Origin of the sequence: Pseudofrankia coriaricola (genome assembly GCF_001854805.1) — a bacterium.
Taxonomy (GTDB): domain Bacteria; phylum Actinomycetota; class Actinomycetes; order Frankiales; family Frankiaceae; genus Pseudofrankia.
The window spans coordinates 1-57,671 of record NZ_MBLO01000267.1 but is presented as its reverse complement, the minus strand read 5'-3'; the positions used below and the strand labels follow the sequence as shown (position 1 = coordinate 57,671).

At 69.8% G+C, this 57,671-nt stretch carries 42 protein-coding genes and 7 pseudogenes (1 of these 49 running past the window's edge); 29 read left to right on the top strand and 20 right to left on the bottom strand.

Going from position 1 to position 57,671, the window contains the following annotated elements; all coding sequences use genetic code 11:
- The 3 genes from BCD48_RS41835 to BCD48_RS41825 form a co-directional block, all read left to right on the top strand.
- A protein-coding gene (locus BCD48_RS41835; RefSeq protein WP_198543614.1) for a nuclear transport factor 2 family protein crosses the window boundary here: on the top strand, window positions 1–85 show its end. Its footprint begins 875 nt before the window's first position; 85 of the gene's 960 nt are visible here — the last part of the coding sequence; the start codon falls outside the window, past its left edge; it ends in the stop codon at window positions 83–85.
- A gap of 64 nt (window positions 86–149) precedes the next feature.
- Window positions 150–332: a hypothetical protein gene (locus tag BCD48_RS51785; RefSeq protein ID WP_071053948.1), complete on the top strand. Its 183-nt coding sequence runs from the start codon at window positions 150–152 to the stop codon at window positions 330–332.
- Window positions 329–1,186 carry an MBL fold metallo-hydrolase gene (locus tag BCD48_RS41825; protein ID WP_071053947.1) on the top strand — a complete coding sequence of 286 codons (858 nt, stop codon included), beginning with the start codon at window positions 329–331 and terminating at the stop codon, window positions 1,184–1,186. Before BCD48_RS51785 ends, BCD48_RS41825 begins: the two co-directional genes overlap by 4 nt.
- Window positions 1,187–1,367: 181 nt before the next feature.
- Here the strand turns inward: BCD48_RS41825 and BCD48_RS41820 are convergent, their stop codons facing one another.
- Window positions 1,368–2,201, bottom strand: coding sequence for a DeoR/GlpR family DNA-binding transcription regulator (locus tag BCD48_RS41820; protein WP_198543613.1), 834 nt, complete (start codon window positions 2,199–2,201; stop codon window positions 1,368–1,370).
- Between the two features lie 323 nt (window positions 2,202–2,524).
- Here BCD48_RS41820 and BCD48_RS41815 point away from each other — a divergent pair, with 323 nt between their 5' ends.
- From BCD48_RS41815 to BCD48_RS41805, 3 genes are all read left to right on the top strand, one after another.
- Complete coding sequence (locus BCD48_RS41815) at window positions 2,525–3,613, top strand: substrate-binding domain-containing protein (protein WP_071053946.1); 1,089 nt, start codon at window positions 2,525–2,527, stop codon at window positions 3,611–3,613.
- 77 nt (window positions 3,614–3,690) lie between these two features.
- On the top strand, window positions 3,691–4,527 hold the full coding sequence (locus tag BCD48_RS41810; RefSeq protein WP_071053945.1) for an ATP-binding cassette domain-containing protein: 837 nt from the start codon (window positions 3,691–3,693) through the stop codon (window positions 4,525–4,527).
- Window positions 4,524–5,792 (top strand): sugar ABC transporter permease, encoded by a 1,269-nt coding sequence (locus BCD48_RS41805; RefSeq protein WP_198543612.1) that lies wholly within the window; start codon window positions 4,524–4,526, stop codon window positions 5,790–5,792. The genes BCD48_RS41810 and BCD48_RS41805 overlap by 4 nt, the downstream gene beginning before the upstream one ends.
- A gap of 20 nt (window positions 5,793–5,812) precedes the next feature.
- On the opposite strand, the gene BCD48_RS41800 is transcribed toward BCD48_RS41805, so the two are convergent.
- Window positions 5,813–6,811, bottom strand: coding sequence for an IS30 family transposase (locus BCD48_RS41800; protein WP_071053986.1), 999 nt, complete (start codon window positions 6,809–6,811; stop codon window positions 5,813–5,815).
- Window positions 6,812–6,936: 125 nt separating this feature from the next.
- On the opposite strand from BCD48_RS41800, the gene BCD48_RS41795 reads away from it, so the two are divergent.
- The 5 genes from BCD48_RS41795 to BCD48_RS57070 all read left to right on the top strand — a co-directional run bounded on the left by BCD48_RS41795 (window position 6,937) and on the right by BCD48_RS57070 (window position 13,314).
- Window positions 6,937–8,451: an FGGY-family carbohydrate kinase gene (locus tag BCD48_RS41795; protein WP_071053944.1), complete on the top strand. Its 1,515-nt coding sequence runs from the start codon at window positions 6,937–6,939 to the stop codon at window positions 8,449–8,451.
- Window positions 8,448–9,938 carry an FGGY-family carbohydrate kinase gene (locus BCD48_RS41790; protein WP_071053943.1) on the top strand — a complete coding sequence of 497 codons (1,491 nt, stop codon included), beginning with the start codon at window positions 8,448–8,450 and terminating at the stop codon, window positions 9,936–9,938. The genes BCD48_RS41795 and BCD48_RS41790 overlap by 4 nt, the downstream gene beginning before the upstream one ends.
- Window positions 9,935–10,600, top strand: coding sequence for a histidine phosphatase family protein (locus BCD48_RS41785; RefSeq protein WP_071053942.1), 666 nt, complete (start codon window positions 9,935–9,937; stop codon window positions 10,598–10,600). Before BCD48_RS41790 ends, BCD48_RS41785 begins: the two co-directional genes overlap by 4 nt.
- A 48-nt stretch (window positions 10,601–10,648) precedes the next feature.
- Window positions 10,649–11,701, top strand: a complete 1,053-nt coding sequence (locus BCD48_RS41780; RefSeq protein ID WP_071053941.1) for a 2-hydroxyacid dehydrogenase — start codon at window positions 10,649–10,651, stop codon at window positions 11,699–11,701.
- A gap of 896 nt (window positions 11,702–12,597) precedes the next feature.
- Window positions 12,598–13,314, top strand: a complete 717-nt coding sequence (locus BCD48_RS57070) for an effector-associated domain EAD1-containing protein (RefSeq protein ID WP_491677206.1) — start codon at window positions 12,598–12,600, stop codon at window positions 13,312–13,314.
- Between the two features lie 231 nt (window positions 13,315–13,545).
- Here BCD48_RS57070 and BCD48_RS41775 read toward each other — a convergent pair whose 3' ends face one another.
- From BCD48_RS41775 to BCD48_RS41760, 4 genes are all read right to left on the bottom strand, one after another.
- Entirely contained in the window at window positions 13,546–14,400 is an 855-nt protein-coding gene (locus tag BCD48_RS41775; RefSeq protein ID WP_071053985.1) for an LLM class flavin-dependent oxidoreductase, read from the bottom strand.
- Between the two features lie 230 nt (window positions 14,401–14,630).
- Window positions 14,631–15,251 (bottom strand): NADPH-dependent F420 reductase, encoded by a 621-nt coding sequence (locus tag BCD48_RS41770; protein ID WP_071053940.1) that lies wholly within the window; start codon window positions 15,249–15,251, stop codon window positions 14,631–14,633.
- An 80-nt stretch (window positions 15,252–15,331) separates the two neighbouring features.
- The gene (locus BCD48_RS41765) at window positions 15,332–16,066 is read right to left on the bottom strand and encodes an SDR family NAD(P)-dependent oxidoreductase (RefSeq protein WP_071053939.1); all 735 of its coding nucleotides are present in this window, start codon (window positions 16,064–16,066) and stop codon (window positions 15,332–15,334) included.
- Between the two features lie 92 nt (window positions 16,067–16,158).
- Window positions 16,159–17,700: an MFS transporter gene (locus tag BCD48_RS41760; protein ID WP_083420018.1), complete on the bottom strand. Its 1,542-nt coding sequence runs from the start codon at window positions 17,698–17,700 to the stop codon at window positions 16,159–16,161.
- Between the two features lie 501 nt (window positions 17,701–18,201).
- On the opposite strand from BCD48_RS41760, the gene BCD48_RS41755 reads away from it, so the two are divergent.
- Window positions 18,202–18,840 (top strand): TetR/AcrR family transcriptional regulator, encoded by a 639-nt coding sequence (locus BCD48_RS41755; RefSeq protein ID WP_071053983.1) that lies wholly within the window; start codon window positions 18,202–18,204, stop codon window positions 18,838–18,840.
- Window positions 18,841–18,938: 98 nt separating this feature from the next.
- Here the strand turns inward: BCD48_RS41755 and BCD48_RS41750 are convergent.
- The 3 genes and pseudogenes from BCD48_RS41750 to BCD48_RS41740 form a co-directional block, all read right to left on the bottom strand.
- Window positions 18,939–19,820: pseudogene (locus BCD48_RS41750) on the bottom strand (NAD(P)-dependent alcohol dehydrogenase).
- 944 nt (window positions 19,821–20,764) lie between these two features.
- Window positions 20,765–21,160, bottom strand: a complete 396-nt coding sequence (locus BCD48_RS41745; RefSeq protein ID WP_071053938.1) for an ImmA/IrrE family metallo-endopeptidase — start codon at window positions 21,158–21,160, stop codon at window positions 20,765–20,767.
- A gap of 27 nt (window positions 21,161–21,187) precedes the next feature.
- Window positions 21,188–21,613 (bottom strand): universal stress protein, encoded by a 426-nt coding sequence (locus BCD48_RS41740; RefSeq protein WP_071053937.1) that lies wholly within the window; start codon window positions 21,611–21,613, stop codon window positions 21,188–21,190.
- Between BCD48_RS41740 and BCD48_RS57065 the strand changes: the two are divergent.
- A pseudogene (locus BCD48_RS57065) lies at window positions 21,600–22,169 on the top strand (cupin domain-containing protein); the annotation flags it as partial. The gene BCD48_RS41740 and the pseudogene BCD48_RS57065 overlap by 14 nt on opposite strands.
- Before the next feature lie 404 nt (window positions 22,170–22,573).
- Here the strand turns inward: BCD48_RS57065 and BCD48_RS54615 are convergent.
- Window positions 22,574–22,678, bottom strand: a pseudogene (locus BCD48_RS54615) (IS6 family transposase); the annotation flags it as partial.
- Window positions 22,679–22,807: 129 nt separating this feature from the next.
- Here BCD48_RS54615 and BCD48_RS41730 point away from each other — a divergent pair.
- The 4 genes and pseudogenes from BCD48_RS41730 (at window position 22,808) to BCD48_RS57055 (ending at window position 25,791) form a co-directional block, all read left to right on the top strand.
- Window positions 22,808–23,257, top strand: coding sequence for a PPOX class F420-dependent oxidoreductase (locus BCD48_RS41730; RefSeq protein ID WP_071053936.1), 450 nt, complete (start codon window positions 22,808–22,810; stop codon window positions 23,255–23,257).
- A gap of 414 nt (window positions 23,258–23,671) precedes the next feature.
- Window positions 23,672–23,950, top strand: a pseudogene (locus BCD48_RS57060) (effector-associated domain EAD1-containing protein); the annotation flags it as partial.
- Between the two features lie 495 nt (window positions 23,951–24,445).
- Entirely contained in the window at window positions 24,446–24,799 is a 354-nt protein-coding gene (locus BCD48_RS54610) for a DUF4115 domain-containing protein (RefSeq protein WP_071053935.1), read from the top strand.
- 314 nt (window positions 24,800–25,113) lie between these two features.
- Entirely contained in the window at window positions 25,114–25,791 is a 678-nt protein-coding gene (locus tag BCD48_RS57055) for a WD40 repeat domain-containing protein (protein WP_083420032.1), read from the top strand.
- Here the strand turns inward: BCD48_RS57055 and BCD48_RS57050 are convergent.
- Both BCD48_RS57050 and BCD48_RS56180 read right to left on the bottom strand, forming a co-directional pair.
- A pseudogene (locus BCD48_RS57050) lies at window positions 25,710–25,943 on the bottom strand (hypothetical protein); the annotation flags it as partial. The gene BCD48_RS57055 and the pseudogene BCD48_RS57050 sit on opposite strands and share 82 nt — an antisense overlap.
- A 34-nt stretch (window positions 25,944–25,977) precedes the next feature.
- Window positions 25,978–26,170 (bottom strand): annotated as a pseudogene (locus BCD48_RS56180) (tyrosine-type recombinase/integrase); the annotation flags it as partial.
- Window positions 26,171–26,626: 456 nt separating this feature from the next.
- Here BCD48_RS56180 and BCD48_RS41715 point away from each other — a divergent pair.
- Window positions 26,627–31,303, top strand: a complete 4,677-nt coding sequence (locus BCD48_RS41715) for an AAA family ATPase (RefSeq protein ID WP_071053934.1) — start codon at window positions 26,627–26,629, stop codon at window positions 31,301–31,303.
- Window positions 31,304–31,321: 18 nt separating this feature from the next.
- On the top strand, window positions 31,322–33,739 hold the full coding sequence (locus tag BCD48_RS41710; protein WP_071053933.1) for a serine/threonine-protein kinase: 2,418 nt from the start codon (window positions 31,322–31,324) through the stop codon (window positions 33,737–33,739).
- 56 nt (window positions 33,740–33,795) lie between these two features.
- Here BCD48_RS41710 and BCD48_RS50275 read toward each other — a convergent pair.
- Window positions 33,796–33,960 (bottom strand): annotated as a pseudogene (locus BCD48_RS50275) (NHL domain-containing protein); the annotation flags it as partial.
- A 34-nt stretch (window positions 33,961–33,994) separates the two neighbouring features.
- Here BCD48_RS50275 and BCD48_RS41705 point away from each other — a divergent pair.
- The 3 genes from BCD48_RS41705 (at window position 33,995) to BCD48_RS41695 (ending at window position 39,859) form a co-directional block, all read left to right on the top strand.
- Window positions 33,995–37,321 carry an ATP-binding protein gene (locus BCD48_RS41705; RefSeq protein WP_349308086.1) on the top strand — a complete coding sequence of 1,109 codons (3,327 nt, stop codon included), beginning with the start codon at window positions 33,995–33,997 and terminating at the stop codon, window positions 37,319–37,321.
- Between the two features lie 224 nt (window positions 37,322–37,545).
- Complete coding sequence (locus BCD48_RS41700; RefSeq protein ID WP_241842388.1) at window positions 37,546–38,646, top strand: choice-of-anchor D domain-containing protein; 1,101 nt, start codon at window positions 37,546–37,548, stop codon at window positions 38,644–38,646.
- A 211-nt stretch (window positions 38,647–38,857) separates the two neighbouring features.
- The gene (locus BCD48_RS41695; RefSeq protein ID WP_071053932.1) at window positions 38,858–39,859 is read left to right on the top strand and encodes a hypothetical protein; all 1,002 of its coding nucleotides are present in this window, start codon (window positions 38,858–38,860) and stop codon (window positions 39,857–39,859) included.
- A gap of 136 nt (window positions 39,860–39,995) precedes the next feature.
- On the opposite strand, the gene BCD48_RS50950 is transcribed toward BCD48_RS41695, so the two are convergent.
- Window positions 39,996–40,172, bottom strand: a complete 177-nt coding sequence (locus BCD48_RS50950; RefSeq protein WP_157910631.1) for a hypothetical protein — start codon at window positions 40,170–40,172, stop codon at window positions 39,996–39,998.
- 359 nt (window positions 40,173–40,531) lie between these two features.
- Window positions 40,532–41,356: a TIGR03619 family F420-dependent LLM class oxidoreductase gene (locus tag BCD48_RS41690; protein WP_071053931.1), complete on the bottom strand. Its 825-nt coding sequence runs from the start codon at window positions 41,354–41,356 to the stop codon at window positions 40,532–40,534.
- A gap of 225 nt (window positions 41,357–41,581) precedes the next feature.
- On the opposite strand from BCD48_RS41690, the gene BCD48_RS41685 reads away from it, so the two are divergent.
- On the top strand, window positions 41,582–42,070 hold the full coding sequence (locus BCD48_RS41685; RefSeq protein ID WP_131804224.1) for a hypothetical protein: 489 nt from the start codon (window positions 41,582–41,584) through the stop codon (window positions 42,068–42,070).
- A gap of 53 nt (window positions 42,071–42,123) precedes the next feature.
- Here BCD48_RS41685 and BCD48_RS41680 read toward each other — a convergent pair whose 3' ends face one another.
- A complete protein-coding gene (locus tag BCD48_RS41680; protein ID WP_083420013.1) occupies window positions 42,124–42,531 on the bottom strand; it encodes a RidA family protein in 408 nt (135 codons plus the stop codon).
- Window positions 42,532–42,720: 189 nt separating this feature from the next.
- Window positions 42,721–43,941, bottom strand: a complete 1,221-nt coding sequence (locus BCD48_RS41675; RefSeq protein ID WP_198543610.1) for a M20/M25/M40 family metallo-hydrolase — start codon at window positions 43,939–43,941, stop codon at window positions 42,721–42,723.
- 715 nt (window positions 43,942–44,656) lie between these two features.
- Here BCD48_RS41675 and BCD48_RS57045 point away from each other — a divergent pair.
- Together BCD48_RS57045 and BCD48_RS41670 are read left to right on the top strand one after the other, a co-directional pair.
- A complete protein-coding gene (locus BCD48_RS57045; RefSeq protein ID WP_491677205.1) occupies window positions 44,657–45,178 on the top strand; it encodes a DUF4760 domain-containing protein in 522 nt (173 codons plus the stop codon).
- Between the two features lie 166 nt (window positions 45,179–45,344).
- Complete coding sequence (locus BCD48_RS41670; RefSeq protein ID WP_083420011.1) at window positions 45,345–46,280, top strand: TauD/TfdA family dioxygenase; 936 nt, start codon at window positions 45,345–45,347, stop codon at window positions 46,278–46,280.
- Here the strand turns inward: BCD48_RS41670 and BCD48_RS41665 are convergent.
- The gene (locus BCD48_RS41665) at window positions 46,273–49,797 is read right to left on the bottom strand and encodes an AfsR/SARP family transcriptional regulator (protein WP_083420010.1); all 3,525 of its coding nucleotides are present in this window, start codon (window positions 49,795–49,797) and stop codon (window positions 46,273–46,275) included. The genes BCD48_RS41670 and BCD48_RS41665 overlap by 8 nt on opposite strands.
- A 282-nt stretch (window positions 49,798–50,079) precedes the next feature.
- On the opposite strand from BCD48_RS41665, the gene BCD48_RS41660 reads away from it, so the two are divergent.
- Entirely contained in the window at window positions 50,080–50,757 is a 678-nt protein-coding gene (locus tag BCD48_RS41660; protein WP_071053927.1) for a hypothetical protein, read from the top strand.
- 152 nt (window positions 50,758–50,909) lie between these two features.
- Here the strand turns inward: BCD48_RS41660 and BCD48_RS41655 are convergent, their stop codons facing one another.
- Window positions 50,910–52,007: an integrase core domain-containing protein gene (locus BCD48_RS41655; protein WP_071053926.1), complete on the bottom strand. Its 1,098-nt coding sequence runs from the start codon at window positions 52,005–52,007 to the stop codon at window positions 50,910–50,912.
- 726 nt (window positions 52,008–52,733) lie between these two features.
- Window positions 52,734–55,085 carry a toll/interleukin-1 receptor domain-containing protein gene (locus tag BCD48_RS52765; RefSeq protein ID WP_071053925.1) on the bottom strand — a complete coding sequence of 784 codons (2,352 nt, stop codon included), beginning with the start codon at window positions 55,083–55,085 and terminating at the stop codon, window positions 52,734–52,736.
- Window positions 55,086–55,160: 75 nt separating this feature from the next.
- Between BCD48_RS52765 and BCD48_RS54595 the strand changes: the two genes are divergently transcribed.
- The 3 genes from BCD48_RS54595 to BCD48_RS41635 all read left to right on the top strand — a co-directional run bounded on the left by BCD48_RS54595 (window position 55,161) and on the right by BCD48_RS41635 (window position 57,468).
- A complete protein-coding gene (locus BCD48_RS54595) occupies window positions 55,161–55,364 on the top strand; it encodes a response regulator transcription factor (protein WP_241842387.1) in 204 nt (67 codons plus the stop codon).
- A gap of 45 nt (window positions 55,365–55,409) precedes the next feature.
- On the top strand, window positions 55,410–56,687 hold the full coding sequence (locus BCD48_RS41640; protein ID WP_083420029.1) for an amidohydrolase family protein: 1,278 nt from the start codon (window positions 55,410–55,412) through the stop codon (window positions 56,685–56,687).
- A gap of 172 nt (window positions 56,688–56,859) precedes the next feature.
- On the top strand, window positions 56,860–57,468 hold the full coding sequence (locus tag BCD48_RS41635; RefSeq protein WP_071053923.1) for a hypothetical protein: 609 nt from the start codon (window positions 56,860–56,862) through the stop codon (window positions 57,466–57,468).
- Window positions 57,469–57,671: the final 203 nt, after the last annotated feature.

Here is a 57,671-nt window from a genome sequence, read left to right as displayed (position 1 = left end):
GGTGCGGGACGGAAGGATCGTCGAGCACTGGGACGCCGTGCAGGAGGTGCCGGAGAGTTCCGCCAACGGCAACACCATGTTCTGACGACGACGTGCTCAGGGTTCCGGCGACAGACACCGGAACTTCATGACGACTGAAGGGATCGACTGTGATCAGCTATCCGAACAGCGGGAACGCCGGCCTACGGCGGACGGGCAATGCGCCCGCATCCGCAGCGAGCGGCGTGGTCGAGGCCTGTGCCGCGATGCATTTCGCCAGCAGCGAGTACGGCAAGCATGTCCCGCGGTGGGAGAACCTCGCGGCGGCCGGCGGACGGGCGGAAACCCGATGAGCAGCACAACCGATCTTCGCTATGAGGTCTTCGTCTCGGACATGGTGCCGGTTGCGACTCCACCACGGCCGGACGACGGGCCGTCGCTCTGGTCATCGCTGTCCCACGCGCTCATCTACGGGAAGAGCGAGGCGCTGCTGACCGACCCGCCGCTCACCCGCGAGCAGGCCGACACGCTCATCAAATGGGTGGAAAGCCACGATGTGGCGCTGCGCTACATTTATCTCACCCACGCTCACTTCGACCACTTCGCGACGACGAGCTACCTGCTCCGCCGATTCCCGGACGTGACGGTTGTCGCGAGCGACGCGGTGCTTGCCCGCATCGCCGGCGAGACACCTGGTGGAGTGTTTCCCGACATGCTCAGGAGCATCTTCGGCGACGCGCTTCCCGAGCCTCCGGTGACTGTCCAGGGTTCCGTGTTCCCGGCCGGCGGGCTGCTCCTCGACGGGCACGAACTCGTCGCGCACGAGGTCGGCCACTCCGACACCGACGACACCAGCGTGCTGCACGTGCCCTCACTGGACCTGGTCGTCGCCGGTGATGTCGTCTACAACAACGTGCACCAGTACCTCGGAGAGGGCCGCGACGGCGGCCTGGACGCGTGGCATCGGGCGCTCGACAAGCTCGCCGCCCTGGAGCCACGGTTCGTGGTGGCCAGTCACAAGGATACGCAACGCGGAGATCCCGCATCGGACATCGACGAGACACGGCGCTATCTCGACGCCGGCGCTGTCGTCATCGAGCAGTCCACGAACCCCGTCGATTTCTTCCACGCGATGAAGCAGCGCTACCCCGAGCGTGTGAACCCGTGGGCGATCTGGCTCAGTGCCCTGCAATTGTTCGGCAACTGACAGCCAGTGAGGCTCCGGCCGTGCTATGGCAGGGAAGACGCCAGACGGCGTCTTCCCTGCCATAGCACGGCAGTGAAACGCGACAAACCGCGGGGCACCACCATCAGTCGCTGCGGGAGGCGCGCCAGAGCGGGTTGCTGACCGACCACGATCTGCGCCCAGGGACCCTCCTGTGCAGAGGTCAACGATCCGGATCGGTGCTGTTCTGTTCGCCGGCGATCAGCAGCGGGACCCCTTGCGCGCGCATGGTGGCAACCGTTTCCGGCTCGGTGAACGGGTCGATGATCACCAGGTCGAAATCGGTCAGTGGGGCGAGTCGGTAGAGGCCGCTCTTGGCGAATTTGGTGTGGTCGATGAGGAGGACTTTCTGGTTGGCCGAGGCCATCAGGGCGTGTTTGACCGCAACGGTTTCCTGGGACTGGTGGTAGCAGTGCCCGTTGGTGACGGCGGTGGTGGACATGAACAGGATGTCGGCGCGTAACGCGCTGATCGCCTCGCTGGTGCGCATGCCGAGGAAGGCGTCGTACGCGGGGTAGTAGAGACCGCCGAGGCCGATCAGGTCGATGTCCGGTTCGCCGGCGAGCCGTTTGATGATGGCCAGGAAGTTGGTGAGCACGGTCAGCTGCCCGCGCCCCGGCAGCATCTCGGCGACCGCCAGGCCGGTCGTGCTCTCGTCAATCATGATCGCCTGGCCGGCCTGCACCATGGTGAGCGCGGCTTGGGCCAGGATGTTCTTGGCCTCTGCCATGGCTTGCATGCGGTGCCGGACATCGCCGTGGTACATGGTCGAGGGGCGCGCCGTGGCGCCGCCGCGGACCTTGCGCAGCCAGCCCTCGCTCTGTAGGACATCCAGATCCCGGTGGATGGTCATCATGCTGACGCTGTGCGCCGCGGCGAGGTCCTCGATGCGGACGAATCCCTCGTCCACCACTGCCTGACGGATCTGCTCACGGCGTTCACGGGGCGCCGCCTGGCCGGCCTCGGCCGTGGTGGTGTTCGGCTCGTCGCCTGGCACGGGGCCCCCTTTCGCCGCGTTCACAACGCGCTCATCGGTGCTGTGGCAACCGCCGTGAGGTGGCCGCCCGGGTGATCCCATCCTGTCGGGCCGATGATCGCCCGTCCAGTTGGCGTGGTGGTCAGTGGCGTCCCCGCCCTCGGTGCGACGGCGGGAAGCCCTCCGGACACCCCGATCTAACGTTATCTTCACAGACATCTTGACACTAGCGGGCCAGATGATGTTAGCTTCCGCACATCGGTCGCACGGTGATGTTGCAGTCCGAACCCCGGGTCTCTCGTCTCAACTCAGCCGCCCGGCCTCCACCGCCACGAGGAGAACGCATGAGAAAGTTACCCCCGCGGGCATACGCGATCGCCGCGATAGCCGTGCTGGCCCTGACCTTCGGCGGCGCCTGCGCGTCGACAGACAAGACAGACGCCGGTTCGGATGCCGCCGGCGATGCCACCACCGCGAAGATCGCGTTTTTGATGCCCGACATCGCGTCGACCCGCTACGAGTTGTTCGACGCTCCGTTGTTCAAGGCGAAGATCAAGGCGCTGTGCGCCGGGTGCGAGGTGCTCTACCAGAACGCCAACGCGGACGCCGCGAAGCAGCAACAGCAGGCCAACTCGGTCCTCGCGCAGGGCGTCAAGGCGATCGTCATCGACCCCGTCGACTCCGCGGCGGCGGCGACCATCGTGCAGAGCGCGAAAGCCCAGAACGTGCCGATCATCGCCTACGACCGGCCGATCCCGCAGGCCAAGGCCGACTACTACGTCTCCTTCGACAACGAGAAGATCGGGTCTTTGATCGCCCAGTCCTTGATCGACCACCTCAAGCAGACCAACGCGACCGGTGGCATCTTGCAGGTCAACGGCTCGCCGACCGATGCGGCGGCCGGCCTGATCAAGAAGGGCGTGCACAGCGCCGTCGACTCCAGCGGCTTCGACCTGCTCGCCGAGTTCGACACCCCGGGCTGGCAGCCGCCCAAGGCGCAGGAATGGGTGAGCGGACAGATCACCAAGTTCCCCGGCCAGATCGCCGGCGTGGTCGCGGCCAACGACGGTACGGGCGGAGGCGCGATCGCCGCCTTCAAGTCCGCCGGCGTGCCGGTGCCGCCGGTGACCGGCAACGACGCCGAGTTGGCTGCCGTGCAGCGAGTGATCTCCGGCGACCAGTTCAACACCATCTCGAAACCCATCAAGATCGTCGCGGAAGCAGCCGCCGACATCGCCTACAAATTCGTCCAAGGCCAGCCGCCGGCGGCGAAGGCGACCCTCTTCGACACCCCGTCCGAGCTCTTCACCCCGACTGTCGTCACCAAGGACAACGTCAAGGAGGCGCTGTTCGGCGTGGATGCTCCGTTCAAGGTCACCGACGTCTGCACCGCGGAGTACCAGGCGGCCTGCGACAAGCTCGCCATCAAGTGACGCGGCCTCTGGTCCCCGGCCGACCGGGTGGGGACCAGAGGCAACCCTCGTTCCATCGCGAATGTTCGGAGGCTCACATGGCGTCGTCGCCGACCCGGGCACCAGCTGCCACCGCCCGGGAGGCGGTGCTGTCCCTACGTGGCATCACCAAGAGCTTCGGCGCTGTTGCCGCACTGACCGGCGTGGACCTCGATGTCTCGGCTGGTGAAGTCGTCGCCGTCGTCGGCGACAACGGTGCCGGAAAGTCCACCCTTGTCAAGATCTTGTCCGGGGTCCACGCACCGGATGGCGGCACCATCACCTTCGAGTCCCGGCAGGTGAGCATCGCCTCACCGGCCGCCGCACACCAGCTCGGCATCGCGACGGTTTTCCAGGATCTCGCCCTGTGCGAGAACCTCAACGTCATCGAGAACCTGTTCCTCGGCCAGGAACTGCGCGCTCTGCGTCTCGACGACGTCGCCATGGAGGTCCGCTCCTGGGAACTGCTGCGCCAGCTGTCGGCCAAGATCCCGACCGTCCGGATCCCGGTGGCTTCGCTGTCCGGGGGTCAGCGGCAGACCGTCGCCATCGCCCGCTCCCTGCTTGGCGACCCCAAGGTCATCGTGCTCGACGAGCCGACGGCGGCGCTCGGCGTCGCGCAGACCACCGAGGTGCTCAATCTCGTCGAGCGGCTCCGCGAGCAGGGCCACGGCGTCATCATGATCAGTCACAACATGGCGGATGTGAAGGCCGTGGCGGACCGGGTCGCGGTGCTCCGGCTCGGCCGTAACAACGGCTTCTTCGACGCGGCCACCGTCTCGGCCGAAGACCTCATCGCAGCTATCACCGGCGCCCACGACAATGTCGTCGCCCGGCGGGCGACTCGAACCGCACCCTCGACGAGTTCCTCGACCGGGAAGGCGGCACAGCCGTGACCGACGTTCATACCCCGCCGGCCGCCCCGCCGACCGGGACACCCGCGAGCGATCTGCAGGACGAGCGGCTCCGCCGTCCGTCCGGCCCCGGCGGCTTCCTGAGCCTGCTGCTCGACCGGGTCCGTGGTGGCGACCTCGGGCTGTTGCCCGTCGTCGCCGGTCTGTTCGTGATCGCGGTCGTGCTGCAGGTCCTCAACCCGATCTTCCTGTCCAGCACGAACCTGGTGAACCTGCTGATCGAGTGCGTGCCCGTCGGGGTCATCGCCCTGGGCATCGTCTGCGTCCTGCTGGTCGGGGAGATCGACCTGTCCGTCGGCTCGGTCAGCGGCCTCGCGTCGTCGGCCGTCGCGATCCTCTTCGTCAACCGGGGATTGCCCGTCCTCGTCGCGATCGTCGCCGCAGTCGCCGTCGGAGGGATCGTCGGCTGGGTCTACGCGCAGATGTTCAACCGGTTCGGCGTGCCCAGCTTCGTCATCACGCTGGCCGGCCTGCTGGCGTTCCTCGGCCTACAACTGAAGGTCCTCGGCGCGGCCGGCTCGGTCAACCTGCCATTCGACTCGGCGCTCGTGCGGTTCGCCCAGCTTGCCTTCCTCCCCGCCTGGCTGACCTACGTCCTGGTGGCAGCGGCAGCTTGTGCCCTGTTCGCCAGCGGCTACGCCCACGCCCGGAAACGCCGGTCGGCCGGCCTGTCGAGCCGATCCGTGAGTCTGCTCCTGGCGCGCAGCGCGGCGCTGCTGGCCGGGCTCGGCTTCGCCGCCTGGTATCTCAACCGGGCCCGCGGCGTCGGGTGGATGTTCGTGCTCTTCGTGGCTCTGGTTCTGATGCTGCACTACGCGTTGTCACGGACCAAGTGGGGCAAGTCGGTCTACGCCGTCGGCGGCAACGCGGAAGCCGCCCGACGGGCCGGCATCAACGTCAGGCTCGTCTACACGTCGGTCTTCATGCTGTGCAGCTCACTCGCCGCCATCGGAGGTGTTCTCGCCGCGGCCCGGCTCGCGGCCGCCAACCAGAGCAGCGGCGCCGGTGACGTCAACCTCAACGCGATCGCCGCAGCGGTCATCGGCGGCACCAGCCTCTTCGGCGGCCGGGGCACCGCCTTCGCCGCACTGCTGGGAATCCTGGTGATCCAGTCGATCTCAAGCGGGCTCACCCTGCTCAACCTGGACTCCTCATACCGGTTCATCGTCACCGGCGTGGTGCTCTTACTCGCCGTCACCCTCGACTCGGTCGCCCGCCGATCGAGGAAGTCGTCGGGACGAGCATGAACGAGGGCGGAATCAAGTAGTCATGGCGACGCATGACTTTCCAGCAATTCGGCGAAGGCCTCGATCGGCTTCGCCCATCCGAGCGTCTGCCGCGGCTGCCCATTCAGCTGCTCGGCCACCATATCGAGCTCTTCCTGGGTGTGCAAGGACAGGTCAGTGCTCTTCGGGAAGTACTGGCGTAGCAGGCCGCTGGTGTTCTCATTCGAGCCGCACTGCCACGGTGAATGTGGGTCGCAGAAATACACCGGCATGCCCGTGCGGACGGTGAAGTCGGCGTGCCGGGCCATCTCCTTGCCCTGGTCCCACGTAACAGAGTTACGCATGAACTCGGGCAGCGTCTCCATCTTCCTCGCCAACAGGTAGGCGACCTTCTCGGCGTTGCGGTCGTACGGGATACGCACGAGCATCACGAACCGGGTCGTGCGCTCGACCAGCGTCGCGATCTGCGACCCGTTCCCCTTCCCGATGATCAGGTCACCCTCCCAGAATCCGGGGACGGCACGGTCGTCGGCCTCCTTCGGCCGCTCGCTGATGTTGACCATGTCAACGATCCCGCCTCTGGTCAGGGCGCCGCGCGACCGGTTGACCCGCCTGGTCCGGCCCTTGCGCAGCGCGATCTTCAGCTCGGACCGCAACTCGCCGCGGGCCTGCAGGTACAGGCACTCGTAGATCGTCTCGTGCGACACGCGCATGCTCTCATCGTCGGGGAAGTCCTTGCGCAGTCTCTCGCTGATCTGCTCCGGAGACCATCTCTCGACCAGGCCCGCGTTCACCGCGTCATGCAGCCCCTTCGACGCGACGAGTTTCCGCTCCTTCGGGCGGGCGCACATCAGGTCACACCGCGCCTGCGCATCCACCACCCAATACGCCGCGGCACCGCCGTTACGCTCAATCTCCCGGGAGATCGTCGAATGATGACGGCCGAGCACAGCCGCGATATACCGAGCCGAACGCTCCTGACTCAACTCCCGCGAGATGACCTCGCGATCCTCCACCGTCAACCGCTCCCGCAGACCCATCCACCATCCAGCCCTCGACGCCGTCACGATCATCCTATCGGGGCGTCGCTACGACTGTTTGAATCCGCCGAGTTCCTCCATACCGAAACGCCGGCTCGGGGAGCCAATACCACGGAGGCACGCCCATGACCGCGATTTCGGTCGATGTCGGCACCACCTTGATCAAGGTGGTGGGCTACGACGACGACGGTGCGGAAATCGTGATCGTGCGGCGGCCCACGACGGTCCACCATCCTGCACCGGACTGGGCCGAACAGGACATGACCGAGGTGTGGAGCGTTGTCACGGCCTCGGTGCGTACCGTCGTGGAACAGCTCGCCGGTCCGGTCGGCTACCTCGCGATCACCGCCCAGGGCGACGGGTGCTGGCTCGTGGACGCGGACGGGCATCCGACCGGACCAGCCATCCTCTGGAACGACGGCCGGGCGGCGGCGATCGTGACCGACTGGGCGGAACGAGGCATCCTCGACCAGGCGTTCCGGACCAACGGATCCATGACCTTCGCCGGCCTGCCGAACGCGATCCTGACTTGGCTCCGTCGGCACCAGCCCGACCGTCTCGCCCGCTCGGCCACGGCACTGACCTGCGGTGGATGGGTTTTCGCCCAGTTGACCGGCGAGATCACGGTCGACGACTCGGATGCCTCCGCACCCTTCCTGGACATCCGCACCCGCCGGTATTCGCGCGAGTTGTTCGACCTCTACGACATGCGGTGGGCCGAACCACTCCTACCGCTGCCGCGCAGTGACGGGCAACGCGTCGCGGCGCTGAGCACCGAGGCGGCAGAAACCGTGGGACTTCCCGCCGGGACCGCCGTCGTGCTGTGCCCCTACGACGTCGCATCGACTGCCATCGGAGCGGGAGCAGTCAGTGACGGGCAAGCCTGCACCATCCTCGGCACCACTCTGTGCACGGAGGTCGTCACGTCGCAACCCGACCCGGGAAGCGGCGGAGCCGGGCTCACCATCGCCTTCGGCGCACCGCAGCAGTATCTACGGGCATTCCCGACCCTCGCCGGGGGCGAGGTCATCCAGTGGGCCTGCGACCTCCTGGAACTCGATCAACCGGCCCAGCTGACGCAGCTCGCCACGCAGACACCGCCGGGTGCCGACGGGCTCGTCTTCCTGCCCTATCTCTCACCGGCCGGTGAACGGGCTCCGTTCCTCGACCCGCTCGCCCGCGGCACGTTGTTCGGGCTTTCCCTGCGACACCGCAGACCGCACATCGCGCGAGCCGTCCTCGAAGGACTCAGCCTCGTCATCGCCGACTGCCTTGCCGCATCCGCGGCCAAGCCTTCGGAACTGCGGGTCTGTGGAGGCGGATCCGTCAGTGGCGGCTGGCTGCAGATCATCGCGGACGTCACCGGTCTGCCCCTGCTCAAATCCACGGACACCGAGGTCGGTGCCCGTGGCGCGTTCCTCGTCGGGCTCGTCGCGACCGGGGGTACGTCGAGCATCAAGGACGCCGCCGAGCGGTACGTCCGCAACCAGGCCACGTACGCGCCGGACCCGTCGCGGGCGAACTCCTACGCCGGTATGCTGCGCGACTTCCTCTCACTACGAGGATCGCTTTCCGGCGCCGGTCCGCTGCTCGCCGACCCTCGACTCCGCGCGGCACGCGTGGGGCAGGACCCGAAATGAGCTACCCACGCACCCCCATAGGGGACGTGTGGCTCGGGATCGATCTCGGCACACAGAGCGTCCGGGCCCTGGCGGTGCTCGATGACGGCACCGTTGTCGGATCGGGATCCGCCGGCCTGGCCAGCCATCGCGACGGGCCCCGGCATGAACAGGATCCGGAGCAATGGTGGCAGGCGGTGGGCACGGCATGTCGCCACGCCCTCGCCGACGTTGCACCTCAGGCCGTACGGGCCGTGGCCGTCGACGCCACCTCCGGCACTGTTCTGCTGGTCGACCGGGACGGCCGCCCGCTGACCCCGGCCCTGATGTATGACGACACCCGGGCAGCGGACGAGGTCAATCGGGTCAACGACGTCGGCGCCGCCGTGTGGGAGATCCTCGGATACCGCCGCATGCAACCGTCGTGGGCCCTGCCCAAGCTGCTCTGGCTCATCCGTGAATACGCCGCACTGCTGCCCGAAGCCCGCCTGGCGCACCAGAACGACTTCATCAACCAGCGCCTCACCGGGCACCAGGTACCCACCGATCTCAGCAACGCGCTGAAAACCGGCGCGCAGCTCATCACCGAGTCCTGGCCCCTCGACGTCCTGGACACCCTGGGTGTGCCCGCGCGCCTGATGCCCTACCTCGTCCGTAGCGGCACAACGATAGGCGCGGTCAGCGCCTCAGCCGCGATCCAGACCAGAATACCGGCCGGCACCGCCGTGATCTCCGGAGCCACCGACGGCTGCGCCGCCCAGCTCGGTGCCGGAGCTCTCCGCGTGGGCAGCTGGAACTCGGTGCTCGGCACCACCCTGGTGGTGAAGGGGGTGACCCGCGAACTCGTCCGCGACCCGCTCGCCGTCGTCTATTCGCACAAATCACCGAACGGGCAATGGCTCCCCGGCGGAGCCTCCAGCACCGGCGCCGGCATCATCTCCCGCGACTACGCCGGACGGGACCTGGCGGAGCTGAACCACGGCGCGGCCCACCACGAACCGGCCGCCGTGCTCGCCTACCCACTGGTCTCGCGCGGCGAACGATTCCCCTTCGTGGCGCCGCAAGCGGAGGCATTCCTCCTCGGAACCCCACAGACCGACGCCGAGCGATACGCGGCAGTCCTGCAAGGAGTCGCCTTCATCGAACGACTATGTTTCGACTACCTCGACCTGATCGGCGCGCCGGTCGACGGCGACATCGTGCTCACCGGCGGCGCGACCAGGAACGAGTACTGGAACCAGCTCCGGGCCGACGTACTGCACCGTCCGCTCACCCTCCCCACGAACGCCGAGCCGGCCCTAGGCATGGCCGTCCTCGCCGCGTCACCCCAGCGAAACGTAGCCGACGTCGCCCTCGAGATGGTCCGCACCAGCCGAATCATCGAGCCGCGTGCGGACGCGGCAGGCAGATATGACGAGACGTATGCCCGATTCCTGGCGGAACTGGAAGGCCGCGGGTGGCTGAGCGGGCCGGCCGCGACGCATGCGCGAGAGAGGACAAAACGATGACCGATCTGTTCCTGGTCCGCCACGGCGAGACCGAATGGCACAGCGAGAACCGGTACGCCGGGGTGAGCGACGTCGCACTCACCGACCGAGGCCGGGCTCAGGCCCGCCAGCTCGCGGCCTGGGCCCAGACGGCGCGGCTGTCGGCGATCTGGGCTTCCACCCTCTCCCGAGCCCGGCTCACAGCTCAGGTATGTGCCGATCAGGCCGGCGCCGAGCTCCGCCTCGACGCCCGCCTCCGCGAACTCGACTTCGGCGACGGCGAAGGCCTGACAGCCGCGGAAATGACCGAGCAGTTCCCGGAAGCGCTGGACGCGTTCCGGGCCGACCCGGTCGCCCAGCACCTGCCCGGCGGCGAGGACCCGGCCCACGCCGCCCTCCGGTTCACCCAGTGCCTCACCGACATCGCCGCCGATCACCCCACCGGACGGATCCTGATCGTCGCCCACACAACGGCCATCCGCCTGGCCCTCTGCCAAATCCTGGGGGTCCCGCTACGGGAGTACCGGCGCTTGTTCCCGTACGTCCGCAACTGCAGCCTCACCGAGCTCCGCCTGCACGACGAACAGTTCTCCGTCATCGAGTTCAACACCCCGATCGACCGGGCCGACTACCGGCAGCCGGCCGGCGACAGAGCCGAGCCGCTGCCGATCGCCGGACGCTAGTCCGCTTGCCGCCGCACCCCATCGTGATCACGCCAGACGAGGAAGCACATGACTGTCCGTGTTCTCTCCGCCGGTGACGACTTCGTCCTCAACCGGCTCCTTGCCGACGCCCTCGTGTCGAAAGTGCCCGTTCCCCTCGACATCTCCGAGATCAGCCTGCCCTGGCCGGTCAAGCCGTTCGGCCGGGTGGCGGAGGTCGACGAGGCGTCCGGGACCGAAGAACAGATGATCGAGGCACTGCGGGGCGTGCAGATCTGCGTCACCCAGATGGCGCCCCTCACCGAGCGAATCCTGCAAGCGTCACCCGAGCTGCGACTCTTCTGCGTGGGCCGCGGAGGGCCAGTCAACGTCAATCTCGACGCCGCCACCCTTCACGGCGTCGCAATCACCTTTGCGCCAGGCCGCAATGCGCAGGCCACGGCCGAGCACACAGTCGCCATGATGCTGTCCGGACTGCGCCGGATCCCTGGAACCCACAGTGACCTGATGGCCGGAACGTGGCGCGGCGACTACTACCGCTACGAGTCGGTCGGCCGGGAACTGGCAGACAGCGTCGTGGGACTCGTCGGATACGGGGCGATCGGCAGCAAAGTCGCCGGCATACTCTCCGGCTTCGGCGTCCGAGTGGTCTTCCACGATCCCTACCTCACCGATGTGCCCGTCGGTGCGGCGGAAAGCGTCTCCCTAGAGGCCCTCCTCGAACAGTCCCACGTGGTGTCCCTGCACGCCCGTGCCACACCCACCACCCGAGGAATGATCGGTGCACCGCAGATCGCCGCCATGCCACAAGGATCGGTCCTCGTCAACTGCGCCCGGGGATCCCTACTCGACTACGACGCCGTCTGCGACGCGCTCGAATCCGGACACCTGTTCGCCGCCGCGTTCGACGTCTTCCCCGAAGAACCCATACCCGTCGGATCGCGGCTGCGGCGAACACCGAATGTGATCATGACTCCACACCTGGCCGGCGCCAGCCGCGAAACCGCCTCGAACGCGGCTGACATCATCGCCGCCGACGTTGCCCGCTACCTGGGCGATGAGCCGCTGCTGCACTGCGCGAACCCCGAAGTGCTGCCCGGCAAGGCGCACCCCGACGCGTAGGGCGCGCCCGCCGGTCACTTCACCGGCCATCGCGAGTACGGTGCCCTACGCATGACGGGTGTCCGGGCGGCCTATCGTCGGGTCATCTCGTGGTGGGCGCGTGCCAGCTCGTAGGGCATCTGAAGGCGTTCGGCCGCGCGCACTGCTCGGGGCCATGCCCGCCGGGCGGCGCCGGCGTGGCCATTCAGCCGGGCATACCAGCCAACGCAGATGAGCGCTCTGGGGCGCCGGGTAGCCCGGGGGGACCTCACCCCCGGGCTACCCGGATTGCCGGGTCGCACGTCCACGCCCCGTCGCGAGCGGGGGTGATGCAGATCGGCTCATACCTTCCCACGGCCAGGAGGCCAGACCCAAACGGCGAAGATCTCGGTAACCGCTTGTCGATGTTGCCGGTCGGGGAGTCACTCGGCATCACCCCTGGTCAGAGCCCGGGTAGCGACCGGCCGGACGGTAATTTCAGGGCCAGCAACCAAGATCAAACGGTTCGGATGCTGGTACACATGGTCCACCACGGAGGGTAAATAGCGTCTGACCTGGGCAAATAGGTTCGACCTATGGAATGAGGCGGACTTGCTACCTCCATCGCTGCAGGTAGCCAGGCATGATCGGCCGGTTCGTAGAGTGCCGGCGCTCCCACACAGACCTGCCGAGCCAATCACTCTCCGTACTGTTTTGAAGGCGCCCCGCCGCTGCGGCCCTAATTGGTGCTGTCCCGGGTTCAGCTCGGGCTCTGAGCACCGAACACCTTGATCTGGCATGGGCCCTTGGCTGCCGCCTGTGTGCGTCACGAAGGCTGGCGGGCGCGCCGATTGTTGGTCGCTCCGGTGCGACGATGGATCTCGTAGGGCAGCCGGCCCAATCCGGCGGATCGCGGCGCGTTGCGGGGGTGGCGGCCGGTGGCGGAAGGCCTCAGCTGGAACGAAGTTCAGTGGCTCGCGGACCGGTTCGGGGATGTCGGCGAAGCGCGGGTCGTGCTGAGGATGGCGGGGTGGAGGCCAGGGCGGATCCCGTCTTGGCAGGCGCGATCGCCGGAGGAGTTCTGGACCGAGGTGTCCTCGGAGCTGGGACGCGGTGTTGTCGGCGACGGGCGGCGGCGCTTGCTCGACGTCGCGGCGAGGATTCCCGGCGGCGTCGGCGCTCGATCCGGCAGACAGCGTCGGGTGCCGTCGCCGGGTCTCCTTCCGTTGCTGCCGGCTCGGTATGTCGCCCGCGAGACGCACCTGCTCGCCTCAGACGATGTCGCGCGCGTCGACCAACTCCTCACCATGGAACGCGACGTGAGCGAGAGGGCGGACGGTGAACGTCTGGTACCGCGCCCACGAGGACCTGACGGGCACCGCGACCTACCTGGCGCAGGTACGCGCGGCCTGGCAAGACGCGAACATCCGCCCGGTCGACGAAGCGGCACGCTTCGTCCGCGTAGCCCGCTACGCGCTGCTGATTGGATCAGTCACCAGCGTCGCCAAGAATCGTTACCCTCCACTCCTCATCCGGCTCGTCGAGTCCCAACTATGGCCGCCGACCCGCGCGCTCGCCTCGGCGCAGACCATTCCGGAGCCGAGCGACCGGGCCGCGGCGCTGACCGAGCTGCTCCCCTATCTGAGTGGCGATGAACGCGACGAGGCTGTTGCTCAGGCGCTGAGCGCTGCCACTGCCACCAACGCGCCGGGCGACAGGGCCGGTCACAGCCGCCGCGACTGCCGCGGCCAAGAGGGAGATGTGATCGGCAGCACCTCGGGTCGGCCTCCGGCGCGGTGGCGAACGCGGGCCGCTAGCTGTAGGACGGCGACTCCGGTACATGCGGTGGCCCGAGCGCGTGAGCGATGCCGAAGCGGGCACGCGTGCTATTTGCGTCCCCGGGCGACGTGTTCGCGTACGGCGGGTATCGATTCGGCGGTGAAGCGTTCGAGCACGTCCGGGTCGTCGCTGGCCAGGATGAAGATGCTGACGCCGTCCTGGAGGGTCATCTGGGCCAGTGCTTCCGGGGTCTGCTGGTCCGGGAAGATGTTGAGCAGACGGGTGACCTCGCGGGGGTCGCGGCCCGCGGCCCGTGCGGCGTCGTCGATGATCGCGTTTCCCTTGGGCAGGCCGCCGGGCTCCATGACCGGCAGCGACGGCAGCCAGCCGTCGGCCTTGCGTCCCACCAGGTCCTGCATCCTCGGCTTGTGGGCGCCGAGCCAGATCGGGATCTCGTGTGCGGGCGCGGGTCCGCGCTCGGCGCCGTGGACCTTGTAGAACTCGCCGTCGGCATTGAGGGTGCCGGGCACGTCGGCGTCCCAGATCCCGCGGATCACGTCGATGGCCTCGCCGAGCGCCGCCACGCCCTGCAGCGGGGTCAGCCGCCGTCCGCCGGCCGCCTGCACGGCGTCCCAGTAGAAGCCGGCCCCGATCCCGAGGCTCGTCCGTCCACCGGAGAGCAGGTCGAGGCTGGCAGCCGCGCGGGCGAGCACGGCGGGGGGCTGGCGCAGCGGCAGGTTCAGCACGTTGGCGGACACGCCGATGCGCTCGGTCCGCGCTGCCACCCAGCTCAGCAGGGTCCAGGTATCGAGGAAACTCGACTGGTAGGGATGATCCTGGAAGGTGACGAAGTCGAAACCGAGCCGCTCACTGCGCTGCGCCAGCTCGACCGGACGGCGCGCCGGGGAGTTGGCGGGAGAGATGAAGGTTGCGAAACGCAGAGGATGGCCGTAGTCAGGCACGGGTGTCTCCTTCAGTCTTTCGTGTGTGGCCAGCCACGATGAGATGTTGTCGCCGACCTGCTTGATGACGTCTTCGCCGGTGCCGGACGCGGGCAGTCCCGGGTGGTCAGAGTCGATTGCCTGCAGGTCGGATGGCCCAGGGGCCGCCGACATCCCGGGCAGGCGGAACCCTGCCTGCCCGGGATGGCCGCCGGGTGCCAGTGCGCGGCGCTGGAACTGCAAGCGGGGCTTCAGCCCGGGACGTTCACGCCGAGGCTGATGTTGAACCCTGCGCCATGGCTGGCCAGGCCCATCAACAGCGGGCCCGCCGCCTCCAGCCAGTGCGCCGCCGCCAGGTCGCCGGCATCCAGCGGGCGCAGCCCGAGGCTCTCGATGAACGCCGACACGCTCGCCTTGGCGTCCGCGTCGTCGCCGGCAATGAGCACGTCCAGCGGGCCGCCCTGGGCCAGGACGTGGCCGAAGACGGTGTTGAACGCCTTCACGACGTGCGCGCTGGCCGGGGCGGCCTTGGCGATCTCCTGCGCGCCGGAAGTGCCGTCAGGGGTGACCAGCGCGGTGGCGTCGGCGTTGAAGGTGTTCGAGATATCGATGACGACCTTGCCGGCCAGCGCGTCCCCGTACTGGGCGAGGACCTGCTCGGCGCTGGCGTAGGGCACGGCGAGGATGACGATGTCGCCGGCCGGGGCGGTGCCGAAAGTCCCGGCCGTCGCGCCGCCGCCAAGGGCTGCGGCCAGGTCCTTGGCCTTGGCCTGGTCGCGGCCGATGACCTCGACGGCGTTGCCGCCCTCGACCGCGCGGGCGGCTATGGCGCGGGCCATACCGCCCAGGCCGACGAAACTGATGCTGCTCATGGACGGGTGCTCACTTTCTGTAGTCTGGGATGAACTTTTGCTTTAAAGGGATCGGGGGCCGGCTGCCCGGCCGGATGGCGTCAGACTTGACTGAACCCGCCATCGACGACCAGGTTTGCGCCGGTGATGAAGCTGGTGTCCGCAGAGGCGAGGAACAGCGCGGTGGCCGCGATCTCTTCGCTGGTCCCCAGCCGTCCTAGGGGGATGGCGGAGGTGATCTGCTCCCGGAATTCCGGGGTGACGGTGCTGAAGAGCGCGGTGTCGATCGAGCCGGGACTGATGACGTTTACCCGGATGCCGCGGTCCTTCAGCTCCGCAGCCCAGGTGCGCGCGAGTGAGCGAACGGCTGCCTTGCTGGCCGAGTACACCCCGGCGCCGGGGATGCCCTTGGTCGCGCTGGTCGTGCCGTTCAAGATGACCGACGCGCCGTCGCTCATCAACGGCAGCAGGTACTGAACGGTGAACACGGTGCCCCGGAAGTTGACGGCCACGAGCGTGTCGAACGAGTCCGGGGTGATGCTGCCCAGCGGGTCGGATACCGAGCCGATGCCGGCGCTGGCGAACAGGACGTCGACTCGTCCGTGATGCTCCCGCACGGTCTCGGCCAAGCGGGCGAGGTCGTTCAGGTTTCCTGAGTCCGCCTGCACGCCCGTTACGTTATGGCCGATGGCGGTGACCGCCTCGTCCACTTTGTCTTTGCGTCGTCCGGTGATGAACACGTGGGCGCCTTCAGCCACGAACAGCTTGGCCGTTGCTAGCGCCATCCCAGACGTCGCTCCGGTGATCACTGCGACCTTGCCATCGAGCTTGGGCATGGTGAACTGGCCTTTCTGTCGGTTGTGGTTCGTGTTTTGGTGGTTGGCGCCGCGATCCGTCCTGCCACCGGGGCGCCGCCCGCCACGGGCTGTCAGATCAGTCCGCCGGCGATCTCGTCGAGGGGCTCGGGCTGGCCGGCCTCGTGATGGAGCCGGGTGCCGCCGCGGATCAGGGCACTGCAGAGGACGGCAGCGGCCCAGAAGACGCCCGCGGCCCACCAGTAGCCGACGGTGAACCCGTGCACGGTTGCGCCGACGACGGCAGTGCTGCCGTGGCGGGTCAGGTAGTGGCTGGTGGCGGTGGCGACGAAGGTGCTGATCAAGGCGACGCCGAGCGCCGAGCCGAGCTGCTGGGAGACGTTGTTGAGCGCCCCCGCCGTACTCGCGTCGCGCGGATCGACACCCTGCTGCCCGACCGCGACTGCCACGACGGCGGCCGACCCGATGCCGGTCCCGACCAGGACCAGCCCGGGCAGCACCCAGGCCGCGTACGGGCTGCCCGCACCGGCCTGGGTCAGCAGTGCAGCACCGGCACCGGAGGCGATCAAGCCGGCGGCGACGATGACCCGCATGGTCAGGCGCCGCAGCAGCACGCCCTGGGTCAGCGTGGCGACCACGGCGATCGCCGCCATCATCGGCAGGAACGCGACGCCGGTCATGATCGGCGAGTAGCCCAGCACACCCTGGAAGTAATAGGTCAGGAACAGGAACAGCGCGAACACCGCCGCGTTCGCCAGGAAGAGCGTCAGGTAGGCGGCACCACGGTTGCGGTCGGCGACCACCCGCAGCGGGATGAGCGGGTGGCGGGCGACCTTCTGGAGCACGACGAAGCCGGCCAGTAGGAGACCGCCGGCGATGAGCGGGGTCAGTGTGACCGCCGAGCCCCAGCCGTCGGCCTGGGCCTTGGCCGACCCGAAGACCAACCCGAAGATCGCCGCCGAGCCGACGACCGTGCTCGGCACGGAAAGCCTGGGCTTGTCGGGCTCGGCGGAGTTGTGCAGCAGCGTGAGGCCACCGATGATCCCGGCGACCGCGAGGACGATGTTGACGTACATGCACCAGCGCCAGTCCACGTAGTCGGTCAGCAGCCCGCCCAGCAGCAGGCCGACGGCGCCGGCGCTGCCGGACACTGCACCGAAGATCCCGAACGCCTTGTTCAGCTCCTTGAGGTCGGTGAAAATCACCGTGATCAGCGACAACGCCGCCGGCGCGAGAACTGCGGCGAACCCGCCCTGGACGGCCCTGGCGGCGATCAGCGTGCCGATGTTCGGGGCCGCGCCGCCGGCAGCGGAGGCAATCGCGAACCCCAGCAGTCCCACGATGAACATGGTCTTGCGGCCGAGCGCGTCGCCCAGCCGGCCTCCCAGCGGAAGCAAGCTGCCGAAGGCCAGCACGTAGGCGGTGATCACCCACTGGCGGCTGGCGTCGGAGAAGCCGAGGTCGGCCTGCGCCGAGGGCAGGGCAACGTTCACGACGGTCGCATCCAGCAGGATCATGATCTGGGCGATGACGAGGACACCCAGAGCCATCCAGCGCCGCTCGTCATGGGGATCGGGCGAAGCGGCCAGGTGCGCTCCGACGGCCTCCGCGGGCGGCTGAGGCGCCTGCGCCCCGGAGGGCTCCATAGTGCTCATCTGCTTCGCTCCTCGTGCGGTCAGGTCAGAGCGCCAAGATGAGGCACCCCTCCGGTCGTTGCTGCCTCCATAAGCGGAGGGGTACCTCACTCTATTCCGGAGGGGTGCCTCAAGTTGGCAGAAGTTTCGGGCCTCGACATCTGGCGGCACCAAAGAGACGAAGGGAGATGAGGTGCCCCTCGCCGCCTGGTCGCGAACGCTGCCCGCGAAGTCGGCGACATCCAGGCCGGGTACCGCCCGGGTCCCGACAGCCACCTGGCCTGTGCTCAGCCCTGCCACCGTGCCCAGGGCACCGAACGAACGTCATGCTCGCGGGAGGGCCCCCGGGATCGTCACGGGCGCCACGGTGCTGCCGCGCGCCGTCAGCCGCGTCGCACGACCATGCCGACGAGCTCCCCGAGGTCAACCGCGCTCTGCCGGGCTCCTGAGCGGCGCAGAAAGGGAGGCCACCCTCAGTATCGCCGGTAAACTGACGAAGTGAGCCGCAGCGACGTTGAGCAGATGCGAAGGCCCCTGCGCCGCGACGCCCGGGAGCGCCGAGACAAGCTCCTCGCCGCGGCGCAGCGCGAATTCGCCGCACACGGCGTGGATGCCTCCCTGGAGAAGATCGCACGCGACGCCGGCGTTGCCATCGGCACCCTGTACCGCCACTTCCCAACCCGCCTGGACCTGCTCATGGCCGCCTTCCAGCCCCGGCTTCAGGAGTTCCTCGACGGGGCCAACAAGGCCCTGGAGATGAACGACCCGTGGGAAGGGTTCGTCTACTACCTGGAGCACCTGTTTGGCATGCAGGCGGGAGACCGGGGTTTCAACGACTTCCTCTCCCGCCGCTTCACCGACAGCGCCGAGACCGAGCGCATCCACGACGAGATGTGCCAGCAGATCGTGGACATGCTCACCCGGGCCCAAGAAGCCGGCGAGGCTCGCCCCGATATCACCCTGGCCGACATCGTCAACCTCATCTGGTCGAACGGCAGGATCATCGAGGCCACCAGCGCCACGGCGCCCAACGCCTGGCGGCGTTACCTCTACCTCATGCTCGACGCCTACCGGGCTGAGCGGGCACATCCGATCCCCGAGCCGCCGATGACGTACGAGCAGTTGTACGACGCCATGGTCCATCTCAGCGAGGCGCAGTAGGGGCGGCCGGCCTGCTGTCCGGTCAGCCCGCGGCATCGCGGAGACCTGGACGCCGCTCGCCGGCCGCGCCCCTGTTCGATGGCGCGCGGTGTCGCTCGCTATGCGGTGATGGCGATCTTGCCGCTGGGGTGACGCTTCAGCATGTGGGTGACGGCGTCTGCTGCCTGGTCGAGCGGGTAGGTCTGGTCGATGACCACCTTGACCTAGCCGGATTCGAGGAGCGCTAGGAGCGCATTCAGGTTCTCCCGGTTCACGGCTGGGGATACGAGCTTCACTGTGGTGGAGCCAAGCCGGCCCATCAGGACTGCCCGCGCCATCCTGGGCAGGCCGGCGAAAAGGCCGCCGGTGTAGCCGAGGCTGTTCGGGATGAGCACGCCGCCTGGCGCCAGCAGCCGCGCGGTGGCTTTCGACGGGTGGTTCAGCACGTTGTCGAGGATGACGTCGAAACGCTGCCGGCTCTGGGTGAAGTCCTCCTTCGTGTAGTCGATGACGTGGTCGGTTCCGAGTGACCGGACCAGCTCGATCGTGCGGGCAGTGCCGCAGATGCCGCTGACTTCCGCGCCCAGGCGCTTGGCGATCTGGACCGCCATGGTGCCGACCCCGCCCGAGGCGCCGTTGATCAGGACGCGCGTGCCGGCGCCCACCTGGGCCACGTCGCGCATGGCGACCAGGGCGGCGAGCCCGGTCATCACCGATGCCGCGGCGTCGGTGCAGGTGAGCCCGGCGGGCTTCTTGACGAGTTGGGCCGCCGGCACGGCCACGTACGGGGCGAACGCGCCGGCCACCAACCAGGTGGACCCGAGCACTTCATCGCCGGGCTTCAGGTCGCTGACCTGTCCGCCCACGGCCTCCACCACGCCAGCGACATCGCTGCCGCGCACGGCACGCTTCGGCCGGTGCAGCCCGGAGGTCAGGCGGCCGATGTAGGGCACTCCGGTGACGGTGGCCCAGTCCGGGGTGTTGACGCTGGTGGCCCGCATCCGACCAGGACGTGGTCGGGGCCGATCGGCGGCATGGGGATCTCTTCGGGCCGGAGCACCCGCTCCGGCGCGCCGGAGCCGTCCTGGATGACGGCACGCATGGTCAGTGAGTCGACAGGCATGGCTGTAACTTCTCCTTCATGCGGAGCCAGCCGGGAGACGGCACCGCTGTCGGCTCGCCGCAGCTGCGGGATACCTATCCGGCTGGTTGWCGTGCTGGTCGCCATGGCTCGCCTTCCTGGTCCGGCGATGTGAGCGGCGCGATAGGCTACCCCTTACGACGTAAGAGGTAGAGGCGTACGTCGTAAGGATAAGAACTATGGCCGAAGCCGAATAGGAACGTAAGCGCAACCACCACGCCGACGATCACGGTCACGAGACGGGCCGATGGGTCCGGACCTACCAGGTCTACGGAACGCTTGTTCGATTCGGTAGATGATGTAGAGGTCGGCGCGGTCACTGGGCATCGTCCCTGGCCAGAGCCCGGGTGGCGACCGGCCGGACGGCGATTTCAGGGCCAGCAACCAAGATCAACCGGTTCGGATGCTGGTACACACGGTCCTCCACGCTCCGTGACTAGCCTCTGATGACCTGGGCAAATAGGTTGCACCTACCGATCGGTGCGATTGTCGACAGTCCGCAGGTGCAGGTCAGCGGGCATGGCGGGCCGGTTCGCACAATGCCGGGGCTTCCTGTAGAGCTGACTCGATGGTGACTATCGGTGCCCATCTCCCTTGGGAGTCGGCGGGGTGTCGTGGTTCGGGGTCTGCCGGACGAGTGGGCCGGCGAGGGCCTCGACGACCGACTTCCGATTTCATCGGCGGCGACAGCACCCAACGAGAGCCCGGCCATGATCCGGATCCGCACCGGCTACGTATCTCTGGCAGGACAGCCACTGGCGACACTGGCAGTGGCTGTCTTCCTGGGCTTCGGCCAGGAGCGTGTTACACCACGCGGGGGGCGAGTTGGCCGAGGTAGAACGACTGCAAGCCGAGTCGTTCCTGGGCCGTGGTGTAGACCGCGCGGCTGTCGCCGAACTTCGCCTGCATGAGCTTCCAGAACAGGGCGGGTTCCTCGTGGTGGACCTGCACCGGTTCCTGCTTTCGCCATCCGCGCGCTGAGATTTGCTTGAACAGGCTTTCCTTGCGCCGGGCGTCGATGAGCCCGAGATGGCTGCCTCGCATGATCAGTGCCTGGATGGAGACGCCCCAGCGTGCCTTGAGCATCGCGAAGTCACGCAGGGTGTAGTCGTGGTCGGCCATCGCCTCGCGCATCCGATCTGCCCATATGATCATCGGCAGGTCGCGGTTGGTGCGACGACCGATCACGCGTGCCGGCATCCCGATGTTGCCGGCGGCGACATCTCCTCAGTGGGTGTGCGCGATGAGGATGTCGCAAGGCGCGTGACGGGCGACGTCCGCTGCGATGCTGCCCAAGACTCGGGTGACGCCTTGGACGCGTTTGTTGCCAACCACGATGATGCTCGCCCCGATCTCTTCGGCGACACTGACGAGCACGTCAGCCGGCCTGCCGAACTCCGAGCGAGGAGTGGTCGGCAGGCCAGCGAGGTCGGCCGGGAGATCTTCGATCGCCTGCTCGGCCATCTTCAGCGCGGCATCGCTCGCGGACAGGTCGAGTTCGTCGCCGGGCCGGCCCATCTGCAACCGGTCGGTTGAGCTGAAGGCGCTGACGACGATCAGCTCATGCCCGAGGGCGGAAGCGAGCACCGCCGCTCTAGCCGCGGCCTTGCTCGCTGTGTCACTTCCATCGACGCCGACAATGATCTTGCCCATCTCACACCTCTCATGGCCTGCGCGGAAGCGCGACGGTAGCCGTGCCCGGCATGACGTTCTGTCCGCGCTGGTTGGTTGCCCAGGTCTCGATTTCGACGACGTTATCGCCGCTCTGGTCGAGGTGCTTGCCGGTCACTCGTCCACTCGGCCGGACGACGTCAGAAAGGTAGACGTGGGAGCGGTACTGCCCGTGGATATGCTTGAGAGTGCCGGCGTCGCCCATCCGGTTCGTGAGCGACTGGACCTGCCAGCACGTCCGCTGGACGCCGACGTCGTACGCGATCTGGGCGCCCTGCAAGTGCGCGGCGTAGTCGTTGTAGTGGACGGCGTAGACGGGCTCCAACCGGCAAAGGCCCGCGGACTGGTTCAACGGCGATGTCTGGTTCGACGTCATCCACACGGGCCAGGAGCCGTCTCGCCTGCGCGCGAACATGGTGCCTTCGCCCCCGGCGCCCGCACCGCCTGGCACCACCACGCCGTCGGCCAGACCCTCCACGTCGTCGCCGGCGTCGCCCTGATCGGCACCCGCGACGGCACCGTCTACGAGGCCCACCCCGGCGAGACGGTGACCTGCGCGCCCGGCGAGGAGCACTGGCACGGCGCCACCGAGGACCGCTTCATGCAGCACCTCGCTCTGTGGGAAGGCACCGCACCCGACGACGACCGGCCCGAGACCACCTGGCTGGAACACATCACCGACGAGCAGTACCACGGGCCCCGCACCCGCAACACCTGAGGGCACCCCGCGTCGCCGCCGGCTTTCGGGGGACTACAGCGTCGTCACGGAACAAGCTCCGCAGCCCGCCTGTGATCGGATGCGGGGGCCCGCGTTGCCAAAGGCGGACGGGAGACCCGGTTCGTCGCGATCAGCATTTCGGCGTCCGTGCTGGAGGTGTGGACGTCGGCGGTGGCTCGCCCATGCCGTTGAGGGCGACGTGGGACAAGCGCCTCGCGTCGCACGTACCGCAGGTACCAGCGCACCGCCAGAAGGATCACATCCGGCGGGAACCGGAAACCGGCGAACTCCGAGACCGGGACGGGCGGACGAGGACGGCGGCGAGCCATCTCTCGATCATCCCTCTGCTGCCGACGCGACCTGTGGCATCGACCCGTGCAACAGAGCCCGCGCGCATCGCGGTCGCGAGCCGTGACGGGCTTGACCTCAACGGTGGTTGAGGTTGCAACCTCGGATCTATGACTGCTACCGACGTCCCGGGCACCGTCGCACCCGGCTCCCCGGTGTTCAGTGACAGCGAACTCGGCTACCTCGCCAGCCAGCGGCTCGGCCGGCTCGCTACCGTGGCGCCCGACGGTAGCCCGCAGAACTCGCCGGTCTCCTTCCAGGTGCGCCCGGATGGCACCGTCGAGATCTACGGCTACGACCTCGGCGCCTCCCGGAAGTTCCGCAACGTCGCGGCGACCGGCGTCGTCTCGCTGGTTGTCGACGACATCGCTTCGGTCGACCCGTGGCGAGTGCGGGGAGTCGAGATCCGTGGCACCGCCGACGCGATCACGGACATCGAACCGCCCCAGCCGTGGCTGAGCCGCGAGGTCATCCGGATCCACCCGCGCCGGGTCCTGTCCTGGGGGCTCGACCCAGGCGTCTCAGGCCTGCGGGCCCGCACCATACCGGCCGACGCCTGAACGGCGCCTGCCGCCCGCGACAGCCAGACCGGCTGAGCTTGACCCCTGAGCACGGAGCAAGGTGTCCGTGCTCAGGGGTCAAGCTCACCATCCGGTAGGCCGCGAGGTAGAAGAGTCGCAGCACCATAGCCGGGATCATGGAACCGCGCCCACCGCGGCGAACAGCCGACGACCGGAACACCACGCCGAGACGACGCAGTCCAGCATCACACCGCGCTACCCCGCGAGCCCGCAATACCGCAGCTCAGCGTCTCCGAACCGGATATCGGGCACCCACGAGTTGGTGTGCCTCGACTCCTCACGACGCAACAACGCCCTCCTCGGCGGGGCCAGTCACGCGCCCGTTCCGTGGGGACAATCTCGGCGCGTATTCTGTGTCCGGTTGGGAGCTGCGACGGGGTCGCCGGCTGGGCAATGCAGAGTTGGTGGACGATGCTGCCTGACGGGGGAAGTCGGCCGGAGCCGCTCACTTCCGTCGAGATCGACGAACTCGCCTCCGTGTTCAGGCGACCGACTGCCGCAGCCCGGATCCTGGATGACGCAGAGTTTCCTCGGGCGCAGCAGCCATCCTGGCAGGTAGCCAACGCAGCCGAGTTCTGGCAGGAGGTGAGTCGCCTCCTCGCCGAAGGCATCCTGCCGAACGGCCGGGCTCGCGTGCTCGGGGCAGCCGCTCGCGCCCACCCCGCCAACCATGTCTTCGCGGGACAGACCGGCCAAAACGCGGAGTCGGCGGCACCGACGGCGTCCGGGTTGTCCTCCCTACCGCCCGCTGAAGTCAGTTCTGGTACCGGTGGCAGCGAGACGGAGACTGAGGCGTCCACCACCATAGGGCCAGAGACGGGCCCGCAGGCAGCGACTGGACAGCCGCCACGCAAGGCTCACCGGAACGCCGCCGCCGACCGACCCGACGTCCAGGAACCACCCACACACCGATCTGGTAGCGCCCGACAGGACGAGCCTGCAGCCAACCCGCGTCCCTGGACGCCCTCACGTTCAGCCTCATCCGGCCAGGGGCCCGCCAGCGGGTACCCGCCAGCGCCCCGCCGCACTCTGCTCGCCGGCCGGCTGCGCCGCCGCTACTGGCGGGCCGCACTCGCCACCGCGGCACTCGCGACAACCGTCGCGACCCTCGCCCTCGCCCTTGACGGCCACGAGCGACCAGGCGACCCCCTCTCCGGTCCGGTCGGGGTGTCGGACGCCTCCGGCACGGATTCGGCGGTCACCCGGCCGACGCCCACCCCGAGCGCTTCCGCCTCGCCGGCGCCACCGCCGGCCGAGGTCGTCGTGCGCCTCGAGGCGCGGGACGCGAAGAGCTGGCTCGAGGTCTGGGACGACAGCGAGAAGGTCCTCCTACAGCTACTGCTCCAGCAGGGTGAGTCCCGCGTGGTGACCTCCGAAGGCGCGCTGCAGATCAAGGTAGGCAACGCGGGTGCCGTCTACCTGTCCTGCAACGGGAAGAACCTCGGCGCGCTGGGCGCTCCGGGGAAGGTCGCGACGATTCGTGTCGTGGCCGTCGCGACCGGCGGCTGCACGGCCGGCTGACCCAGGCTTCCGCCCGGCTGGGCCGCGGGACCCTACCTGCGCCTTCCCGGGTTCGAGAAAAAACTCCAGCGTTCCCTGAGCTCTCCTGCATCTATGTAGCCCAGGACCTGTACCTCAGATCGACACGGCGGGGCGGATCGGCGCCCTCGCCGGCACCGGCGGATTCTCCGGGGACGGCGGTACTGCCTGTAGCGTGCGAAACTTGATTCGGGGGTCTCCCGGACCAGCCGGAGTACCAGCTGCACCGTGGCGTCCTCGAGCCGGCGACCGCGGCGCTGCTGCGGATATGTTCAGTGGTGGCGGAGAAGTTCTCGATGCCAGCGCAGCAGGGTCGCGGGGGTGACCAGGAAAGGCCGACCAGCGTGTGCGGGGGAGCAGCCGGGCGAGGGTGGCCACCCCATCCGCCGACGTCTCCCTCTCGACCAACTACTCGACCTCACCCGCATCCAGCTACTCCCGGTCCGGGCAGCCTGCTTGCTTCCAGCGGTTTGGACGGAGCGGTGCGGTTGTGGGACGTCAGTGATCACGCCGCGCCCCAGCCTCTCGGCAACCCGCTCACCGGCGATATCGACTCGGTCAGCTCGGTGGCGTTTGGCCCAGGCGGTCTACTCGTTTCCGGCAGCGTCGACGGCACGGTCCGACTTTGGGACGTCAACGTGCTCGATTACCTGCGGAACGCCGCGGTTCAGGTAGCCTGCCGACGCGTTGGGCGGGTCTGGACAAACAGGAATGGACCCGCTATCTCGCCACCGAGCCGTACCGGAATACCTGCCCGCCCCCCGCTCGTTAGATGGGCCGATTCTTGCGAACACGTCGTAGCGGTCGTCGCGGCGTTGAAATTAGCCGGTTCCAGTTGGGTCTGTTGCGTCCACGCATCGCAGATGCATAGCGATGCGCGAGGTGCCCGGGCTCAGATGGCTTGGGCGAGTTCGGTGAACGCGGTCGCGAGTCGCAGTCGTGGGTCGGTGTCGGTGTCGGTGGCGAGTTCGTAGTGGCCGCGGCGGATGTTCTGGATCAGGGCCTGTCCGGTGCTGATCGTCTGGGCGGAGCGTAGACGGGACTGTTGCATTCGGCCATCGCAGTGATCGGCGCCGCGAGCCGGCATGATCGTGTGATGGCTCGAGCCTGCCAGGGCCTCCGCACGCCCCCAGTCCTCCGAATACAACAGCCCCGGCCGATCTGCGTGTGATCCATGATCTCCATGACCACGTCGCCCGTGTGGCGTCCAGGTCGACGGCGTCCCAGGCAAGACCCAGGGCCTCGCCCTGACGCAGACCGAGCGCCAGTGCGACCGACCACCGGGGCCGCGTTGCGCTGTTCGTTCGCCGCGTCGAGAACCGATCGCGCGTCGGACGCGGTCGGCGGTCGGACTGGCAGACGAACACAACGACGGCGCATCAGTCGATCATGCCCGACTGGTCGCCCCAGCCGCTCCGCCCGGCGAACGCAACAGTGTCGGAAGAAGGCGGTGCGCCTACGCGGGAGGGGGATTATATGGCCGCGCGATCCGGCATTGGGATTCCGGCGGTGTCGCCCAGCGGACAGGTCGGCGGTGCCGTCTCGCGTCGGCTGCTGAAAAGCGCCCGCACCCGTGCGTTCAGAATCCTCACGGTGCCGGTGCGCTGTCAGGTACGCGACTTCTTTGTCACGTCTTTACCGCTTCTTTGAAACTGACAACAATTCCGGGTCTGGAGCGGCTCCACCTAACCAGGTCGTCGGCGGTTAATTGTGTGCCCACGCAGTAGGATCTGCATGCAGCGCGGTCGGCTCCGGGTTTGTGGCGTTGATGTTCGCCGCGATATAACATGCAAAGGTCCGAGGGTGGGAATGCCAGATCAACTCGTGTCGGCTGGCTTGCCGGCAGATTCCTTCGGTTTGATCATCTGCCCGGATGGTGAGGTCGGCAACGGGGGCGCGGCGGTCGCGCGGCGCGGCGCGGATGCTTTGCGTCGGTATCTGACTGGCCCCGGCGGCCTGGTCGAGAGCCGGGTGGAGATCCTCGACGGGCCGCGTGCCGCAGTCGACGTCGCGCTGGCGCTGACCCGCGCCGGTGTTGTCCCCACGGAGCTGCTGCTGGTCTGCTGGCTGGGTCTGGTCGGCGCCTCGGGTGGGGAGCCGTTGCTGGTCGGTGACCCGACGGCGGGCGGCCAGGCGGGCGCGCTGCGTTTCAGCCAGTTGCTCGCGCTCGTCGCGGCGTCCCCGGCCCGGCATCGGGTCGTGTTCGTCGACGGCTGGCGCGCGAACGGCGCCGGCCACGATGTCGCGGACGCGCTCCTCACAGCGGCTGCCCGTCAGGACGGCGGGCTGGAGCTCCTGGTCGCGGTGAGTGAGGCGGAGCCGGTGTTCGCCGCGGGCCCCCTCCCACCCGCGGTCGCAGGCCTGGGCCGACTGCTGGCGGGGGGCGACCCGAACGGCCCCGAATCGCTGACGGTCGGCGGCGTTCTGGCGGCGACCCAGGCCCTGCTCGACCCGACCGACGGGGTGCGCGCGGCATACCTGGCAGGCAGCGCGGCGGACACGCCCATCGCGCGCAACATCGCGAGGCTGACCCCGACCGACCCGGCCAGGGCCGAGCCGACGGTGGTGCTGCCCGACCGCGGGGCCAGCGGTCCAGTCCCGGCAGCCGCGGATCTGGCCACGACCGGTGCCGGGGCGCTCTCCCCCTACCCGGGCCTGGCGTCGTTCGACGCCGACTCCCGGCAGTTCTTCTTCGGCCGGTCGGAGACCGTCGACGACGTGCTCGGCGCGCTTCGGTTCCGGCCGGTGGACGCCGGGCCGCTGGTGCTGGTCGGTGCCTCGGGGGCTGGGAAGTCTTCGGTGCTGCGGGCCGGCGTACTGCCGGCGCTGCGTCGGGGCGAGCTGCCCGGCCTGTCCGCGGATCATGTCCAGGTGGTACTCACTCCCGGGTACCACCCGCTGGCTGTGCTGACTACCCGGGTGCTTGAGGAGATCTCGGCCCCTGGGCTGAGCAGCGCGATCCTGCAGACCGTCCACGACGAGCCGGCGCGCTTCGCCAGTCTTGTCGGCGAGTTGCTGGCGCACCGCGCGCTGCGCGGCCCGGCCATGACCTCGCTGGACCTCGCATCCACGCCGGTGGAGCCGACCATCGGCGGCGCGGCCGTGGCCCGGCGCCTTGTCGTGGCGGTCGACCAGTTCGAGGAGACGTTCACCCTCTGTGTCGACGAGGGGGAGCGGGCCGCGTTCATCGAGGCGCTGGTGTCGCTGGCGACGCCGGGGCCGGACGGCAGACCCGGGCCGGCCGTCGTGTTGATCACCGTGCGGGGTGATTTCTACCTGCCGTGTGTGGACCATCCGCTGCTCGCGCAGGCGCTGGCTCGGGGGCAGGTGGTCATCGGTCCGATGCGGCCCGAGGACATCCGGGAAGTGGTCGTCCGCCCAGCGGGCGCGGTTGGCCTGGCCGTCGAGCCGGCCCTGGTCGAGCTGGTCCTCGACGACCTCTTCGACGAGAGCATGGCCGGCTCCGGCTCCGGCTCCGGCTCCGGGTCGTTGCCGCTGCTCGCGCACGCGCTGCGGGCAACCTGGGAGCTCCGGGCCTCCGGGACGCTCACCGTCGACGCCTACCGACGGGTGGGCCGGCTGGCGGGGGCGTTGACGAAGACCGCCGACGACTGGTTCACCGGACTGGACGCGGCGGCGCAGGAGAGCGCACGGGCGTTGCTGCTCGGGCTGGTGCGGGTGGGTGAACTGGGGGAGACGACCCGGCGGCCACGGCAGCGGGCGGCGTTGCTGGCCGAGGTGCAGGCGCCGGGGGCAGCCGGGGTTCTCGACCAGTTGATCGGTGAGCTGCGGTTGGTGGAGGCCGACGAGGACCGGGTGCAGATCACCCATGAGGCGTTGCTGCGGGCGTGGCCACGGTTGCGGGAGTGGCTGGAGCTGGACCGGGCGGGGGCGTTGGTCCGGCAGCGGCTCGATGACGGCGGCCAGGACTGGGAGGACAACGGTCGTGACCCGGCGCTGCTGCTGCGCGGCCAGCGGCTCGCCGCGGCCCGGGAGTGGGCCGAGCCTGGCGGGCGCCGCCGGCCTCTGCCGAGCCCCGCGGCCGACTACTACGACGCCTCCGTCGCCCGGGAGCAGGCCGAAGCCGACCAGATGCGCCGGCGGACACGTCGGCTGCTGGCGCTGGTCGCCGCGCTCACCGCCGTCGCCTTGGTCGCCGCTGGCATGACCACCGTCGCGTTCGTCAGCCGCGCGGGGGCGACAGCCGCGAAGAACAGCGCGACAGCAGCGGAGAACAGGGCCTCGTCGGCCCACGTCGCCGACATCGCCGACAGCATCTCCGGCGACAACTCGGAGGTCGGCGCGCAGATGGCGCTCGTCGCGGATCGCATCGCCGACACGCCGGAGGCGCGGACCGCGGTCCTCGGTGCCCAGACTCCGTCGCGGCTGTTGCACGCGCACCAGGGCTCGATCGGGACGGTCGCGTGGAACCCGGACGGCCGGACGGTGGCCAGCGGCTCCGACGACGGCGTCGTCAAGCTGTGGGATGTCACCGTCGGCACCTCGGCCGCGGCACGGCCGGTGGGCGCGCCGCTGCGCCAGGGCACCGCGACGCAGGCACATGCCGTCAAGGCGGTGACGTTCGACCGCAGCGGGCGCCTGATGGCCGTCGGTACCGCGAACGGCGAGGTGCGGATCTATGACGTGACGAACCGAGCGGCGCCCCGGGTTCGGGACACGCTGCTGCCGGCGCCGCTCGCCGCCGGCGGCGTGTTCGGACTGGCCTTCAGCCCGAAGGCCGACCTGCTCGCCGCCGGTGGGTACGGGAACGCGGTCGCGCTCTTCGACGTGTCGGTTCCCGGCGCGCCACGGATCGCCGGCGCGCTGGACGCCGGCGCCTCGGTGCGCGCCGTTGCCTTCAGCCCGGACGGCACCCTGCTGGCGACTGGCGGTGAGGACGGCCGTGCGCTGCTCTGGAACGTCACCAACCCGGCGGCACCGGGCCAGCCCCAGGTGCTCTACACCCCGCGGGAAGACCTCGCGCAGACCACGCAGATCCGGGCGCTCGCGTTCAGCCCGGCCGGCGACGAACTCGTGGTCGAGACCATCTACGACGCGCTCATCCGGTATGCCGTCAAGAACGGCACGGCCACCCGCGTCGGACGGCAGACGACGCTGGATTCCCAGCTGACCGCGGTCACCTACCTCTCGCCGCACGTGCTCGCTGTCGCGTCCGCCGCCAACGAGGTCGCCACCCTCCCGATCGGCGTCCAGACGGCCGGCGACAACACGGACGACGCGTCCAGCACGCTCGAGGAGATAGGCCTGCGGGCCACGCCCTGGTCGCTCGCGGTCGATCCAACCGACCGGTCCTGGATCGTCGTCAGCGGCTCCGACGGGGCGCTGCGCTGGCTCCGCTCGACGCCGTCGCCCACATTCCGACGGGTCACGCCCGTGGCGATTCTTCCCCGCTCCGCCAGCTCCACGATCACCGTCACCGAACTGCGAGATCTGTTCGTCTACGACGACGTGATCAAGCCGGGCCTCCCGCCGGACCAGCGGTTGCGGGCAGCCGTGACGCTCGATCTTCCTGACGAGCCGTACGCCGTCGCGGGCGCCAGCCTCTCGCTCGCTGGTGGGATCCTCGCCGTCAACACCAGCGACAAGATCAGTATCTGGGACGTGTCCGACCGGGCGATCGCCGGCTGGCCGCGCTATGACCCGACCAGGCCACCACCGACGATCGCCCCTCTGGCTGTTCTGCCGCGGGAGGTGGACCAGACGGTCAGCGTCGCCGTCAACGCCGACGGGCGCCGCCTGGCGATCGGCGACTTCGGCGGGGTGGAACTGTGGGACACCACGAATCCCCGGGCTCCGACGATGCTGGGCGCGCAGCCCAATGCCTTCAAGCCAACCGGGGCGGCGCAGGTGGCCTTCAGCCCGGACGGGACGCGGCTCGCGGCTACCAGCAACGACCAGACCCTCAAGGTGTGGCCGGTGGCCGGGAATCTCACCGGCGGCCCCGAGGGCACCCTCAACCTCGGCGACGAGATCGTCTCGCCGCCGGCGTTCCGCCCTGATGGCCACATCGTCGCGCTGGGCGGTGAGGACGGCCAGATCCGGCTGGTCGACGTGTCCGACCCGGCCAGGCCGCGGGTTGTCGGCACCACCACCAGGCAGGCTTCGGGGACCAACGTGCTCGCCTTCAGCGCGGACGGGCGGCGCCTCGTCGCCGGCGGTTCGCTGCAGACCCGGATCTGGGACGTGTCCCAGCCACGCAGCCCCCAATGGTTCCTGTCGTTCCCCACGCTGGCCGGGGTCATCCTCACGGGCGCGTTCCAGGGCGCGGGCGACTACCTCATGGCCGCCTTCGCCTTCCCCGGAGTTGATCCCTACACGGTGCTCGTCGATCTCAATATCGAACGCAACGTCGAGCGCTTGTGCGCCAACATCGGTGACCCCGTCACCGAGCAGGAATGGGAAACCTACCTGGACGACGTTCCCTACGTCGCGCCGTGCGGCCGGGCGCCGGCGTCCGCCAGCTAGCCGACAGCCGAGGTCGCGGTGGCGTTCGAACGCGAGGAAGCGCTCCTCCACGGGGTCTACGAGATCACCGAGGTGCTCGGGAGCGGCGGCTTCGGCATCGTCCTCGGCGGTCGTCACCGCGACATCGGCCAGCGCGTCGCCATCAAGCGGATCGACACCGCCCGCCCCGACCTGTCCTTGGCGGCCCGGGCCGACCTGGCCGCCCGGCTGCGCGCGGAAGCCCGAATGCTGACCAGTCTGCGCCACCCGCACCTGGTCGAGGTCTACAACTACGAGACCGACGGCGAGCTGCACCTGCTCGTCATGGAGCGGCTCGACGGTACCCTTGGCCGCTACTTCGGCCAGGCCAACAGCCGGTCGATCCTCGACGCCTGCGCCGCCGGGGTGGCGATCGGCGCCGCACTCGGGGCCGCGCACGCCCGGCGCATCGTGCACCGCGACATCAAGCCGCAGAACGTGCTGGTCGCCGCCGATGGCACGGTCAAGGTCGCCGACTTCGGCGTCGCCAAGATCCTCGGTGACGAGCTCAGCCCTGCCACCAACATCGCGACCCCGGTCTACGCCCCGCCGGAACAGCTCGACGGCTCGCCGATCACCCCCGCGGCCGACGTCTACGCCCTGGGGATCACCCTCTACGAGATTCTCACCGGGGCGCCGCCGTTCCGCGGCGGCCTCGAACAGCTGCATCACGCCCACCGCGAGCTCCCGCCCCCACCGCTCACCGGCCGGGTGCCGGACCCGATCGCCGAGGTCGTCCTGCGCGCGCTGCGCAAGGATCCGGCCGGGCGTTACCAGACTGGTCGCGAGTTCGCGGTCGCGCTCTTCGCCGCGGCCGCCCACCTCTACGGCCCCGACTGGGTGGCCCGCTGCGCCGTGCCGGTCTACATCGACGAACAGCTGCGCGGCCGCCAGCTGGGGCCGCCCGCCGGCGGCCGGGCCCCGGCCGACTACTCGACAGCCGTCCCCGCGCCGGCGCCCTTGCCGACAGCCGTCGCCGCTCCGGCGCTCGCGCCGGACGTGGCCCCGACCGTGCGGTCGACCGGCGCGGTAGACGACGCCACCGTGATCAGCTCGCCACCCGACCGGCCCCCGCCCATCGCGCCCGCCGGCCGCCGTTCCCGTGGCCGGGCCGCCAAGGCGCCTGCTCCTGCCCCGTCGACCCCGCTCCTTCCCTCGGCGCAGTCCGCTCCGGCAGTCCCCACGGCCCCCACGGCCCGGGCACCCGCCGCCGTCCCGGTGCCGCCGCCCCACGCTGCGGTCGCGACGCGGCCGCCGGCCGTCCGCTTCGTGGCGCTGCTGCCCGACGGCCGGCACCTCGGGCTGGATGGGACGACGACTGGTCCTACCAGCGTGTCGCGGATTCCCGGCCGGCGACGCGCCGAGCCGACCCCGGTCGCCGTGCCCGGCGCGCACGGAATCGCCGTCGGGCCGGACGGCACGGTCTACGTCAGCGTGCCCACCCGTCACCTCGTCCTGCGCGTCGATCCCGACGGCCCCGCGGTGCCCGTCCTCGGCACCGGCGAGGCCGGGTACTCCGGCGAGGTGGGGTCCGGGCGGCACTCCCGGGTCGACACCCCGTACGGCCTCGGGTGCGGCCCCGACGGTGCGCTCTACGTCGCGGACAGCGGCAATGGCTTGATCCGCCGAGTGGATGCGGCAGCCGATCTCGTCGAGACGGTCGCCGGAGCCAGCAGTGGGCAGTTCACCGCCGGTCGCCACCACTCCGGGCCGGTCCGCGCCGAGCCTGCCGGCTGGACCGAGCTCAGTCCCGCCGAGCTCGTGCTGCGCGGACCCCGCGCCGTCGCGCTCGATCCCGAGGGCCGGCTGCTGGTCGCCGACACCGGCAACCACCGCGTACTCCGGCTCACCCTCGCCCAGCCGACCGACCCCGGCCGCCCGGGCGCGAGCGAGGCCCGGCGCCTAGCCGGCACCGGGCAGCCGGGGGACGCCGGTGACGGCGGCGCGGCCGTCCGCGCTCGGCTACTGCGACCGGCCGGCGTGGCCGCGCTGCGCGACGGGCGAGTCCTCGTCGCCGACACAGGCAACGGCCGCGTGCGAGCCGTCGCGCCATCTGGGCAGATCACCCCGCTGGCGGGCGGCCGATACCAGCCCGCGGCCAGCCCGAGCTCCGCCGCGTCGCGGCTGCGGGCGCCCACGTCACTCGTCGTCCTGCCCGACGGCCTGGTGCTCGTCGCGGACCCCATGACCGGCCGGGTCGTGACCCTGCCACTCCACGCCGGGCCGGGCGGCGTTGGCCGCCCCGGCCGCGCTGGCCGTCTGGCCGACCGGCGGCACGGTCCTCGCCACCGGGATCGCCGCCGGTCATATCACCACCCTGCTCCCCGACGGCCGGACCGGCCTTCTCGCCGTCCTGCCGCGCTGACCATGTGGGGTCCGACATTTCACAGTGGAGTAGATCCACCGGTCGGCAGGTGAACCTGTGTGGTCGGGGAGCTCGTCGAGGGTCGGGACCCCACCTGGGCGGGCGTGGGTTAGCGTTTTATGAAAGAAAATGGACCCTTCGCGAGTGTGCTGATCGTCCCGAATGGGTCGATCTTCCGGACTCGGCTACTGGCATTGTCGACGATGTAGACCGTACCGTCGTTACCGACCGCCACGCTGTCTGGTCCGGCGAGTTTGGCTTCGGTGGCGGGGCCGCCGTCCCCAGAAAACCCGGGTTCGTAACATCATGTGGTGCTGATTCGGGGGCTCGGCCCGGTCGAGGTTGTTGTTGACGGTGTCGCGGTCGACCTTGGCCGGCCTAAGCAGAGAGCGTTGTTCGCGCTGCTTCTCGCCGCCGCGGATACGGTTGTAGCGGTCGACACGATCGTCGACCGCCTCTGGGGCGGTCAGCCGCCGGCGAGCGCGATGGCCAGCCTGCAGGTGTATGTGTCGAACCTGCGGCGGGTCCTGGAACCCGGCCGCGGCCCTGGGACACCCGCGGCCGTGCTGGTGACCCGTGCGCCCGGTTACGTCCTGCGCACCGATGGGGCGACGGTCGACGTCCGGGTGTTCGTCGAGCTGATCACCGGGGCGCGCGCCGCGCTGGCGGTTGGTCGTGCCGACGATGCCCTGGCCGGTCTTGACGAGGCACTGGGGCTGTGGCGTGGCGATGCCTACGCCGACGTTCGAGACGCGTCGTGGATCGCGCCGGAGGTCGCCCGGCTCGGTGAGCTTCGCCTGGGTGCGGTCGAGGACCGGGCCGACGCGCTGATCCGCCTCGGCCGGCCGGCCGAGGCCGCGGCCGATCTGGAGGCGTTCATCGCGGGCCACCCGCTGCGCGAACGGGCCTTGTCCCTGATGGCGCTCGGGCTGTACCGATGCGGGCGCCCGGCGGACGCCCTCGGGGCGTTGCGGTCGGTGCGAGCCCGGCTGGCCGAGGAACTGGGCGTGGACCCGGGGCCGGACCTGGTCACCCTCGAGATGGCCATCCTCCGCCATGATCGCCGGCTGGCGCCGCCGCCGGTCGTCCCGGCCTGGCGGCCCGGCGCGGCCGACGCGGTCGCGCTTCCCGCGGCTGGGACGGGCGCTTCGGTGACCGTGGTGACAGACGACCTGTTCGTCGGCCGCGGCGGTGACCTGGCGAACCTGCTCGGCGAGCTCGGTCCGCCCAGCGCCGCGCCCGGCCCGATAATCATGATTGACGGTGAGCCGGGAGTCGGGAAGACCCGGCTGGTGGCCGAGGTGTGCGCGCGCGCCGGCCGGCCGGCGCTGTGGGGGGTATGCCCCAACCACGAGGTCGCGCCGGCGCTGTGGCCGTGGGAACAGGTCCTGCGCGCGCTCGCCGCCGCCCGGCCGGACCTGCCCCTGCCTCCGGAGGTAGCCGCCCTGCTGTCCCAGCGGCGGCAGGACGGCGGGTACGACGCGACCGGCGCCCGCTTGCGGCTTTACGAGGCGGTGACCAACTATCTCGCGTCCGCCGCGCCGCTGCTGGTCGTACTGGATGACCTTCAGTGGGCGGACACGTCGTCGCTCCGGCTGATCGTCCATCTGGGAGCGGGCCGCGCGCCCGGAGTCGGCCTGATCGGCACGTTCCGCACGCACGAGCGGGCCGTCCTGGAGGAGACGCTGGCGGGGCTCGCCCGGACGGGGCTGCGGACGGCGCGGCTCGGCGGCCTCGACGCCGCGGCGGTGCGCGACCTCGCGCGCGACGTCGCGCGCGCCGATCCCGGGTGGGAGGCGGCAGGGGCGTTGCGCTCCAGGACCGGCGGGAACCCGTTCTTCGTGCGCGAGCTGCTTCGATTCCCCGGCGGATCCGGCCAGGCTGGAGCGCTGCCCGACCATGTGCGCGACGTCATCCACCGACGCGTCGCCGCGCTGCCGGCCTCGGCGGCCGCGCTGCTCGAGACGGCGGCGGTGGCCGGCGCGGAGTTCGACGCCGACATCGTCGCCGAGGTCGCAGGCTTCGCACAGCTGGCGTCGCTCGAGGCGCTGGACGCCGCGCTCGCCGCCGGTCTCATCTCCGAGCACCCGTCCCGGTTGGGAGGATTCCGGTTCGACCACGACCTGATCCGGGAGGCGTTGGACGCCCGGCATACGCGGCTGCGCCGAGCCCTGCTGCACCGCCGCTTCGGGGAGGTGACCGCGCGGCGGTACGCGGACCGGCCCGAACGGACCGGCCAGGTCGCTCGGCACTGGCTGGCGGCGGCGGAGCTGAGCCCTGAGGTGGCCCGCGCCGCGGTGGAGCAGGCCGCCCGGGCCGCGCGGGAGGCGGCCGACCGGCTCGCCCCCGAGGACGCCGCCGGCTACTGGCAGGGGGCGCTCGCCGCCGCGGAGTTCGCCCGCCTCGGCGGCGGGGAGCGGGTCGAGCTGCTGCTCGGGCTCCTCGACGCCCTCTACGCCGCCGGGAAGCACTTCGAGGGGCTGGAGATCGTCGACCGGGCGCTGGCGGAGGCGGGCGGCGATCCGGGCCAGGTGGCCCGGATCGCCGACGCCGCCATGGGCCACACCGTCTGGTTCCCGTTCAGCTACGGGACTGTCCCCGGTGCGTTGCGCAGCGCGCTCGCCGCGGCGCTGCCGCTGCTGCCCGCCGAGGACCCGCGCCGCTGCGTCGCTCTCGTCTGCGCCGCGGTCGTCGCCACCCAGGCCGGTGACGTCGACGAGGGCGCTCGGCTGAGCGCGGCGGCGCTCCGGGCATGCCGGGCCCTACCTGACGGTCCCGACCTGCTCGCCCGGATCCTGCATCTGCGATCTCTCGCCGTCTCCGAGGTAGACCGGCCCAATGAGCAGCGGGACGCCGCGGCTGAACTGATCGCCATGGGTGCTGCCCCGCGGGAGCTGGTGGCCGGCGCGCGGCTGCGGCTCGCCTGCGACCGAGCGCGGCTCGGCCAGATCGGCGAGGCATGGTCGGCCCTTCTCGCCGCCGAGGAGGAGATGCGGCGCCTGCGGTCACCGGCGCTCGCCGCCCAGGCCGGGTTCGTGCGCGCCGCGCTGCTGGCCTTCGCCGGGCGCCTCGACGAGTCGGCTGCCGCGGCCGACGCCGCGGTCAGTACGGTCGATCCGGCCGCGCAGAACGGGATCGTCGCCTCCTACGGAGCGAACATGATCGACCGTGCGCTCCAGGCCGGCGCGCTGGCAGCGGCCGCGCAGGAGATGCGCGCGGTTGCGGCCGGGTCCAAGGTCGCGGCCTTTCGGGGGGTCCTCGCGCTCGCGCTCGCCGAAGCGGGCTGCACCGGCGAGGCCCGTGAGGTCCTGGCGTCCGTGGAACTGCCGCCGCGGGACTACACGTGGTGGGGCGCCGTGGTCATTCGGCTGCTTGCGGCGATCATGCTCGGCTGTCACGACATCGTCGAACAAGACCGCGCCCACCTGCGGCCGTTCAGCGGCCAACTCGTCGTGATCGGCTCCTGCACGGCGATCATCGGCGCGGTCGACGGACTGCTGGGCGAAGCCTCGCTCGCCCTGGGCGATCACCCCGCCGCGCGCCGGGAGCTGACGGCCGCGATCGCCTTGCTGGACCGGTGCGGCTCTCCGTACTGGGCGGCAAGAGCCCGCCAAGCGCTCGCCAGGTGCCCGTAAAGCGTGGTCCGCGAGGCTGTCCCGCGAGCGGGGGAGGAACCATCGTGGGAGCACTGCCACGCGCCCAGGGCGCCGGTTGCACCAAGCCGGCGAGTGTCGACCGCGGGCTCGAACGAACAGTCAGGCCTCCTGGACGAGGAGCGACGCGGCGGCACGCCGGGCTGGCAGGTTGGGTCGTCTCACGGGCCGCCCGACTGAGAACGGCCGCCATCCTGCTGTCGATCGTGGCCGTGGTCAGCGCGACCGGCTTCCAATGTGAGTACAAGCCCACCGCGCTGCCGATCAAGTTCACCTTCGACGAGAACGGCAACGTCGACGTCAGCGTCAGTCATGACATTGTCACGCCCATCGGCGTGTTCGAGCTGAGCCAGTCCGTTACGCGGCCGCGGAACGTTCCTCCGGGCCAGACAATGCTGATCATCCGGCATGCCATCGCAGGAGTGTTGAAGGACAGCTGGTTCCAACTTCGCCTTGCCAAGGATCTGGTGTTCTCGGTCGACGGCGGCAGCCGGCTCGTCGAGCAGAGCGATAACGCCGCCACGCTGGAAGTGACCGGGCCGGCGACAGGGGTGGTCGTGCAGGAGACGGAGGACGACGGCCCCGACGACGGCCCCGGCAGGTTCTCCACCGAGCAGGTCGATGCTCTGCCCGAGGTCCCAGACGACGCCGACGGGGCGGCCGACATCGACGTGACGCCGTCGACGCTGCTCTGTTCGGCGGATGGCTGTGAGGAGTCGGTGACGATCAGCGGCACCGGGGACGGTCCGTTGCGGGTGACCTCGGTCGAGGTCCTCGGGCCGGACGCGGACTTGTTCGTCCCCAGCCACGACTGCGACGGCCGTGAGCTGTCGGCCGGCGAGCAGTGCTCGCTGACCGTCGACTTCACACCACCCGAGGGCGGCGGCGTCGCCACCGCGACCCTGGTCATCCATCAGAACCTCGCCGGCCCGGCCAGCGAGATCGACCTGAAGGGGGACGGGAACGGCCTGGTGCCGACACCAGAGACCGTTGAGCCGGGGGAGCCCGGCATCGCGGTGACGCCGTCGACGCTGCTCTGTGCGGGGGACCGCTGTGCGGAGCCGGTCACGATCAGGAGTACCGGGACTGGCCCGTTGAAGGTGACCTCCGTCGAGGTCGTCGGGCCGGGCGCGGGGTCGTTCGTGCCCAGCCATGACTGCGACGGCCGTGAGCTGTCGGCCGACGAAGAGTGCTCCCTGGCCGTCGACTTCACACCGCCCGAGGACGGCGGCGTGGCCGACGCAACCCTGGTCATCCACCAGAATCTCGCCGGCCCGCCCACCGAAGTCGCCCTCCAAGGCTCCTGAATCGCGGCCGGCACGGCCAGTCGGACCCGTACGTCGAGATATCGGACAGGGAAACCAGAAACGCGGGGCGCTGCCCGACGGCGCTGCGGGGCGTCAGCCGCAGTGAACGGCTCGCCCGCCGATCCCAGGAGAAGTCCGGAAGTCGCGTGTGCGGTACCGGCGACACCATTGCGGCACGGATCCACCGGACCGCAGGAAGACGGGGACATTCATGGATTTCGGCGCGGCCACCGCTCTGAATCTGCTTGGGAGCTCGACTGGTGCGGCGCTGGTGCTGGTCGCGCACGCGATTTTCCGGGCCGCGGTGCCGAAGGCGTACGCGCTGACCGTCGGTGCGCTCGGCCTCGCGGCCGGCTCCCTGTTGTTCTACGCCGGCCTCGAGGACGGCAGGCACGGCGGGTGGGCTGTGCTCGCCGGTTTCGTGCTGGGCGGCGCATACCTGGCGGTGGCGATCGCCGCCCTCGTCGACCGGGACGGTGGCGGCGAGATGCCGTGGTTGCCGGTACTGGCGATATCCGGTGGTGGCACCCTCGGTGGCGTCAGCGGCGTCTATATTCTGGACTGGCTCCCGTTTGGTGGTCTCGGCTGGAACATGGTCGGATTGATTCTCTTCACCACCCTGGGCACCTCGGCGGAGGCTGCCCACGTCGAGTCGGGGCCAGCCGGCGAGATCAGCACGCGTGCCTGGATCACCACGTATGCCGGCACCTTGATTCTGGCCTACTGCACCGCGGTCGCCGTCAATGGTGTAGCAGGCCCAGAAAGGACGCTTCTACCGCCGCGAGCAGTCGGCGAAGCCGTCAGGGATTTGTTCCATGCATCGTCGACGTCGCCATCGAGGCGGCCTTCCCCGGATGCGCGGCCAGGAATACAATTCACGTACGCCGAGGTCGACTGCGAGCCGCGCCACAGTCGCCCCGACCAGATGTGCGGAAGAATCAAAGTCACGAGCACCGGCGGCGAGGATCTCATCATCCAGGCGCTGGTCGTCAGACCCAGCGGGAGAGGGGTCGAGCTGGAGCCCTGGAATGTCTTCGCACCGGACGACTTGAGGAACACCTGCCTGCTGGGCCGGCGGTACTCCAAGGGCGTGTCCTGCGACCTGATTATCCGTTTCCCCCGAGATAACCGACCGACCGACATTGTCCTCCACGAGAACACGGGTTCACTCCGCGGGACCATCGTCCCCATCCCCGAGTCAGAGTCACGGTGAGCGCCGCCTGGGGACAGTGAGAGCCCACGCGCGCACCATCCGCCCTTGATCAGCCAGCACGGCGTGACAGCTGCGACCAGCCCACGCCCAGCTGGCCGACCACGACAACACGAGTCAAAGACGAGCAGGCGGCCGATCATGCTGCGGTGGCGCCCGCCGCGCGGATCTCGTGGACGACGCTGGTGAACCACTCGTCGGACGGCACCCCCGCGGTCTCGATGGTTGGCAGGTGTGACAGGTCAGGGATCAGGAGCAGTGCGTCCGGATAGCGGGCGATCGTGTCGACGGCGAGTCCGTCGCCGGTGCCTGGCAAGGCGGATCGGGTTGTCCCGGACGCGTTCGAGTAAACAGGTGGCGACATCGAGCGCATGCCGTACGAATGCCCGCCCTACCCCCTCCGGCCATCGGCCGATCTTGTCGTTGATCGCTGAACGGGGAGGGAACGATGCCTTAGCCGAGAGCAGGCGCCAGGTTGGTGCGCCCGTCGGAGAGTGCGCGCTGCGGTGACCACGAGGAGCCGTCGAATCGGGACCACCAGATGTGGTTGTCGGAGCCGACACCGCGCCAGGCCATGACCACTCGCCCGCTGCTGCTGTACCCGACGGCCGGATCAGGACTGGTGCGGCGGTCGGGGAGTGGCTGCTGCGGCGTCCAGGACGAGCCGTCGCGGCGTCAGGTGTCCAGCACGAGGTCCGCGAGCAGATCCATCGAGTGAAGCCAGGCGTCGAGGTCTCGCCGCCAGGGCGCCGCTACCACGTGTTGAATGCCAGCCTCGGCGAACGCCGCGCGCTCCTGCCTGATCAGGCCCGGGTCCATGCCCTGAGGATCCCAACCCGTGCGGGTCGAAATGGTGAACGTGTCCTCGGGCCGGTCGGCGCGGATGCGAGCGACGACCTCGGCGGCTCTCGGCGGCTTGATGCCGACAGCCTGATAGCCGTCGCCCCGCCTGACCGCCCGCCGGAAGGCGGCCTCGCTGCCGCCACCGACCCAGATGGGTACGGGACCCGCCGGTTTGGGCAACAGCCGAATGTCGTCGAAGGAGGTGAACTCGCCGTGAAAGGACGCCGGGTCGTCGCGCCAGACGGCTCGGAACAGGTCCAGCGCCTCGTCCAGTCGACGTCCCCGGTTCTCGAAGTCGTGGCCGAGAGCGGCGTACTCGGCCCGTGACCAGCCGACCCCGGCGCCGATGACCAGCCGACCGGCGGACAGAGCATCGAGGCTGGCCAGGGCGTTGGCAAGGGCAAGTGAATTGTGGGTCGGAACGACCAGGACGCTGGTGCCCAGTCCCACCCGCTCGGTGCACGCCGCCGCCCAGGTCAGCGTCAACAGCGGGTCGTAGAGGTACGGCGACGGGTAGCTCAGCGCCGCCGGATGGACGGTGTGGTCACTCACCCAGACATCGGCGAAGCCCAGCTCTTCTGCGTGCCGCGCCGCACGGGCGATCGCCGTGGGCCCCGCGACGCTGCCGTACTGGGGAAGGTGGATGCCGACTCGCATGAGCGTATCCAACCAGCAACCGTGCCGCCGATCGCGGCGCACGTGCCGGCCACTGATCAGAACGGCGAACAGCTCACCAAGCGCCCCTCGACCGGCTGCGCGCTGCTGTCCGTCGCCGGGCGCTGGTGTGATCAGGGCCGCTGCGGATGAGGAGGGGTCCCCAAGCGACACCGGAAAACGGTGCCACACTGGCGCCATTCAGGAATCAGTCGTGGAGGAGGCCATATGACTGCTCGATTGCGTTTACGGCGTGCCGAAGTCTCGATGCTCCTGGTCCTGGTCGGTATCGCGACTACCGCTTTGATGACCATCGCGCCAGGAGAGGCGCGGGCGGACTTCATCTACAGCCGCTACTGCCAAGGTAAGGCCGTTATCCGCTGCGTCGAGGTCCACCAGCGGGTCGCCGCGGACGGCAGCCGCAAGGTGCGCTTCAAGGCGGACATCACCGACAATGCCAAGGACGACGCCAACTACTGGGTCGCCTTCAGTAAGATCACCGTTCCTGCGGCGAGTGGCGGCACCAGAACCTTCACTGACTACGACGGCTGGGCGAGCGCGCTGGATATCTACTTCACCCCTGAGACCACCTGCCCGGACACCGTCCGAACGATCAAGATCAACTATACGGCCTACTTCACCTGGAAGAACGCGGCCGGCCATGTCACTGCAAGCTCATTCAAACAGACCGTGGGTGTCTGCGGGCCGTTTGCCTGACCTCCGTCGTCTCCTCCGCTGCCGGTTCGGGGTCGTGGTCCGCCTGTGCCCGCTCACGCCGCGGCGACGACCGCGATCTCGAGCAGCCAGGACGGCTGGGCCAGCGCCGGGACGGTCACCAGCGTGCTGGCGACCCGGCGGCCGCCGAGGAATGCGTCGCGTGCCGCCATGGCCTGCGCCAGCCCGGGCGTCATCGCGGTGACGACCAGGTAGGTGGTGATGCCGACGACGTCCTCGGCCGTCATGTCGGCCTCGGTCAGTATCGCGGCGATGTTGTCCCACACCAGGCTCGCCTGGGCCGGCACCCCGTCCGGTACCGAACCGTCCGGTGCCACCGGCACGACTCCGGAGGTGTGCAGCCACCGGCTGGCGTTCTCGACGAGGACCGCGTGCGCATAGCGGGCCGCCGGAGGCGCCATGCTGTCAGGGCTGATCGTTCGGTGGGTGACGGCGTCGGACATGCGCAGACCGTACCGCCCGCCGCGACGCTGCTCGTCAGCAAGCGGTCCGAGTCATTCCGGCGCTGCCGGTCCTGGTTCGCCTGGGCCACAGCGCCCCGTTCCGAGAGATTCCTCCCCGGACTCTGAGGCACGGACCGGCAGGACTCGGTCCGCACATGCGCTCTCTGGTGCCGCGGGCAGGACGGCGGCTCAGCCCAGGAAGTCGCTGACCACGTCGATCCAGAATCTGGTGCTCAGCGCCAGGGATTCCAGGTCGATGCGTTCGTCGTCGCCGTGGAAGCGGCGCGCGTAGTCGCTCGGGTCGAGCGTGGGGCTGAACAGCCCCGCGCCGTACGCGACCGCACCCAGGTCGCGGTAGATCCGGGCATCGGTCAGCCCCACCGCGAGCTCCGGGCCGATCCGCGAAGCAGGGAAGCGCTGGTTGACCGCGCGTTGGAGGCTGTCCCACAGGGGCGTCGCGGTGGGGCTCGCGTTCGCCGGCTGGTGCAGAAAAATGTCGACGTCCACGTCGTCGAGCAGGTCGCCGAGGGCGGCCACCAGATGGGCGCGGACCTCGTCGGCGTCCTCGCCGGGCAGGCTGCGGACGTCGACGTCGAGGTCGACCGTTCCCGGTATCACGTTCGTCTTCATGGGCCCGGACACGACGTTGCAGGAGAACGTCGTGTGCGTGCAGGCATGCAGGTACGCGGCCAGGTTCTTGTTCGGCATGGTGCCCAGGCAGTCGTCCAGGCGGGCCGGGTCGAGCAGCGCGGCGCGAAGGTCGTCCGGAACGTCAAGGGTGGCCACCTTCAGGCGCCACAGGTCGTCCAGGCGGGGGGCCGGCCGGTAGTCGGTGAGACGTTGGATGATCTGCGCGGCGCGGGCGAGCGCGTTGTCGGCCCGCCAGGGCCGCGCCCCGTGGCCGGCCGTTCCGCGGACTCGCAGCCGGTGCCAGGCGACCCCCTTCTCGGCGACCTTGACGCCGACGTGCGCGCCGTTGTGCAGGCCGCCGTTCTCGGTCAGGACGTAGTCGGCGCGGATCGCGTCCGGCTCGTTCTTCGCCAGCCAGCGGATGCCGTGCTCGCCGCCGGACTCCTCGTCGGCGGCGGCGAAGAAGACCAGGTCGCCGGCGAACCGAGGCCCGTGGAGCGCCAGCTGCCGGAAGGCGACCGCCATAGAGGCGGTCAGGTTCAGCATGTCGACGGCGCCGCGTCCCCATATCTCGTCGCCCACCCGTTCTCCGGCGAAGGGGTCCCTGGTCCAGCCGGCCGGGTCGACGGGGACGACGTCGATGTGCCCCATCAGGCACAGGGCGGGCGCGGATGGATCCGTTCCCTCGATGCGCGCGACCAGCGACTCGCGACCCGGGGCGGGCTCGAAACGGGCGACGTCAAAGCCGGTGTCGCCCAGATAGGCGGCGAGGGTATCCACGTTTCTGGTCTCATGTCCGGAGGCCTTCGTGCCGTCATTGACGCATTGATTTCTGATCATTCTGTTGGAGCAGATCCGTCGTGTCCCTGGTCAGGCCGGCCGGTGCGCCGTCGACCCTGCTGTCTTCCAAGGCCACGAATCCACTCCTTTGCGCACACTGGCTCGCGGCGACCGGCCGTCATGCGCTGCCTTGAGGTGTCCGGAGACTCAGTGTTTTGGGTGGCTGGCCCGTCGGGAACGGCGCGTTGCCCATGGTAGGCAGCTTCGACTTCGGCTGGGTGTACCTCGCCGAGGTTCGCCGCTAAAGTTATGGCACATCGGCTTCGCGGCGACCGCGTTTGCCGGATCGATGGCCACCGCGCGCAGTAGCCAGCTGGTGCCTGTCGGCTGCGACAGATCCGGTGCCCTACATTTGCCGAAGCCCGACGCCGGATCGCGGACGGGTGATCGGTCAGCCGACATGCCGAACCACGGCTCCGAGCGCTGTGGTCACGACCGTCGACGTCAATCTTGGCTACATTTGAAACGACAGTGAAACAAATAACAAAGATCATAGTACGATGTCTGTCCCGTCAAAGGTCACCCTTGCGCCGCAGAACTCGCTCCGCGTCCAGCCAAGATCAAATTGCCGTGGCGACCATGCGTAAGATTGGCCAAACACGCCGCAAGCGGCATAAATCTCGCGTACCGTAATGGTCCTACGCGAGGGGGACACATGTTGAATGCTTTAGCGCTCATTCTTTCAGTCACGGCTTTAGCTTTGTCAACCTACCTATCAATCCGTCAGACGCAGATAGCGCGTCGAGACAACCTCGTCGTCGTCATTGAAAAATTCTGGGACGGTTTCCGTAGCCACGAATTCCGCAGGAGCTACGAGTATGTTACCGGCCACCTCCTTGTTGAGAATTCTCCGAGCGCAATGTGGGATCTCCCAAACCCGGCGCGCGATCATGCCCTCGACGTTGCATATTTCTTCGACTATCTGGGTTCTCTGATCGTCCATCAGGCTCTCAATGAGAGGCTCGCTATCGGGGCTCTTGGTAACATTGTCGATCTATGCTGGCGGCGCCTTGAACCTTTCATAATTGCCGAGCGTCAGAGTAGGCTGAGGCGATCGACTTCGGGAGAAACCATAAGCTCTGGTTTCTTGGTCTACTTCGAGGATCTCGTATCTCGTAGCCGCAGGCTGCCTCCACCAGAAATCAACAGCAAACTTCGCCTAGGCAACGTGCATTAGAATGTCCACGGGATTTATGTTGCATTTCAACTGCTGCCGATGACCAGGATCTATCGACGTGCTAATTCTGCGAAGATGGCGGCCAGAAGGCGGCTACCTACGAGTTTTCTTGCGCCGACCATCGAGCGGCGAGACTCTCATCATCAAGGGCCCGAGGCGGTAGCTGATGGTCGAACGCCCCTGTTCTTGCGACGGCGGGGTGCCGCCACCGGCATGGCGCGCCCGGGACATTTGTCCGCGGTGTTGTCGGTTCACCTGGCCCGGACTGGACCGCCAAGTGAACAAGGATGTGTGGCGCTGGCTCGACGGTCCAGGGGTCGCCCTGCTTACTGGCCTGCCTGTCGACGATCGTGACTTGGCAGGCACTGGCCGTCTGGCCCTGGCAGTGGCGGGCGAGTTCGGATTCGTCCAGCCGCAGGGCTGGGACAACAGTCTGATTTGCATCGTCCGCGACGAGGGCCAAGTGACCGGGATGGAGGCGGGGCTGATCGCCTCGCGCGTCGCTAGAAGCTCGAAGAGCAGGGAACGTCTCGACCTGCACAATGACGCGGCGCCACGCTGGGTCTCGCCGGAGCCCATCGACCACGTGCTGATGCTAGCCATCTGCCCCGCCGAGACCGGTGGGGAAACCACGCTGGTCAGCGCGCGGGCCGTCTGGGAGGAGATTCTTCAAGCCGATCCGGATTCGGCCCGTATCCTCCAGTCCAACTTTCCATTCAATCGGTCCGGTGATGGCCTGCCTGCCGACCAGCCTGACCATACCACAGGTCCCGTGTTCAAGGTCGATGGAGACTGGTTCACGGTTCGCTGTAACCGGTTTCGCATCGAGACCGCGGCACGCGACCTGAACCGGCCACTGAATCCGAAACAGCGAGACGCGCTCGATCTGATGGACTCGGTGCTGGGACGGCCCGAGCTTCAGTCGAAGATCACGCTGCAGCCAGGCGAGTGTCTTCTCCTCGATGACCGAACCGTCGTACACGCCCGCACCGCTTTCCGTGACTCGCCTATGTCGCTGCGGGGCCGGTGCCTGATCCGGGTGTGGACGCGGCGCCGCGAACCGCGCCGCGACCGACGGGAGGACGCGACGCCGGTCAGCTAATCTCGTCGGGCAGTCGGCTGACGTTCCAGGTCTCCTCGAACTGCCGCTCGATGAACTGTGCGAGGTCCGAGTCGAGCCCAATCTCGTATTGCCGGCTGCCGCTCGCGGACGTTCCGGGCGTCAGCCAGGCCGCCAGCATGGTCTCGTCCGATCGATGCAACGCTATTTTTGGCGGTCGATCGTAGAGCCGCACCACCAGACGCCGCCGGGATGGCGCCGGAAGCCGGTCGGCGAACGCGTCGAGCGCCTTCAGGTTCGCCCGAACCAGCGCACTCACGTCATACCGCCGTCCGAGGTCGCGGGTGCGTTCATCGGCGTAGCGTGAGTCGGGATCGAGCAGCAGGATCTCGGCGTGCGCACCGTTTTCGAGTGCGGCCCGCAGCGCGTCGAGGAAGCCCGCCTGGTGCGGAAGGTCGAGCATCTGGCTCCAGGTGGCCATGATCCGTATCAGGTAGGCGCTGGCCGCGACGGCCTCGCTGAAACCGTCGTGGTCGAACGCCGCGTGCACCCGGCGGCCCATGGCACCGCGCCGGGGGCCGGGGCCGTCACCGGCGAGCCAGCGCCGCAGCTCGTCGCGGACCGCCTGGTCCCGGTCGCGCAGCAGAGCGAGCGCCTGCCGCCAGGAGGCACGCGCGGCCTCGGTGTCACCCTCCCAGGCCAGCAGGCGACCGCGTTGCGCCAGGCAGCGCGCCTGTCCGACGTTGTCCCGCCGGGCCTGGTAGATGGCGATGCACTTGTCGTAGGTAGTGAACGCCTCCTGGTCGTTGCCGGCCCGCCCGTGCGACTCGGCCAACAGCAACAGGGCGCGCGCCGGGTCGAGCGGATGCCGTTCTGTCTCGAAGTAGCGCTCGACCTCGGTGAGGATCTGCCGGGCGTCCTCTATTCGTCCGGCGTGCAGAAAGGCCTCGCCCAGCGCCATGCTGGTCTGCCGGTCCGCCAGAACGTTCCCCTCCTTCGCGAACGCGGCGACCGCGGCCTGGAACCGGGTGAGCGCCTCGGCCACCCGGCCGGCCTGCAAATGCCCACGGCCCGCGGTGTCCAGCGCCCGGGCCACCCCGAACTGCTGCTGATGCTCCAGGTAGAGGAGCCGGCTGCGTTCGGCGCGTTCGATGACCTTCTCCGGCATCCCCTCGTCGAGGTGGAGCTCGGCGAGATTGCGCTGCACCGAGGCCTCGCCGAGGGGGTGCCGCAACGCCCGGAACTGCTCCAGACTCCCCTTCAGCGACTGCCTCGCCGCGCGGTGGTTGCCGCGCAGCCGGTCCAGCCGGCCGAGCAGCCGGACGGCGTTGGCCTCCGCCGGTCCCGACTCGCGTCGGCGCGCCGCGGCCAGAGCCGATTCCTGCGTCCGTCGCCAGTCGCTCCAACCACCCGTCGCCTCGAAGAAGTCGACGAGCGCGAAGGCGAGTAGCCAGGTCAGCTCGTCGTAACCCGCCGCCCCTGCCTGGTCGACAAGCATCACCAGGTCGGCCCGGCGCCGAGCGAACCAGGTGTTCGGCTCGACGACCACCCTTGCGACGGCCAGCGGATCCGGCGCCCAAGGCGGCTCGCCGACCCGCTGCACGAACCGCGTGTTGCCCGGGTGCAACAGGGTGGCGGCTCGTTCCGCCGCGGCCAGCGTCGTCTCCAGCAGCCGGCTGAGCGCAGCCCGTCGATCTCTGTCGCGGGCGTCGCGGCCCGCGACGTCGCGCACGTCCAGAGGCTCGCGGGCGTAGAGGCGGAGAAGGTCGTGAAACCGGAACCGGGACTCGGTGCCCGCGTTGTCCGTCACCTGATCGATGAGATGCGCCGCCACGAGCTCGTCGAGGACTTTCTCGGTGGTGGCCCAGTCGAAGCCCGTGAGCGCCATCGCGTCGAGCTGCCCGACCTCCTCACAGCCGGGGATGGACAGCAGCTGGAAGGCGCGGCGGGCCTCCGCCGAGAGCTCACGGTAGCTGAGCGCGAAGCTGCGCGGCACCTCCAGGTCGCCGGTTCGCAGCACCGTCAGCGGAGCGTTCGTCAGCTCCTGGCGCATCCGGCTGAGGGCCAGGTCCGGTCGGCGCGTCAGCCACGCGGCCGCATTGCGGATGGCGATGGGCAGGTGGCCGCAGAGCCGCACGATCTCCCGGGCCTCGTCGGCCTCGGCGTAGGCACGGGCACGGCCGGCGATCTCGGCCAGCAGGGCGAGCGAGTCGTCGGCGTCGAGGGAGTCGAGCCGGATCTCGTCGGCGTCCAGGCCGGTGAGCGCGCGGGCGCTGGTCACCACGACCGCGCAGGTCGCCGAGCCAGGCAGCAGCGGCCGGACCTGGTCCTCGTTGACGGCGTTGTCGAGCAGGACGAGCATCCGCCGGCCGTCCAGCGCGGAGCGGTAGAGCGCCTCGCGGCTGGCCAGGTCGTCCGGGATGCGGTCGCGCGGTGTGCCCAGCGCCATGAGGAAGCCGCCCAGGACATACGACGGGTCCGCCGCCTCCCCGAGCGGCGACGACGGCGACGGTGGGCGAAGGTTCGCGAACAGCGCGCCGTGCGAGAACTGGCCACCGTCGACGCGGGCGCGGTGGGCGACGTACAGCGCGAGCGCGGTCTTGCCGACGCCGGGCCGGCCAGTGATCGTCGCGACGACCGGGCCCGAGTCCGGCCGGGCGGCGGCCTCCAGCAGCCGCAGCAGCCGCTCGCTCTCGGCGCGCCGGCCGGTGAAGTGCCGCGGCCCGGCTGGCAGCTGCGCCGGGACCGGCACGGAGATGCCCTGCTCGCCCGTCGGCGCGGTGACCCGCGGGGGCGTCCAGCGCAGGCGGTCCGCGTCGTTGAGGATCGCGTGCTCCAGCTCGCGGAGATCCTCGGAGATCAGGCCGCGCCGGTCGAGCCGGGCCAGGCCGTCGCGGCAGACCCGCAGCGCCTCGTCGCGCCGGCCGTCGCGGTAGAGCGCCAGCGACAGCCCCGACCGCAGGCTCTCGTCGTCCGGGAACTCGGCCAGGACGGCCGGAAGATCCGTCAGCAGCGGGCCCGGCCGGCCGGAGACGAGGTAGGCCTCGGCCCGCTTCTTGACTGTGGTGAGCCGCAGCTCGTTCAGGCGCCGCTGGTACCGGACGACGAACGGCCGCGCGTCGAGCCCTGCCAGTGGCGTGCCGCGCCACAGCCCGAGGGCCCGGTCGGCGCGCTCCGCGGCGGCCAGCGGGTCGGTCTTCACCAGGCGCTGTGCCTGCTCCATCAGGCGCACACACACGAGCTCGTCGAGCTCGTCTGGCCCGACGGTGAGCACGTAGGCGTTGTGCACCCGCTCGACGGGCCGGACATCGTCGCCGGACGCCGCGCGCAGCAGCTTCCGCAGCCGGTGCACCTGCTCGCGCAGGCCACGGACGACGTCGGTCGCGCGGGTATCCCAGTCGTCACCCCATAGCGCCGAGACGAGCTCCTCGTCGCTCAGCGGTCGGTTCGCCTCCGACAGCAGCGCCGTGAGCAGCAGCCGGCGCAGGCCGCTCTCCACCCGGGTCACCTGACCGGTGCCGGACACGACCTCCAACGGGCCGAGAACTCGAAAGTGCATGAGGACCTACCGTGCGCAGGGCGAATCTTCAGTGTGCGGGCGGACCCGGCGCCGGCCGACCGGAATCGGCAACTTGCCGGGCCTCTCCCCATCGCGTTGCCCACCATCGGTCAACGCGGAATCAACGCCGTCGTTTGTCGGTCGCGTGCTCGACCGAGCCGCGCCGGCCGGCCCGGCCGCCCGCGCCGGCCTGTGGTCACCGGGAAATCAACGCCCGTGGTGATCGGGCGGTGAGTACCGGGCGCTCTCCTGAGATCCACGACACCGAGGAGGGCGGCGCAGATGGTCGACATTTTCGCGGCGAGCCTGGCGGCCCGGCCCGCCTTCGCGTGGGACCGGGCCGGCAACCAGTACGTGCTCGACACGGACCCGGCGGTCATCGCCGGCCTACGCTCGGCCTGGGCGGCCGGCGACGACGTGACCGTGCCGCTGGCCGGCGCGCTGACCGTCGAGCGCCGTGTCGGGTGCCTGGTCGTCCGGGACGTCGAGTCGGGGGCGCCGCTCGCGGACATCCTGGTCGGCGACGGGCAGCCGCTGGTCGTCCTTGCCTCCGGCCACCGCGCCAGCTGGTCGGTCCCGACCTGGCTGGTCTGGCAGTGCGGCTTCGTGACCGCTGGCGGGCCGGGCTCGCTGCCTGGGCGCAACCTCGTCCTGTTCGCCATGGACGGGACGGGCATCGTCACCGCCACGAGGTCGCCGGTCGTCCGACCGGCCGGGTACGGTCCCCGGCTCACTGAGGCCGAGCTGCTGCTCCTCGTCGGCTGGCTGTTCCTGATGGTCGGCCAAGGCGGCCCCCGGATGGCGCCGGTGCGCGAGGCGCTGGACGCCCGGGCATTCGCCCCGCACGTCGACCGACGGTCGCCCAGGCGGACCGGCCCCGGCGGCCGGTTGGGGGCACGGGGCCGGACCGCCCGCCGGGCCAGCTCGGCCGCGCCGTCCGAATACGCCGCCTCCAGGTGACCGGACACGAGGCGGCTGGAACATCAGGCGAATCTCGCGAGGTGGGCCACCCGTCGAATCGGGCGGCCTTCAGACTCGGGCGGGTCGCGCCGCACGGACGGTGACTCGCTGTCCCGACAAGCCTGTTCCTGCCGAAAAATGCGTCCGGGCTGTCAGGCGGCGTGTTCGTATTCGTGCAGGATGCCGGCGAGGCGGTCGCGTCTGCGGATGTCTAGGTGGGCGAGCCGGTCCGGGTCGGTGACCGGTTCGGGCAGCGGTTGGAGTGGCCGGGCATCGGCGATGCCCTGATGTGGCCGATGATCGTTGTAGAACGCCTCGTATACGCGGAGCGCATGCAGGAGGTGGCACTGGTTCCAGATCAAGGTGCGGTCGAGGAGCTCCCGGCGGCAGGTTCCTACCCACCGTTCCATGATCGCGTTCATGCGTGGGGCTCGGACACTGCTGCGTACGACTGTGATCCTGGCGTCGGCGAGGATCGCGTCGAACATCGCCGGGTATTTGCTGTCTCGGTCGCGGATGAGGTAGCGGGCAGTCGAGGCGGCGTCGTGGAGGTCCATGGCGAGGTTGCGGGCGGCCTGGGTGACCCAGGCGGCGGTGGGGTGCGCGGTGGCGCCGAGGATCCGGATGCGGCGGGTGGCGTGTTCGATCACGGCGAGGATGTAGAGACGCGTCCCGGTCAGGGTCACGGTCTCGAGGAAGTCGGCGGCGAGCAGGCCGTGGGCCTGGGAGCGTAGGAAGTCGGCCCAGGTGGTCGCRGYSCGGTCGGGTGCGGGGTCGATGCCTGCGGCGTGCAGGATCTCCCAGACGGTGGACGGGGCGACCTTGATGCCGAGGACCAGCAGTTCTCCGTGTATCCGCCGGTAGCCCCAGCTGTTGTTCTCCCTGGCCAGGCGCAGGACCAGGGCGCGGATCGAGCTCACGGTGCGGGGACGGCCGCGCCGCTTGGGACGGGCGGCGGCGGCGTGATGGCGCGCGATCAGGTCGCGGTGCCAGCGCAGCACGGTGTCCGGGCGCACCAGGAGTCGCAGGCGGCCAAGGGTTGGCCGCGGCAATGTGTGCGGGAGCGCCGCCAGCAGGGCGCGCTCGGCGGGCTGGAACTGGATCCGTTGGCCGTCGAGCTGACGTTGGAGTACCGCGATCTGGTGGCGCAGCGTGAGGATCTCGATGTCCTTGTCGCGATCACTGCGGGGCAGCAGGCATAGCAGCGCGAACGCGTTCGTGACACCGAGATAGGTCAGTCGAACCAGCACGAACCGGCATCCTCGCGCAGCCACCGACGCGAGGAGCGAGGACCGGGCGCTGGAAGGGCCCACAGCCGGCAGCCGCGACTGCGACCGCCTGAGCAGGGCGGATCGCATTCTCGGCAGGAACAGCGCTGTGCCCGACGGCCGCCATCCTTGGCTTTGCAAGTGAGAACGGGATCTGGATCTGCCCGCTGGCAGCTGATAGACGCCGCTCACTCATGGTTATCGCGTCCCATATCGGTCTACCACGTTCCGTAACAGCCGTCATCGGGCACCCACTGGCTGCCAGCGGGCAGTCTCGGATGGCCGCCGGCAGGTCGGCGGCACTTCCCGAACCTGAGGGTTCGTATCCACAATCCGCACTTGTAATCGGTGCGGTTTGGGGGTGCCGGGGGCTGCCTGGGGCCGTGGGGAGCCGTTTGGCGGCCCCGTCCGCGGGCCGGGCGGGCGCGACCCGCGCACCTGCGTCGGGCTGGGTGGGTGGTGCGGTAGGGGTCGTCGGGGGTGCGGCCGTCGGGCGCGGGTGTGGTCGGTGCGGAAGTGGGGCCGGGTGCGGCCCGGCGGGCGCCTGATCGGCGGGTGGTACGACACCGCCCCCGGGGCCGTGGTGGCCCCGGGGGCGGTGTGGGTAGGGCTATGTGGTCGGGGTGGTGGATCGGCGGGTTGTGTGCGTGGGAACCGGCCGGGCCGTCGCTCGGGTCATCGACTGGCTGCGCGACCGGTGTTAGTTGGCTACTGGGAGCCGGAAGCGATCGAGCCGTCAGGGTTGAAGCCGAACCGCCGCAGCCGGTCGGCTTCGACGCTCCCACCGCGTTTAGCCAGCAGGCTGGCCAGCCTCTCGCCGACATAGAGATAGCCGGCGTCGACCCAGCGACGCAGCTCGTCGAGGTCCCCGCGCTCGGCCAGCACATCGGCGAGCCGCTGGGCGGCATAGGTATTGCCGTCGTCGGTCCAGCGACGCAGTTCGTCGAGGTCGTCGATGCGGTTGATCGTCCGCCGTCTTAGTAGCAATAAGGCATGCCCGTCGCCCATGCCTTCGATGAAAGCTCGCAGTGTGTCGTCGTCGTAACGGTCGTAGTGGTCGATGTTAATCTTGGCGAGGCTCATGGCGGCGTAGGGATTGTTGCCGCTGCGGGCTTGGCGGCACAGCTCGTCGAAGTCCTCCTCGGCCAGCACGTCAGTGAGCTGTTGGGCCGCGAAAGGATCGCCGGTGTCGGCTCGGCGGCGTAGCTCGTCGAGGTCGCCGCGTTCGGCCAGCACGTCGGCGAGCCGCCGCATGGCATACCCAAGGTCGAGGTGGGGCCGGCGACGCAGCTCGTCAAGATCGCCGCGTTCGACTAGGTCGTCGACAAAGAGCCGATCCAACGTATGTGCGGCGAAAGAATCACCGGTGTCGGCTCGGCGGCGTAGCCCGTCGAGGTCGCGGCGTTCGGCCAGCACGTCGGCGAGCCGCGCGGAGGCATGAATGTCGCCGGCGTCGGCGGCGGTGCGGTAGAGAGGGATGGCGATGCCGTAAAGCAGCCTGGCCAAGGCGCTGTCGGCAAGTCGGGTGCAGTCGGCGGCGTCATTGACGTGCTCGACGAGGGCGCTCCAGGTGCTAGCCGGGACACGGTCGAAACGGCGAACCGCGGTGACGTGTTGGAAGAGGTAGTCGGCGACGGTGTAGCCGGCGACCTGGCCCATACTGCCGGAGGCGACCGGTGTCAGGGCGGCGGTCGCCCCATGCAGTGTGCGGGTGGCGTAGTCCAGGGCCTGTTCGAACCAGCCGGCGGGGGCTTCGGCCTGCTGGCGGGGAGTGCAGTAGTCCACGGCCGCTCGGCGTAGCAGGTCCGCGGGCAGCGGCGCGCGGAGGGCGCCGAGCCGGGCCGCGTCCAGCGCCGCGGTCAGCACCGCCCATGCATACGGGTGGGCGGTTTTGGCGTCGTCCCACCGGGCGACCAGATGGGGGGCGGCGGCCAATGTCTGCGTCAGCCCGTAGCCGCGCGAGTCCAACGCCACTCGCAGTCGGCGATCCCCTGCCGCCGCCTTCTCGGCGCGGGTCTGCTCGGCCGCGCTGAAGTCTGGGGCGACGCGGACCACGTCGGCCAGGTCGAGCACTTCCCGCTCTCGTGCCCGGGGGTCCGCGCCGCCCGAAGGTAGGGCGGTGTAGGTGGCGTACCGACCCGGCCACAGTGTGCCCACGATTACCACCGGGCCGGGGGCGGCGAGCAGCGCCCGCACCGTCCCGCCGGTCAGGCCGTTCTCGCCGTCGAGGTGGCGCTGGATCTCGTCCAGCCATACCACCGTCCGGCCCGGCACCCGGCCAACCAGGGCGGCCACCTCCCTCGGGCCGGCGGGATGGACCAGCCACCAGTCCGCCGGCAGCGCCCCGAGGGCCTCGTAGGCGCAGCGGGTCTTGCCCACTGACGACCCGCCGACCAGCAGCACGAACCCGCCCCGCCCGGCCGCGGCCCGCAGCCGGGCCCGCACCCCGAACTCGGCAGTGTCGACGTCACGCAGCACGTACTCCGGTGGAGCGTCGTCGGGAACCCCAGCCACGCTGATCGCCGGATGGACTCCCAACCGGCGCGGGTCGGCGTCGCCTACCCGGACCGCGCCGGGTGGACGGGACGAGGGGAACCTCGGCGGTGCCACGCTGCCGCCCGGCTCCGTGGAGATGGCAGGGAACGCAGGCGACTTCGCTGGTTTCCTCCGCTGGTTGGCCGTGGCCGCCAGTAGCTGGTCCCGGGCCGCATCGTGGTCGAGGCCGAATAGGTCGACGGTGACCAGCTGGCGCAGCAGCCTAGGTCGGTCGCAGTCTTCGACACGGAAGACCAGAAGGCGCCGCATCTCCCCGGACGGGTTGGCGCCCCAGGCGGCCTGCCACTCCGCTTCGGCGTGGTCGGACCGCTGGTAGGCGGTCGACAACACGGCTATCGTCCGTTCCGCCGCCTGGGAGGCCCGGTGCATCTCGGTGACGAAGTGCGCGCCAGGGCCGAAGTCCCAGGCTTGGATCAGGGTGGTGTGGCCGGTCGCCTCCAGCTGCCAGGCGATCCATTCCGCCCAGGCCAGGTCCGCGCCGGTGTAGGAAATAAAGTAGTCCACCCGGTTTCCAGCCTTGGGCTGCGTGTCGGACCGGCCTGCCCCCGTGATCATGCCGACAGGCTGCCAGAAACATGGGTGTCCGGGGAGCGCAGGCGCAGGTTTGCAGCCCAAGGGCTCACCAGCCGCCAGATCGCGGCGGCCGCTCACATCACCGCACGGACCGCGGAAAATCACGTCCAGAACATCCTCGGCAAGCTCGGGTTCACCAACCGGGCTCAGATCGCCGCCTGGGTCGCCGCCGGCCAGCCGTGGCAGGAGATAAGTACCGCGACTGAGTAATTGCCTGGACGCGGCCGGACGGGTGGCGGCCGCATGCTGCCGGGCATGACCACAACCGCTACCGAGCGCGACAGGCTCACCGTCCTGCGCGCCGCCTGGCTGTATGACGGGACCAGTTCGACCCTGACCGCCGATCCGACGGTCGTCCTCGACGGCGCAACGATCGTCGCGGTCGACGCGGGGACCGGCGCGCCCGACGGAGTCCACCGGCTCGACGGGGCCACGGTCGTCGACCTCGCCGGCGCTACGCTGCTGCCCGGTTTGATCGACACCCACGTTCACCTGGCCTTCGACGAGAGCGAGGACCCGGTCGGCAACCTCGCCCGCCGCGACGACGCCGCCGCCCTCGTAGCGATGGCCGCCGCCGCCCGGCGCGCCGCCCGCGGCGGGGTGACCACGGTGCGCGACCTCGGTGACCGCGGCTACCTCAGCCTCGCCCTGCGTGCCGCCGCCAGCTCCGACTCGTCGCTGCCGACCATCGTCGCCGCCGGACCACCCATCACCACGCCCGGCGGGCACTGCCACTACCTCGGCGGCGCGGCGACCGGCGTCGACGGGATACGCGCAGCCGTCCGGGCGCACGCCGAGGCCGGCGTCGACGTCATCAAGATCATGGCAAGTGGCGGAAACCTGACCCCTGGCAGCCGGCCCGAGCTAGCGCAGTTCGGACCGGACGATCTGCGGGCCGCCGTCGAGGAGGCCCACCGCCACAGCCTGCCGATCACGGCCCACGCCCACGGCACCCAGGCCGTCGCCGACGCGGTCGCGGCCGGCGTCGACGGCCTCGAGCACGTCACCTTCATGACCGCCCACGGCGTGGACCCGCCCCCCGACGAACTGGTCGCGACGATCGCCGACCGGCGCATCATGCTCGGCATCACCCGGGGGGTAGCTCCGGTTCCCGGAGCGACGATGCCGCCCGCGATAGCCGCCCGCCTGCCGGCCTTGATCGCGAACGCCCGCCGGCTCTATGAGTCCGGAGCGCCGATCACCGTCGGAACCGACGCCGGCATTGGCCTGCTCAAGCCACCTGACGTGCTGCGCTGGGCCGTCGGCCAGCTCACCGAGATCGGTGCGACTCCCGCCCAGGCGCTGCGCGCCGTCACCTCTCACGCCGCCGCCGTCTGCCGCCTCGGCCATCGCAAGGGCCGGCTCACGCCCGGCTACGACGCCGACATCCTCGCCGTCGACGGCAACCCCCTGACCGACCCCGCGGCGTTGCACCGCATCCGCGCCGTCTACGTCCGAGGACATCGCGTCACAGATGTGGGCACGCCGAGCCTGCCACACCCGGCCACCGGCTCCGACCCCGCAATCCGTTGACACCCAAGTGGAACAACGGCAGACGACCACCCACGCCGAACGCTCGACACGGTCTTCCCTCCGGACCGGAGCCGGGTCGAGCCACATCAGCACGCAGGCTGCTGCCAACCAGAGCGGCGGCGCATCCCGACAGCCGACCAGGTCCGAACGACCGACGATTTCGGAGGACACCATGACCATGGCCGCCACTCACGCCCCGTCCACCGCCGCACGCGCCCAGGCCGCCCAGGTCGCCGTCGTCGCGGGCGGCCTGACCGGCGCGGTCGGCGCCGCCGCCTACATCTCCAGCTTCGCCCTGCTGTCCGACCTCACCGGCCGGGAAGCGGTACGCAGCCCGCTCTGTGTCACCGCCAACATGCTCATGGCGCTAGGTTTCGCCGTCGTCGCCCTGGCTCTGCCCGCCCTCGCCGCGCACACCCGGCTACCCCGCTGGGCGCTGCTCACCGCCGCCGCCGCCTGCCTGTCCATCGCCGCCGTCGCCTGGGGGGTGGCGACCTTCGGCGTGGAGGCCACCCGGCTGGCCACCGACGCCCAGTGGGACCACCCGGGCGCCTTCGTACTCGTGGCCCACCTCCCCAAGATGCTGATCGGCGCGGCCGGTTTCGCCGCCCTCGCCGTCACCAGCTGGCGGCGCCGGGCGGCGCCACGAGTCGCCTGCCTGCTACTCGGGCTCACCGCCGCAGTCGCGCTACTCCTGCCGCCCCACCAGCCCACCGCCCTCCTCGCCGGCCTCGGCCTCGCCTGGCTCGCCCGCACCGCCCGTCCCCACTCCGAAACCTGACCCGCCCACCCACTTACGACGCCACCACCGGGCCGGCCGCAGGCGGGAATCGTCCCCGCCCGCGGTACGGGTGATACGCACCGGCGGGCCCGACCCGGCCGCGAAGGTTGGAGTGATCCCGGTTCTGTAGACAGTGGACGTACTTACCACTGACTACCAGGGAGATCCGGGGATGGGATCGACGCGGAGGAAGTTCACCCAGG

What these genes read in the sequence shown, in the direction of transcription:
- BCD48_RS41825 (WP_071053947.1), top strand. Translation starts at nt 329, where the DNA reads ATGAGCAGCACAACCGATCTTCGCTATGAGGTCTTCGTCTCGGACATG.
- BCD48_RS41815 (WP_071053946.1), top strand. Translation starts at nt 2,525, where the DNA reads ATGAGAAAGTTACCCCCGCGGGCATACGCGATCGCCGCGATAGCCGTG.
- BCD48_RS41810 (WP_071053945.1), top strand. Translation starts at nt 3,691, where the DNA reads ATGGCGTCGTCGCCGACCCGGGCACCAGCTGCCACCGCCCGGGAGGCG.
- BCD48_RS41800 (WP_071053986.1), bottom strand. Translation starts at nt 6,811, where the DNA reads ATGGGTCTGCGGGAGCGGTTGACGGTGGAGGATCGCGAGGTCATCTCG.
- BCD48_RS41795 (WP_071053944.1), top strand. Translation starts at nt 6,937, where the DNA reads ATGACCGCGATTTCGGTCGATGTCGGCACCACCTTGATCAAGGTGGTG.
- BCD48_RS41790 (WP_071053943.1), top strand. Translation starts at nt 8,448, where the DNA reads ATGAGCTACCCACGCACCCCCATAGGGGACGTGTGGCTCGGGATCGAT.
- BCD48_RS41785 (WP_071053942.1), top strand. Translation starts at nt 9,935, where the DNA reads ATGACCGATCTGTTCCTGGTCCGCCACGGCGAGACCGAATGGCACAGC.
- BCD48_RS41780 (WP_071053941.1), top strand. Translation starts at nt 10,649, where the DNA reads ATGACTGTCCGTGTTCTCTCCGCCGGTGACGACTTCGTCCTCAACCGG.
- BCD48_RS41770 (WP_071053940.1), bottom strand. Translation starts at nt 15,251, where the DNA reads ATGAGCAGCATCAGTTTCGTCGGCCTGGGCGGTATGGCCCGCGCCATA.
- BCD48_RS41765 (WP_071053939.1), bottom strand. Translation starts at nt 16,066, where the DNA reads ATGCCCAAGCTCGATGGCAAGGTCGCAGTGATCACCGGAGCGACGTCT.
- BCD48_RS41760 (WP_083420018.1), bottom strand. Translation starts at nt 17,700, where the DNA reads ATGAGCACTATGGAGCCCTCCGGGGCGCAGGCGCCTCAGCCGCCCGCG.
- BCD48_RS41755 (WP_071053983.1), top strand. Translation starts at nt 18,202, where the DNA reads ATGCGAAGGCCCCTGCGCCGCGACGCCCGGGAGCGCCGAGACAAGCTC.
- BCD48_RS41745 (WP_071053938.1), bottom strand. Translation starts at nt 21,160, where the DNA reads ATGCCGGCACGCGTGATCGGTCGTCGCACCAACCGCGACCTGCCGATG.
- BCD48_RS41740 (WP_071053937.1), bottom strand. Translation starts at nt 21,613, where the DNA reads ATGGGCAAGATCATTGTCGGCGTCGATGGAAGTGACACAGCGAGCAAG.
- BCD48_RS41730 (WP_071053936.1), top strand. Translation starts at nt 22,808, where the DNA reads ATGACTGCTACCGACGTCCCGGGCACCGTCGCACCCGGCTCCCCGGTG.
- BCD48_RS57055 (WP_083420032.1), top strand. Translation starts at nt 25,114, where the DNA reads ATGCCAGCGCAGCAGGGTCGCGGGGGTGACCAGGAAAGGCCGACCAGC.
- BCD48_RS41715 (WP_071053934.1), top strand. Translation starts at nt 26,627, where the DNA reads ATGCCAGATCAACTCGTGTCGGCTGGCTTGCCGGCAGATTCCTTCGGT.
- BCD48_RS41695 (WP_071053932.1), top strand. Translation starts at nt 38,858, where the DNA reads ATGGATTTCGGCGCGGCCACCGCTCTGAATCTGCTTGGGAGCTCGACT.
- BCD48_RS41690 (WP_071053931.1), bottom strand. Translation starts at nt 41,356, where the DNA reads ATGCGAGTCGGCATCCACCTTCCCCAGTACGGCAGCGTCGCGGGGCCC.
- BCD48_RS41685 (WP_131804224.1), top strand. Translation starts at nt 41,582, where the DNA reads ATGACTGCTCGATTGCGTTTACGGCGTGCCGAAGTCTCGATGCTCCTG.
- BCD48_RS41680 (WP_083420013.1), bottom strand. Translation starts at nt 42,531, where the DNA reads ATGTCCGACGCCGTCACCCACCGAACGATCAGCCCTGACAGCATGGCG.
- BCD48_RS57045 (WP_491677205.1), top strand. Translation starts at nt 44,657, where the DNA reads ATGTTGAATGCTTTAGCGCTCATTCTTTCAGTCACGGCTTTAGCTTTG.
- BCD48_RS41670 (WP_083420011.1), top strand. Translation starts at nt 45,345, where the DNA reads ATGGTCGAACGCCCCTGTTCTTGCGACGGCGGGGTGCCGCCACCGGCA.
- BCD48_RS41665 (WP_083420010.1), bottom strand. Translation starts at nt 49,797, where the DNA reads ATGCACTTTCGAGTTCTCGGCCCGTTGGAGGTCGTGTCCGGCACCGGT.
- BCD48_RS41660 (WP_071053927.1), top strand. Translation starts at nt 50,080, where the DNA reads ATGGTCGACATTTTCGCGGCGAGCCTGGCGGCCCGGCCCGCCTTCGCG.
- BCD48_RS41640 (WP_083420029.1), top strand. Translation starts at nt 55,410, where the DNA reads ATGACCACAACCGCTACCGAGCGCGACAGGCTCACCGTCCTGCGCGCC.
- BCD48_RS41635 (WP_071053923.1), top strand. Translation starts at nt 56,860, where the DNA reads ATGACCATGGCCGCCACTCACGCCCCGTCCACCGCCGCACGCGCCCAG.